We start from the raw sequence: 57671 nt of genomic DNA, 5'->3' as shown, positions 1-57671 counted from the left end.
TGTCAATCAGGACTTCCCGGGGGATTACGTCGACCTGCTGCGGTAGGTCGAGGCGGGGCGTGATCGTCTTGGTGCCGCTGTAGAGCTCCGGCACCCGGTAGGTCGGCGTGGCGGTGAGGGTCCCCTCGACCGAGAGCGCGTCGAGCACCACGGCGGTCTCCTCAGAGCGCGCCCCCTGGGCTGCGACGGCGGTGGGGATCGCGCAGGACAGGGCCAGCACGGACATCAGCGGGATGGACGGTGAACGGGACACGTTGATGGGCCTCGGGCGACGGCAGTGGCACGTCAACGCGAACGAGGCCGAACCACGCGCAGTGCGCATGCTTCCGCACCCGCCGGGGCACCCCGCCCAGCGTGTCTCGCGTGTGACCACGACTGACGGCAGGTCTCCTGGCTCGCGGGTCACTGCCCTTCACCGTCTTCCCGAGCGAGGCCGCTCAGTGACGTCGGTGGCGAAGGGCTCGCCGCTTACAGTTGCGGGGGCAGCCGCGGCGTTGGGGCTACCCCCGCACCGCGTTCCCTTTTGATCCTCCGGGGAGGAACCGTCACGGCCGAGCTAACATGCCGACGCCCATGCCCGTCAACGGACCAAGTGCAATGCACGAGGGGTTATGCCCTGCCGGCAACACCTGGGAAGACGGATCGCGCACTCCGTCCGTCAGGTCAGGACCTCGACCTGCTGCGGCGGCAAGCTACGCCACCAAGCGTCCGGGGATCGGAAAACCTCGTAGGTGAACCGGAGGACCTCATCCGGCTGGCGATGCGACGGGTCCACCCGACCACGCTCCGCGTTGCGGGACTTCAGGATCTCCCACGGCACGTCGAACACTTTCCACTCCACGGTGAGTCCGTGTCGGGCGACGATCCCGAGCTCGCGCTCGAACACGGGTCTGGTGAGATGGGTGTCCGCCATCACCACGCTGAAGCCGTTCGTCAGGGCGGCATCCAGGGCCGCTTCCTTGACCCGGTGCAGGAGGTCCCGGGCCGCATCGTCATGTGAGCCCTGCCTGAGTTCCCAGTAGACCTGCCGGTGCGGCGGCCAGAGGGTCTGCCGGAAGTCGTCGAGGGTGAGGTGAACCCAGCCGGCGAGAGGGTCGAAGCGGCGGGCGTAGGTCGTCTTCCCCGCGCCCGGGCAGCCGATCAGGCCGATCACCCTCTGCGGTGCCCCCGGACGATTCCTGCCGGGCACCGTCCGGGTCACGGTCAGGCCGTCGCCTCCGCATCCTCGTCGTCGCTCGCCGAGCCCTCGATGATCTCGCCCCGTAGGTAACGAGCCTGGGCCTCGGCGACCCGCCGTGCGCCCTGGGCGTGGCGGGTCGACACCGTGCCGCCGGGCGCCTCGGGCCCGCCGCGCTTGATGGCCACGAGTTCCGGATCACCCCAATGGTCGAGCATCGCCTGGAACGCTTCGTAGCGGCCGGCATCGAAGGCGATGCGGTCGCCCATCATGTCCTTGTAGGGGTGCGCCGGGTGCAGGCCTCCGCAGGGGACCCAGCCCGCCGGGATCGGCGTCGTGGCGGCATGGGTCCGACCGCTGCGCAGGAGCTTGGGCAGCACATGCGTATGCGGACCTTCAGGACTGGTACCGCCGGGGCCCGGGATCGGAGCATAGACCTCGACGCGCCCGACCCGCGCCAGGAACACCCGGTGCGGGCTCATGGCGACGAGATGCGACCCGATGGGGTTTGCGTGGTCGAACAGGGGCATGCCGACGCCGGCCCGCAGCCGCTCGACGGCCTCCGGATCGCGCACCCGCACACAGGCATCCACGGCGAGCAGGCCGAGGCCGAGGTCGAACAGGATGCCGTCGCGATCCTCGACCCGGGCGGCGTTCCGGTCGGGCCCGAGTTCCGTCACCACGGTCCTGCGGTTCATCGCGCAGGTCGCCTCCGGCAGGCAAAGCGCGATGGCGTGGTTCCAGCCGGACGAAACGGCCGTCTCGTAGGCGACGGGCCGCAGGTCGGAGCTCGGGGTCAGGGCGATGGCCCCGCGCGCGGTCGCAAGTCCCAGGCGATCGTCAGGGAGGGCCAGGACAGGCTCGTCCGGATCGCGCATGAACTCGGCGATGGCACCGAAGCTGCCCAGGCTCCAGGCCGTGGTCGGATCGGCCAGTGCAGCGCGCAGAAGGGCGACGGTGGCATCAGGGCTGGTGGGGGAAGGCTGCATCGATCTCCTCCGGATGTGGCCCTGAACGGCTCCAGGGCAGGATATAGGCGGTTCCGTCCGGTCCAGCCCCTCGGCACGCCGTGACGCCGAAGACGTCCGAGAGCAGCCGGTCGGTCAACGCAACGTCCGGGTGTCCATCGGCAGTGACACGTCCCTCGCCCAGGACCACGATCCGGTCGCAGAATCGGGCCGCGAGGGAGAGGTCGTGCAGGACGGCGACGACGCCGGTGCCGGCCAGGGCCACGCTCCGCAACAACGTCATGGCGTCGAGTTGGTGGGCAGGGTCGAGGGCGGTGATCGGTTCGTCGGCCAACAACCATTCCGCTTCGACGGCAAGCGCCCGCGCCAGCAACACGCGCATCCGCTCGCCCGAGGACAGGGTCGGTTCGGTCCGCTCGGCGAAGCGCGCGACGTCGGTCCGTGTCATCGCTCGGTTTATTGCGGCGTGATCGGTGCCATCGAGGCCACCGAACGCGCGTCGATGCGGCAGCCTGCCGAGGGCGACGAGGTCACGCACCTGCATCGGCCAACCGGCCCCCGCGCCCTGGAACAGGACCGCGATGCGCTTGGCGCGCGCGTCGCGGGAGATGCCCTTGAGCGGCATACCGTCGAGATCCACGCGGCCCTTGGTCGGGGCGACCAAGCCCGCGAGGGTGCGCAGGAGGGTGGTCTTGCCAGCGCCGTTCGGACCGACCAGACCGACGAGGATCCCGCGTTCCAGGGACAGGGTGATATCCGAGAGGATGACACGCCCGCCGAGGCGGACATCGAGAGCTGCGGTCGCGAGGCTCATGCGCCACGACCCCGTTCGCGCATGAGAAGCACGATCAGGAACGGCGCCCCGACCAGTGCCGTGACCACCCCGAGCTTGAGTTCCGGGCGCGTCGCCAGGAGGCGCACGCCCAGATCCGCTGCGAGCACCAGGGCCGCCCCCGCCAGTCCGCTCGGCAGCAGGCTGGCGCCGGGACGCGCGCCAACCAACGGTCGCACCAGATGCGGCACCACGAGGCCGACGAAGCCGATGGCGCCGCTGACGGCGACGCCGCTGCCAACGGCCAGCGCCGCGCCCGTGACGAGGCGCAGGCGCACCGAGACCAGATGGAAGCCGAGGCTCGCGGCCGTGTCCTCGCCGAGCGTCAGGGCATCGAGCGCGCGAGCCGTGGACAGCATCAGGCCCCAGCCCACTGCCATCAGCGGCAGGCAAAGCCAGACATGGTCCATGCTGCGGTCCGCGAGCGACCCCATCAGCCAGAACACGATCTCCAAGGCCGCGTAGGGATTGGGTGAGAGGTTGAGCGCCAGCGCCGTCATGGCACCGGCGAGGCTCGACAGGGCGACGCCGGCGAGGATCAATCCCAGGGTGGTGCCGCCTCTGGCGGCGACAAGGTTCAGGGCGAGCGCCGCCACGGCGGCGCCGGCGATCCCGCCGAGCGGGAGGGCGAGGCTGACGGAGGCCGCGAACCCGCCGTAGAACACAACCACGGCCCCGAGGGCCGCCGCGGAGGAGATGCCGAGGATGCCGGGATCGGCGAGCGGGTTGCGCAGGTAGCCCTGCATCGCCGCCCCGGTCAGCCCGAGGCTGAAGCCGACGAGGGCCCCGAGCAGGGCGCGGGGCAGGCGCAGCTCCCAGAGGACGAGGGCAGGCAGTGTCGCCCGTCCGGCGATGATGTCGCCAGCCGCCGCCGGGACGTCGAAAGGGGCATACCCGACCGCGATGGACGCCAACGTCAAAACGAGAACCAGCAGGCCAAGGAGAACGACGATGCTGCGGGGTCCGACGACCGCGCGTTCGATCCGGGCAGGAGGTGGAATGGGTGCGTTCATGGCTCTGCCCGTTCGCGTGCGGCGGCGGCGAGCAAGGCCACGACCTCGGCAACCTGGGGACCTGGACAGGTCCAGAGCCGGTTCGGAATCGAGACGGTACGACCCTGTCGGCGCAGGGCGTCGAGGACGGGGTGATGCAACAGGGCGTCGGCGAGCGACGGCGCGCCGGGCTCCCCCTCGTCAAGGACGATGAGGTCGGCGTTGGCCAAGGCCGCCGCTTCCAGCGGGACCTGGCCGAAGCGGTCGCGACCGAGTTCGGCCGCGACGTTGACGAGGCCGGCGGCGCGGATGATCGCATCGCCAAGGCTGCCGGGTGCGACCGTGAAGGCATTCGGGCGCATGACGAGTGCCCGCAACGGTTTTGCCGCCGGCACCACCTGCGCCAGCCGCGCGTCGAGGTCCGCGACCATCGCCTCGCCGCGCGCCGGGTGCCCGAGGGCCGCGGCGACGGTCCGGATTTGGGCCCGCACCCCCTCGAAGTCGTTGGGTACGCCGAGTTCGAGAAGGGGGAAGCCGACGCGCTTGAGCAGGCCCACCGTGGTCCGCGTCGTGAAGGCACCGGCCACGACGAGGTCGGGCCGGAGCGCGACGATCTCCTCCGACAGGCCACGGGTCACCGCGATGCCGGTGGCCTCCCGCGCGACGGTGGAGCCGCGCGGGTCATGGGCGAGGTAGGTCACGGCGGTGACCTGGTCGCGGTCGGCGAGCCGCAGGACCAGCTCGTCGGCGCAGAGGTTCATCGAGACGACGTAGACTGGATGCGCCGGCTCGTCTGCCGCCCACCCCGCACCTGACAGACCAGGCCAGACCGCAATCGCTAGCGCAGCCAGCGTCCATCGCATCGACATCGCAATCCTCAGAACGTCGTCACGCGGACGCCGCCGTACACGGCGAGGCCCGGGCCGAGGAAGCCGGTGGGGTTCTCGTAGCGGCGGTCGAACAGGTTATCGATCCGGCCGAACACACTCACCGTCTCGCTGACGTCGTAGTTGATCGCGAGGTTGACCAGGGTGAAGCCCGGGTTCTTCAGCCTCTGGATCGAGAAGTCTCGGTTTCCGTCTACGAAGTGGCCAAGCACGATCACCGTCCCGCTGAAGCTCAGGCCGGGGATCGGCGTCCACTGAGCGGTGGCGCTGCCCTTGTGGCGGGGCCGGCGCAGGAGCTCCTGGTTGGTAATCTCATTCTTGGTCACGGTGTTGGTGTAGTCGACCCGGCCCGAGAGCGTGTCGGTGAACCGGACCGCAACGAAGGCCTCGGCCCCGTAGGATTCGGCTCGCCCGACGTTCTCGTTCGAGGTGAAGCTGGCGTTGGTGTTGATCAGGTTCTTGAAGTCGTTGGCGTAATAGGTCGCGCCGACGAGAACGCGCTCGCCGAGCGGCTGTTCGAAGCCGGCATCGTAGCCGAGGCTCTCTTCCGGCTTGAGGTTGGGGTTGGCGAAGAAGTTGAACGCCGGGAAGCTCTGGAACAGCTGGCTCAGCGTCGGCGCCTTGAAGCCGGTGCCGACGCTGCCTTTGATCCGCGTGTCGGTGAACGGCAGGATGTAGCTCGGGGCGACGCGGAACGTGGTGGCCGGTCCGAAGGCGTCGTTCTCGTCGTGGCGAACGTTGGCGACGAAAGAGGCACGGTCGAACGGCGTTAGCTGTATCTCGCCGTAGCCGGCGGTATTGCCGTTCCTGGCCCGCAGGTTGCCGGAACCGAACGGGTTCGGATCGGTGGTCGACAGGCTCTCGTCGTCACGCTGCGCGCCGAACAGAACGAGGTTGCCGGGCGAGAGCTGGTAGTCGCCGCGGTACTCGTAACGCGTGCGCTCGCCGAGGCCGGCGGTCGGGAGCGGGTTGAACGGGTCGTACGCGTTCTGGACCTGGCGGTTGTAGAGGTTCGAGTAGTTGATCGCGAAGACGTTGTGGAAACCGGCGAACGGCGTCCACTCGGCCTCGTTGCGGGTGAAGACTTGCTGCACGTCCGCCTGGCTGCGCAGGCCGCCCAGCGTCACCGGGAAGGTGCCGTAGTCGTCGCCGCTGAAGAGCAGCTTCGAGTTGATGAACCGCGTGATCGAGTTGATCCGGAACGTGTCGGTGAACTGGTAGCCGAACTTCGCCGAGACGGTCTCGTTGTCGTAGTAGTTCGGGCGGGTCGTCGTTCCTGGGGCGACGAGGTTGGGCGGCGTCACAGGCGTTGCGGCAGCCCGGAGATGCTGGATCGACACCGAGTAGTCGAAGCCGTTTTCCGACCCGCTGATCCGGCCGCTCTGGTTGAACGTCCCGAACGAGCCGCCCTCGATCCGCGCGCTGGCCCTGGCCGGTCCCTCGCCACGTTTCGTCGTGAAGGAGATCGCGCCTCCGATGGCGTCGCTGCCGTAGAGCCCGCTCTGGGGCCCCCTGAGAACCTCGATGCGGGAGAGGTCGTCGGTCAGGAGTTGTCCGAAGTCGAAGGAGCCGTTTGGGTTCGACGGGTCGGTCGCGTCGATGCCGTCGATGAGCACTTTCACGTGGTTCGAGTTCGAGCCGCGGATGAACACCGAGGTCTGGCCGCCCGGGCCGCCGGTCTGCACGACGTTGAGGCCGGGCACCTGTTGCAAGGCGTCCGGTACGGTTCGGCGCTGCTGGGCCTCCAGGGTCTCGGCGGTGAGCACCGTCACACTCGATCCGACCTGATCGACCGGCGTCGGGACGCCGGTGGCGGAGACGGAAAGCTCGGAGAGCGTGACGGCCGCCTCGGCCCCGCGCGGGACGTCGGCGAAGGGCGCGGCGGTCTGCTGCGCGAGTACAGGACCGGGAAGGGAGGCGCAGGCGAGCGCGAGCGTGCGCAGGCACGCGGATCGGGAGGGGAAGGACACGGGACAAGCCTCGGGCGACGTCTGTGGCACGTCACCGCGAACGAGGCCTGGGCGCTTGCCTGCCGTTAGGACAGCCGAACGCCTCGACACCCATCAGGACACCCCGCCCGATGCGTTTCGCGTGTGACCACGACTGACGGCAGGTCTCCTGGCTCGCGGGTCACCGCCCTCTCATCGTCTTCCCAGGCCCAAAGACCCAGTGACGTGTTGATGATGGGCTCGCCGCTTACAGTTGCGGGGGCAGCCGCGGCTTCGGGGAAGCCCTTTCGGACCTCATCCTCACCGCGTTCCCTTTTGATCCTCCGGGGAGGAACCGTCGGGCATACAGGACCTGAGGGAATGGCCCGGCGTCAATGTCGCTTCGGGGTTTTCCGCCCTGTGTGTTCATAACGTTACAAGTCGGGCCTCGGGGTCGATGGCATTCGGTTCGGACCGCGGCAGGCCCCATCCTTTCACGAGGCCGTACACCGCCGGGATCACGACGAGGGTCAGGACGGTCGATGAGACCATGCCGCCGATCATCGGCACCGCGATCCGCTGCATGACCTCCGAGCCGGAGCCCGTGCTCCACAGTATCGGCAGGAGCCCGGCCATGATGGCCACCACCGTCATCATCTTCGGGCGGACCCGTTCGACCGCGCCGACCATGATGGCCCGGCGCAGGTCGTCGCGGGTGAAAGTCCGCCCGTCGCGATCGCATACGGCCCGCACCTCGACCAGCGCGTGGTCGAGGTAGACCAGCATGATCACGCCGGTCTCGGCCGCGACGCCGGCCAGCGCGATGAAGCCGACGGCGACCGCCACCGACAGGTTGAAGCCCATCCACCACATCAGCCAGACGCCCCCGACGAGGGCGAAGGGCAGCGACAGCATGACGATGAGCGTCTCGGTGAGCCTCCGGAAGTTGAGGTAGAGCAGCAGGAACACGATCAGCAGCGTCAGCGGGACCACGACCTTGAGCCGGGCGGTCGCGCGGTCGAGGTACTCGACCTGCCCGCTCCACTGCACGAGGGTGCCTTGGGTGAGCCTGACCTCATTGGCCACCGCCGCCCGCGCCTCGGCGACGTAGCCCCCGAGATCGCGACCCGCGACGTCGACGTAGATGAAGACCGCGAGTTGCCCGTTCTCGGTCCGGATCTGCGTCGGGCCGCGGTTCAACTGCACCTTGGCCACCTCGCCGAGTGGCACCGTTCCCCCGCCCGGGATCGGGACCTGCACCTCGTCCGCGATGGACCGCGGGTCGGACCGGAAGGCCCGGGGGTAGCGCACGTTGACGGTGTAGCGCTCCCGGCCCTCGACGGTGTTGGTGACGCTCTCGCCTCCGAGCGCCATCCCGATCACGTCCTGCACGTCGCCAACCGTCAGCCCGTACCGGCCCAGCGCATCGCGGTCGGGGGTGATGTCGAGGAAGTAGCCGCCCTGGACCCGCTCGGCGTAGGCGCTCGACGTGCCCGGGACCGCCTTCACCACCGCCTCGACCTGGCGGGCGACCTTTTCCATCTCGGTCAGGTCCGTCCCCAGAACCTTGATCCCGACCGGCGTGCGGATGCCGGTCGAGAGCATGTCGATCCGGGCGCGGATCGGCTGGGTCCAGGCATTCGAGACCCCGGGGAACTGGAGCGCGGCGTCCATCTCGGCCTTCAGGCTCGCCGTCGTGACGCCGGGCCGCCACTCCGCTTTCGGCTTCAGGTTGACGATGGTCTCGAACATCTCGCTCGGCGCCGGGTCGGTCGCGGTGTTGGCCCGTCCGGCCTTGCCGTAGACCGAGGCGACCTCGGGAAACGACTTGATGATCCTGTCCTGGGTCGCGAGCAGGTCCCCGGCCTTAGTCACCGAGATGCCCGGCAGGGTGGTCGGCATGTACATCAGGGTGCCCTCGTCGAGATCGGGCATGAACTCCAAGCCGAGCCGGCTCGCCGGCCAAGCCGTCGCCGCCAGGACGACGAGGGCCAATAGGATCGTGAGCACCCGCGCCTGCAGGACGCCCGCGATGAGCGGCCGGTAGCTCCAGATCAGGAACCTGTTCACCGGATTGCGGTGCTCCGGGATGATCCGGCCCCGGACGAACAGCACCATCAACGCCGGGACGAGTGTCAGGGACAGCACCGCCGCCGCGGCCATGGCGAAGGTCTTGGTGAAGGCCAGCGGACCGAACAGACGGCCCTCCTGGCTCTCCAGGGTGAAGATCGGCAGGAAGCTCACGGTGATGATGAGGAGCGAGAAGAACAGCGACGGCCCGACCTCGCTCGCGGCCTCGATCAGGATCTCGACCCGGGGCTTGTCCGGTGGCGCCCGTTCCAGGTGCTTGTGGGCGTTCTCGATCATCACGATGGCCGCGTCGATCATGGCACCCACCGCGATGGCGATGCCGCCGAGGCTCATGATGTTGGCCCCGAGCCCCAAAACCTTCATGCCCGCGAACGCCATGAGGATGCCGACCGGCAGCATCAGGATCGCCACCAGCGCGCTGCGCACGTGGAGCAGGAACACGACGCAGACGAGGGCGACGATGGCGCTCTCCTCGATCAGCGTGCCCTTGAGGGTCTCGATGGCCGCCTCGATCAGGTGCGAGCGGTCGTAGACCGGAAGGATCTCCGCGCCCTTGGGCAGGCTGGCGGCGACCTCGGAAAGCCGGGCCTTCACGTTCTCGATGACGTTCAGGGCGTTGGCCCCGAACCGTTGCAGGACGATCCCGCCGGCGACCTCGCCGTCGCCGTTCATCTCGGTGATGCCGCGGCGCTCGTCCGGACCGAGCTCGACCCGGGCAACGTCCTTCACCCGCAGGGGCGTGCCGGCCTCGGTCCTCAGGACGATGCTCTCGATGTCGGCGACGCTCTTGAGGTAGCCGCGGCCACGGACGACGAACTCGAACTCGGAGAGCTCGACGGTGCGACCGCCGACGTCGGCGTTGCTCGACCGGATCGCCTCCCGGAGCTTGGACAGGGTGATGCCCTGCGCCCGCAGGCGGTTCGGATCGACCACGACGTTGTACTGCTTCACGAAGCCGCCGACGCCGGCGACCTCCGCCACGCCCTCGGCGCGCGACGCCCCGAAGCGGACGACCCAGTCCTGCAGCGACCGGAGCTCGGCCAGCGACCGCTCCTTGGCGACCACGACGTACTGGTAGACCCAGCCGACCCCGGTCGCGTCGGGCCCCAGGGTCGGGGTCACGCCGGCCGGCAGGCGCTTGGCCACGGTGTTCAGGTATTCGAGCACCCGGCTCCGGGCCCAGTACGGGTCGGTGCCGTCCTCGAAGATCACGTAGACGAACGAGACCCCGAAGAACGAGAAGCCACGCACGACCTTGGACCGCGGCACCGTCAACATCGCGGTGGTCAGGGGGTATGTGACCTGATCCTCTATGACCTGCGGCGCCTGCCCGGGGTACTCGGTGTAGACGATGGTCTGGACGTCCGAGAGGTCCGGGATCGCGTCGAGCGGCAGGGTTTTGAGGGCGTAGAGCCCGGCTCCCACCGCGAACACCGTCCCGATCAGGACCAGCACCAGATTCCTCGCCGACCATGCGATCAGGCGGGCGATCATGGCGCCTTCCCTTCGGCCGCAGCCTGCGGCCCGGGATCGAGCTTGGGTTCGGAAAGCCCCTGCAGGGCCGCCTTCAGGTTGCTCTCGGCATCGATGAGGAAGTTCGCCGACGTGACCACGCGGTCGCCCGCGGCGATGCCGTCGCGGATCTCGACGTAGCCGTCGCCGCGGACGCCGAGCCTAACCGGTCGCGGTTCGAAGCGACCATCTCCCTTGTCGAGCAAGACGACTTGTTTCGTGCCGGTGTCGATGACCGCGTCGTCGGGCACCGCCACCGCCGGCTTGTCGCTGCCGGTGGCGATCGTCACGTCGGCGAACATGCCCGGGCGCAGGTCGCCGTTCGGGTTGGGCAGCTCGATCCGCAGGCGGGCGGTCCGGGTCCCCATGGCGAGGTGCGGGTAGATCCGGGTCACCGCGCCGGTGAAGACGCGGTCCGGGAACGTCCGGGCGCGAACGGTCGCCGTCTGGCCCTCCGCCACGGCCGCCAGGTCGCGTTCGGTGACGTCGGCCAGGACCCAGACCCGCGAGTGGTCGACGAGCTTGAACAGGGTGTCGCCGGACTTGGCGCGCATGCCGTCGGAGACGTTGCGCTCGACCACGACGCCGTCGCGGGGCGCCGACCATGTGATGGTCGAGGGCACCTTCCGTGTGCGCTCGATCTCGTCGATGACCTCGGGCGGGATTCCGAGGTTCTCCAGGCGCCGGCGGGCGCCCTCGTAGCCGATGCCGGTGAGGTACTGCGCGGCGGCCGCGTTCATCTCCGGCGAGAACAGGCGCAGGAGCGGCTGGCCCTTGTGGACGTGGTCGCCGGTGGTGACGGCCTCGACCTTCTCGATGAAGGCGTCGGTGCGCATCGCGATGACCGAGATCCGGCGCTCGTCCTCCTCGATGGCGCCCGGCGCGCGCACCGGCATCGACAGGACCCGTCGCTCGGCGACCGCCGTCCGGACCCCGGTGCGCTGGAGCTTGCCCGGCGAGATTTTCACGGTGCCGTCGTCGGTGTCCTCGCCCTCGTAGACGGGGAGGTAGTCCATCCCCATCGAGTCCTTTTTCGGAGTCGGCGAGGTGTCGGGAAGGCCCATCGGGTTGCGATAGAAGCGCACCTTGCGGGCGCTTGCAGGGGGCGTCGCCTGAGCCATGGCCATGTCGCCGGGGCCAGCGTCGGGCATCGCCTCCGCCTCGTCGGGTTCGTCGAAGCGCACGTCCTCGCTCGCGTGGACGGCGCGGTAGTCTCGACCGTCCGCGGTGCGCTTGGGCTCCGCGGCGTAGTCCGGTCTCCCGTCCGGGTCCCGGTAGTAGACGACCGGTCCCGTCGCGTTCACCGCGACCGGTGCCTGCATCGGGGAAGCCGGCCGGGGTGTGCCCGGCAGCCAATGGGCGAAGCCGGTCCGCGCCTGCCGGACGAGCGCCGGCACGGGGCTGCCCTCATGCCCCGCTCCAAATCCCAAAACCCCCGCGGCAAGCGCGGCGAGGGTCCCGGCTGCCCAAGCCGACCGGTTCACTTGGTGGCCTTGAACACCAGCCTGTTCTCGACGGTGCCGGTCTCGCCCTGCACCTTGGCCCCGAGCGAGAGGCGCCAGCCGCCGGCCATCGTCAGCTTCGCCTTGAACCGGTAGACGCCCGGCTCCGGCGACGGCATCTGCTCGATCCTGGAGGTCATCTCCTCCATGCTGTCGGGCGCCATGTCGATGCGCTTGGCGAAGATGACGGCGTTCGGCACGGGCTTGGACGTGCGCTTGTCGACGAGGCGGACGTCGAGGATGGCCTCGCCCTGCCTGGCCTCGTCCTTCACCAGTTGGAACTCGTAGTCCTTGGTGTCGGCCCGGGCCGCGGTGGTCAGGGCGAGGCCGAGCAGCGCAGCCGTGAGGGCGCGCGAAAACGATGTCTTGGACACGGTGGATGATCTCCTGAAAACGATGGGACCCGGGCCTTCAGGCGCGCGGGATCGGCCGGCGCAGGCGCCGGCGGCATCGAATTCAGGCTCGGGGAGGCTCGGTGGGTGGTCCTTGCGACAGGCTGTCGAAGGAGGCGGTGACGCCCCAAATCGGCCCCTCGACGCCGGCAACGCGGCCCGGAAGTCCGACGGCGACCGGCAGGCCGGTGACGACCTTCGCCAGGCAGAGCGCCATCAGCGGGCAGCCCTTCGAGCAGTCGGGCATGTCCGGCCGCTCCTTGGGGCAGCACGGCATCTCGTCCATGGCCATCCCGGCCATGTCGTCCATGGCCTCGTCGGGCATCGCCATGGCGTGACCCTGAACGGCCGTCGGCGCGCGGATGCCCGCGGCGGCCGCGGAGGCGGTCACCGGCGCGAGGGCGAGGCCGAGCACCGCCAGGAGCGGGAGCAGCCGCCGAAGGGCGAGCCAGAAGGTCACGGACGGAGGATGCCACATCGCATGTCGGCGAGGAAGGGACAGGGCATCTGATGCCAACCACGGCGCCGTGCGTCGAGCTATTTCGGCCATCGCGCGTTCGCCATCGGGTCTGAGTCCGTATGGCCGCAGAATGGAGGATAGTCCTTGAGCAAAGTCCCCGATGATGAGCCGCCCGTCGCCCTCGTGACCGGGTCCACGTCCGGCATTGGGGCGGCAATAGCTCGTCGGTTGTCCGGCGATGGCTACGCGGTCGTGTTGCACTCGCGCAATTCCGCGGAGGCGGGACACGCTCTAGCCGCCGAACTCGGGAAGGCCGCATACATCCAGGCCGATCTCGCCGATGACGCCGACAGGGTCCGGCTGGTGCAGCACGCCATCGCCCGGTGGGGCCGCCTTGATGTGTTGGTCAACAACGCAGGCATCAGCCAGGTCATCCCTCACGCCGACCTTAAGGCCGCCTCGCCGGCGGTCTGGCACGCGTTGCACGAGGTCAACGTGGTGGCGCCGTTTCGCCTCGTGGCGGAAGCCGAGACCGCATTGCGGGACGCCGCGCGGCGAGGTCGTCCAGCCTGTGTCGTCAATGTCAGTTCGCACGCCGGGGTTAGACCCAAGGGTGCATCGATCCCCTATGCTGCATCGAAGGCAGCGTTGAACCACATGACCCGGCTGCTCGCCGTATCGTTGGCTCCGGACATTCGGGTGAATGCCGTCGCTCCCGGGTTGGTCGATACACCCTTGACAGCCGATTGGACTGCAGCCCAGGCGCTTTGGCGGGAGCGGTCGCCCATGCGCCGGGCTGCCAAGCCGGAAGACATCGCCCAGGCCGTCGCATTGCTGGTGGCGTCGGACTACCTCACTGGGGAGATTCTTCTCTCGGATGGAGGTTTAAACCTTACGTAGCGCTCGCGCCGCGGTGTCTGGGCCTGATCAACAAGCGCGATCTCGAAACACGCGTGATGTGCAAGATCGATAGGCGTCATGCACCGGGACTCGGTTCAGATCTGGATCAGCCGGATGTTGTTGGTGTTGCCGGTGGTGTGAAACGGAATGCCGGCCGCCGTGACGATCGCGTCGTTGGGCTTGGCAAAGCCCTCCTCCTGAGCGTGACGGCAGGCCTTGGCCGTCATCTCCTCGTATGAGTCGACGTCGTCCGTGTGCACGCTGTGGGCTCCCCAGAGCAGGCAGAGGCGGCGTGAGGTATCAAGGTTCGGCGTTAAAGCCAGGATCGGCACCGCGGGACGCTTGCGCGCGACGCGGGCAGCCGTCGTGCCGCTCGCGGTGTAGGTGACGATCGCGGTGGCGTGGACGGCCTCGGCGAGCGTGGCTGTGGCCGTCGCAACCGCGTGGGGCGGCGTCTCCTCTTCGCCGGGGCTGGTGGCCGCGATGATCGAGCGGTAGAGCTTGTGGCCTTCCACGCTACGGATGATGCGATCCATCATCGCCACCGTCTCGACCGGGTACTGCCCCGTGGCGGATTCGGCCGACAGCATCACCGCGTCCGCCCCGTCGTAGATGGCGGTGGCCACATCCGAGGCCTCGGCGCGGGTCGGTGTCGGGGCCGAGACCATCGAATCGAGCATTTGGGTCGCCACCACCACGGGCTTCACCGCGAGCCGGCAGGCGCGGATCAGCTCCTTCTGCCGCCCGGGCACGTCCTCGTGCGGGATCTCAACCCCGAGGTCGCCGCGCGCCACCATCACCGCGTCGGACAGGCGGATGATGTCGTCGATGCGCTCCAGGGCCTGGGGCTTCTCGACCTTGGTCATGATGCCGGCCCGGTCCCCGATCAACCCGCGCGCCTCGATGACGTCGGAGGGCTTCTGCACGAATGAGAGCGCCACCCAGTCCACCCCGAGTTCGAGGCCGAAGGCGAGATCGGCGCGGTCCTTGGGTGTGAGCGGCGAGACGTCGAGGAGCGTGCCCGGCAGGTTTACGCCCTTGCGGTTCGAGATCGCGCCGGCGGTGATCACCTCGGCCTCGATCGCCGCGGCCTCGATGCCAGTAACGCGCACCCGCACGCGCCCGTCGTCGATGAGCAGGTCCTGGCCGGGCACGACGGCGGCGAAGATCTCCGGGTGATGCAGTGGGATCGCATCTTTGGCCCCCTCGGCGCCTTGCAGGACGAAGCGCACCCGCTCGCCGGCGATAAGGTCGAGGCGGCCACCCAGGACGGTCCCGACACGGATCTTGGGGCCCTGCAGATCCTGCAGGATGCCGATCGGTCGGCCGACCTCGCTCTCCAGGGCGCGGATGGCGGCATGGACCCGGGCGTGGTCGGCCTGGAGGCCGTGGCTGAAGTTGAGGCGGAAGGTATCGACGCCGGCCAGGAACAGGGCCTTCAGCATCTCGGGCGAGGACGAGGCCGGTCCGACGGTGGCGACGATCTTGGCGTAGCGGTGACGGCGCATGATGGGCTCGGCCCGAAGGCCGCCTCTGCAAGAGTGGGTCAGACGATCAGGATCGCGCGGAAGTCGTTCACGTTGGTCAGGGTCGGACCGGTGATGATCTCGTCCCCAAGCGCCTCGAAGAAGCCGTGACCATCGTTCCGGGCGAGGCTGGCATCCAAGCTGAGGCCGAGGCGGGCCGCCCGGGCTATCGTATCCGGTGCGAGCACCGCTCCGGCGACTTCCTCCAGGCCGTCCACGCCATCCGTGTCACCGGCGAGGGCGTGAACCCGGGGGTGGCCACAGAGTTCGACACCGAGTGCCAGCAGGAACTCGACATTGCGGCCTCCGCGCCCTTGCCCACGCACGGTGACGGTGGTCTCCCCGCCGGAGAGCAGGACACAGGGCGCCGAGATCGGCAGGCCATGCTCGGCAACGCTTCGCGCGATGCCGGCCATGACCCGGCCGACCTCACGCGCCTCGCCTTCGATGGCATCGCCGAGGATGCACGCTGCGACGCCGACGTCCTGCGCGCATGCCGCAGCGGCCCGGAGGGCCATGAGCGGCGTCGCGATCATGCGCAGGTCCGGTGCCGCGAGGGCCGGATCCCCGGGCTTCACCGACTCTCCCGCACCGCTTTCCAGCTCCGCCTGCACGGCCGCCGGGGCTTCGATCCGGTACCGAGCGAGGATCGCCAGCGCGTCCGCGCAGGTGGTCGGATCGGGAACGGTAGGCCCGGAAGCGATGTCCAGGGGATCATCTCCGGGCGTGTCCGAGATCAGGAGCGTCACGACCTTGGCCGGATGGCAGGCCGCTGCGAGACGTCCTCCCTTGATCGCCGAGAGGTGCCGTCGAACGCAGTTCATCTCGCCGATGGTGGCACCGGATCTCAGGAGCGCGCGGTTCACTGCCTGCTTGTCGCTCAAAGTCAGGCCTGGCGCGGGTCGAGAGAGCAGGGACGAGCCGCCGCCCGAGATCAGGCAGAGGACGAGGTCATCGGGCGTGAGCCCGGCGACCAGGTCGAGGATGCGTCCGGCGGCGGCCTCGCCGGCGGCGTCCGGAACGGGATGGGCCGCCTCGACCACCTCGATCCGCTTGGTGGGTGCGCCGTGCCCGTAGCGCGTGACGACGAGCCCGGAGATTTCGCCCTGCCAGGCCGCTTCGACGGCCTGGGCCATCGAGGCGGCGGCCTTGCCGGCTCCGACGACGACGGTGCGTCCTCGTGGCGGTTCCGGCAAATGCCGGGCAAGGCTCACGGCCGGATCGGCCGCGGCCACGGCAGCCGCAAATAGCTGCCGCAGGAGATCCCCGGGCTCGACCACGGCCCTACTCGTTGTCGCCTTGAACGGCCGCGATCACCGCGTCGGTCACCATGCGGGTCGTGGCGTTGCCGCCGAGATCCGGCGTGTGCAGGCGCGGATCGGCCGTCACCCGCTCGACGGCGCGCATGAGGCGGTCGGCGGCCGGCTTCTCGCCGAGGTGCTCCAGCATCTGGCAGGCGGTCCAGAAGGTGGCGATCGGGTTGGCGATGCCCTTGCCGGTGATGTCGAAGGCCGACCCGTGGATCGGCTCGAACATCGACGGGTAGGTGCGCTCCGGGTTGAGGTTGGCGGTCGGCGCGATGCCGAGCGAACCGGCGAGCGCCGCCGCGAGGTCCGAGAGGATGTCGGCGTGCAGGTTGGTGGCGACGATGGTGTCGAGCGTCTGCGGCTTCATCGTCATGCGCATGGTCATCGCGTCGACCAGCATCTTGTCCCAGGTCACATCGGGGAAGTCGGCGGCGACCTCGGCCGCGATCTCGTCCCACATCACCATCGCGTGACGCTGGGCGTTCGACTTCGTCACCACGGTCAGGAGCTTGCGCGGACGCGACTGTGCCAGCTTGAAGGCGAAGCGGATGATCCGGTCGACGCCGGAGCGGGTCATCATCGAGACGTCGGTGGCGACCTCGTTCGGGTGGCCCTGGTGGACCCGGCCGCCGACGCCGGCATACTCGCCCTCCGAGTTCTCGCGCACGATCACCCAGTCGAGCTCGGGACCCGAGACGTTGCGCAGTGGCGAGGTGATGCCGGGCAGGATGCGTGTCGGGCGGACGTTGGCGTACTGGTCGAAGGGCTGGCAGATCGCGAGCCGCAGGCCCCAGAGGGTGATGTGGTCGGGCACGTCCGGCGCGCCGACCGCGCCGAAGAAGATCGCGTCATGGTTGCGGATCTGGTCACGGCCGTCGGCGGGCATCATCACGCCGTGCTTCTTGTAGTAGTCCGAACCCCAGTCGAAGTGGTCGAACTTGAAGGTGAAGCTGCCGGCCTTCTCGGCCAGCACGTCGAGCACCTCGATGCCGGCGGCGATGACCTCGACGCCGATGCCGTCGGCGGGGATCGCGGCGATGTTGTAGGTCTTGGTCATGACAGGTCTCCGTTGGGACGTTGGGGTGTGGGAACGAGGCAGGGGTTCAGCGCGCGATGGCGCTGGCAGGCTCGGCGCGCCGACCCGAGCGGGCGACGGCGAGGGTGACGACGGCGGAGAGGACGAGCAGCGCCGCGACGAAGACGAGACCGCCCGTGAAGCTGCCGGTCAGGTCCTTGATCCATCCGATCGCCCACGGACCGACGAAGCCGCCGAGGTTGCCGACCGAGTTGATCGTGGCGATGCCGACGGCCGCTCCGGAGCCGGACAGGAACATCGTCGGCATGGCCCAGAGCGGCGGCTTGGCCGCGCTGATGCCGACGTTGACGAGGCTGAGCGCGGCGACGACCGTAACGGCCGAGGCCGCACCGCCTGCCAGCAGCAGGCCGGCCGAGGCGACGAGGCAAGCGATCACGACGTGCCAGGTGCGCTCACCGGTCCTGTCCGAGTGGCGCGCCCAGAGGATCATGGCAACGATCGCGATGGTGGGCGGCACACCGTTGAGGAATCCGACGGCCATCGTCGACAGCCCGAAGCTCTTGATGATCTGCGGCGCCCAGATGCCGAGCGTGTAGAGGCCGGCCGATGTGCCGAAGTAGACGAGCGCGAGTGCCAGCACACGGATGTCGGTCATGCCGGCCAGGATGCCGTGGCTGGCGACCACCTTCTTGCGGGCGTGCTCCTCGTTCATCTCCGCGACGAGCCAAGTCCGCTGGTCCGCGGTCAGCCACTTCGCCTTCTCGGGACGGTCCGTCATGTAGAACAGCACGACCACGCCGAGGATGACGGCGGGGATGGCCTCGATGATGAACATCCACTGCCAGCCGTGAAGGCCGAGGACGCCTTCCATCGCGAGCAAGGCACCTGACAAGGGTGAGCCGATCAGCACCGAGACGGGAGCCGCCGCCATGAACAGGGAGACGACACCCGCGCGGTACCGGGCCGGAAACCAATAGGTCAGGTACAGGATGATGCCGGGGAAGAAGCCGGCCTCCGCCGCGCCGAGCAGGAAGCGCAGGGCATAGAAGCTTTTCTCGCCTTCGATGAAGGCGAAGGCACCCGATAGCATCCCCCAGGTGATCATCACGCGGGCGATCCAAAGTCTCGCGCCGACCTTGTCGAGGACGATGTTGGAAGGCACCTCGAAGAGAAAATACCCGAAGAAAAAGATGCCGGCCCCGAACCCGAACACGGATGAGGAGAAGCCGAGATCCTTGTTCATCGTCAGTGCGGCGAACCCGATGTTCACCCGGTCGATGAAGGCGATGAAGTAGAGCAGGCAGATAAAGGGGACCAGGCGCCATGCGACCCTGCGCATGGTCGCCCGCTCAAGCGAAGCGTCCATCGTTTCCTCCTGGGATGGCCAGCCTGCGTTGGTCTTTGAGCGCCAACTTGCATGCAAGGTGGGATGAGATGCGCATTATCGTGCAAGGCTGTCAACTCTCATATTGCAGCTTGCATGGAAGATGGTACGACAGTTGGCAGTGGAGAGTGCGATGAACCGGGTACGGACAGCGGCGAAAACAAAGGACGATCAGGAGGTTGAGCGTCGACCATCACTGGTCGACGACGCCTACCTGGCAATGAAGCAGGCCATCCAGGATTCGAGCTTTACGCCGGGCTACCAGGCGTCGGAGCAGGAGATCGCCTTGCGTCTCGGGATGAGCCGCACCCCCGTCCACGAGGCGGTGATTCGCCTTCAGGAGGACGGTCTCGTCCGCGTGCTGCCGCGCCGCGGCGTCCTGATCTGTGCCCTCGCTCCGGAGGACATGCGGGAGATCTACGACGTCATCATCGCGGTTGAAGGACGTGCGGCCGAACTGCTCGCCGAACGGTCTGACGCCGAGCGTGCGGCCATCTGTGGGGAACTCGCCGACCAGACCGAGGCCATGGCCGAGGCGTGGAAGACCGGAGACTTTCTGACCTGGGGGCAGGCAGATGCCGGTTTCCACCGATTACTCGTCGAGCGGGCGGGGAACGGGCGAATGAACCGCATCATCCAGACGATCAACGATCAGTCACATCGCGCCCGCATGCTAACACTCAAGCTTCGACGGGAGCTTGGAGCATCTGTTGCCGAGCACTGTGAGATCATCGATGCGATCCGGATTGGCAATGCGATGCAGGCGCAGAACTCTACGCATCATCACCGACTGCGCGCCCGCGACGAGCTTCTTCCTCTACTTGAGAGTTTTGGTCTGAAGCATCTCTAAAGCACTCACACGCCTGCTTCTGTCGTGCGATTGGGTCAACTGCTCAGGCGTAATTGGGTCGGGACCCGCCCGTCTGCGCCACGGCCAAGAGGAGTGGAAGGGAGACCGTATCCTTGACTGCGTTTCGACCGAAGCGGTCATCCACCGGCCTCAATCCCCGACAGCACATGTCACATTCGCGGACCCGGTCTCGTCCCTGTGTGGAGGCGCGCGTTTCCGGATCCTGGTGAGCCGGATGTCCGCGCATCCCATCGAGGGGCGACCATGGACACTTCAATGACCGGCCAAACCGATACGAGAGATCCTCACCGAGCGCGTCCAAGTTCGGAGGAGTTGGTGCCGTCACGATACGCGGTGCGCATCGGCGAGATCGACGTGCTGGTCGTCAGCGATGGGGTCTTGCCCCTTCCGACGGCAATGCTCGCTCACAATGCGGACCCAGCGCTTCGGGCGGAATGGCTGGACGACATGTTCCTAGCGCCGGACGCATTCGACTGGCCGCTGAACGCCGTCCTGGTGCAGCGCGGCGAGCAGGTTAGTCTTCGAGCGGTAGGCGGTGTCGGCCCATACGTCGCTCGCCGTGTTGGTCGCGTCGAGGACGTTGGCCAGTTGTGCCCCGTCGTGGGCGGCCGCGCTGGTCACGGTGAAGCGGCGGACGAACCCGTGCTTGCGGTCGATCGAGACGTGGGTCTTGTAGTCGAACATCGGAACGGCGATCTCGACCTTGGCCTTGGTGCCGTCCGCCTTTGCGGGCCGCGCCTTGGCCCGCTTCAGGGTCCAGCGGGCATCGCGGTCTCATCTCGCGCCAGCTTCTTCGGTTTGGCCGCCCACGCGTCAGGGATCTTGCCCTCCCTGAGAGCCGCCTTCTCCGCATCGGTGTTGCGCTGACGCGGAGCTGCGATGATCGAGGCATCGATGATCTGCCCCGACATCGCGAGGTAACCCTTGCCCTTCAACCAGGCGTCGAAGGCTGCAAACAGCTCGTCGATCGCGCCGGCCCGGGTCAGGTGCTCCCGGAACAGCCACACCGTCTTGGCGTCGGGCACGCCATCCTCGAAGCCGAGACCGAGGAAGCGCATGAACGAGAGCCGATCCCGGATCTGGAACTCGGTGGCGTCGTCCGAGAGCGTGTAGAGTGTCTGAAGGACCAGGATCTTGAACATCAGGACCGGGTCGTAGGGCGGGCGGCCCCCCTTCGACCCATCGGACCGCTTCAGTGCGGTGGCCAACTTCGGGCGGAAAGCCTCGAAGTCGATCAAGGCCGCGAGCTTCACCAGCGGGTCGCCGTTCTCCGACAGACGCTGATAGCGCTCATCCAAATCGAAGACCCCTGGCTGACCCATCCGAGCCTCCCCAACGCCGACAGCATCAGGGAATCACGACACCGCACCGTACGGAAGGGGGTGTTTCGAGGTGTCCGTTCGACTAGTTCTTGGCGATTGGCTGGCTAAACGCGCATAAAGCGACTTGTTTCTGAGTAGAGAAAATGACAAAACTGAAAATTATCTCCCTTGCAAGAGCTACTTCTGCTTCACAACCATAAACTTCAGCACTCCAACGCCAACGTAGACGACTACCACCGCCAAAATATACTTCCAAGTGAACTTTCCGGCGGCATATATACCAAGCAGTGCAGCGCCTGCGGGTGGAGCAGCTACCAGGGCGGCTTGAATGATACGGTTACGCCGATCTGCCTCAGAAGTGATTGGCAACTCGAAACGAAGCTTCCATTTGCGCTTGTCGTCTGTGCTCAGTGAAGGTTCATGTAAGAAACTCAGGAAAGAAGGCGTTTGCACGTCCGGCCCTGTGCCTTGCACGATAAAAGCCTGCTTATCATAGTCAGAATCAAGGGTCATCGCGCTTTGCGAAATGACCTTGATGGCATCGGAACTGGCAGAAATGCTGAGAACATCACTGTTTTCGACTGCAGACGGGGAGAAGTAGCTGACGTGGATGTAGTAAGGTACGCCGGCGCTCAGTGACATGCCCGTTGTGTACTGCTGATGCCCGGCATCGTCCTGGCTTACGCCATACACTCGAAAAAAGCGGCCGTACTTGGCATCCTTGAAGCCGTCAGAGCCTCCCAGCTGGGTGACGATCCTTTGCCAGGTATCATCGGAATTCGACGACTTAAATTTCGGGTCATCGATTTTCCCGAAGAAGTATCTCACCCTCTCCCACTTGGACGCAGACTGCCCGCTGGGGACAGGGATTTCTCGGTTCAATCCCTCGAACCTGCTCTGGACGTCGACGTCCTCGGCGATGTCGGGAAAGGCTGACAGCCCGAGGTCGAGGGTCATGAACCCTCCGACTACCTCGACCTTCTCGATGCGTGCGAACCGAGTTGGGACGATGCTGGGGAACAGCTCCATCTTCGAGGCGTCCAGGAAGCAGATGAGTGCCGTTTGCCCATTGAGCTTCCCCGTCGACGCTACGGCCAGAACCTTCGGATCGACGATCTTGGTCGCATACCTGAAACGGATGATCGCACCGGGCGGCATGGACACCGAACGGGCGACGTCCTCAAGGTACCGGACGCGTGAAGCCGACGAGAGGCAAACGTACATCGCTACCCAAGCCTCTCCTCGACCATCCTGACGGCGGACGGAAGATTCCTCCGCACCAATAGGTCGTTCACGCAGATGATCGGCTCGCATTGTGCGTAGGGGAGCTCCCTCAGAGCCCTGTCGGCTGGGATCTTAATAGCGATGGGTGAGGCCAGGGCAATCCAATGCTCCGCACCCGTCTCCCGGTTCGTGGCAAGGATCGGTACGGAGACCTTCCTGCCTGCAGCAAGTCTCTCGACATCCCGCTCGAACATGAACCTATCAGAGAGTTGCCTCGTCACGTCCGAGTACAGGACGTCCAACGAGATGGCGGCTCTCTTAGGCGAATAGTCCGGAATGCCCCCAAGCAGGGCATGGCGCAGGAGCTGTTCCGCAAGTTGGCGGTCGAGCAATGGATGATCGAACTTGTTCTTGAAGCTCCTCAGGCACCGGTAGCAGGACGCGTCACAGCATTCCGGGCAGTCGCTCAGGATGGCGAGCGTCGTCTTAAACAGGTCTCCGGCGCGATGGGCTAACTGGGGCGAGAAACCGGCGCCACCGGCGAGGGTGTCGTAGAGGAAAATTTCGACCTCTTTGCCATGAGCCCCGGCAGGGGTAAGGGCCGGCCTGTATTCCGCAAGGATCTCCCCGCTCTCGATCTCCAGAAGCTTCGAGGCGGCCTTGGCCATCGCCTCGCATACGGTTCGCAGGGCCGTCTCCGTCTCCGTATTTCCGGGCCGCAACTGGAAGGGCATCTCCAGCCGGATCGAGAAGAGGCAGATGTCCGCGATGAAGTCGGTGCCGAGCACCACATGCCTCGCGATCCGATTTCCCAGGCAGAGTTCCTCGTCGGAGTCCGGATAGGGAGGCTTGTGGGGCTGCCCCAGGTTCTCGTCCTGATCCCTCTCTGCCTCGATGCGACCGCAGGCCGTGCAGTAGACGTACCCATCCTCCCCGGGGCCCGTGTTCGAGACGAGGAGGTTTCTTCGCGTCGGGAATGCCCGGACGCGGTCGTTGACGGCTACCCAGCCATCCGCGTCTCCCGGAGTGGACATGACGAGCTTGGCCCGCGTCGCGTACGCGGTCTCGCTCTTCTCGTCCGGCTGCGAGGTCGCGACCATGCTGAAGGGATGGGCGAAGCCCGGCGGACGGATCCAACTGACGGCCGGCCCGAACGAGCCCTCGGTCTCGCAGGCCTCGCAGGCTATGCTTTCGTTCCGCCGCTCCCGGTCGAAGTCCGTGGTCTTCGCGTGGTGGCAGACGTCACACTCGTAGTAGAGTTTACGCCCTCGCCACGCTTTCTTGCGCTCTTCCTCGAATGGTGAGTAGATCGCCTTTGACGTGTACTGCTTGTTCTTGATCCAGATCTGCTTGTTAGGCGCATATTGAGAGAGGGCGATGTTCAAGCCCTGTGAGGGCGCGAACAATGTTTTGGCCTTGTACGAGGTGGAATTCGGATCGAACACGTGGAACGAGGCCACGTCCGTTGGGAAGGCATATCGCGGAAGCTTGCCGCGGTAGAGCAATCGATCCAGCAGTTTGTCCGAACCGGGGTCAGCCAGTTCGTCATCCGCGCTGGGCACCTCAACAACTTCCTCGGGGTCCTTCTCGCTTCCCTCCAGGGGCGGCGCCTCGATCGGAAGGATCGGGCCTTCATCGTCCGCGGCAGCGTCGCCAGTCCAGTCTATCGCGTCCTCGACGTTCTTGAGGACGTCATCGCCATGGGTGGCGATGAGCAAGGCGCGGTCCTCCGGCGTAAGCTCACTGGGTAGCCACCGGTCGAGCGCATTCTCAAGCTTCCCCTTCGATTCCTGCAGCCACGCCGCGAAGTCATTGCGGTTGAGAACCCCGCCGCCGCGAAACTCGTCGACCTTCCCTAGGACCGAGAACAGGTTCGCATTGGTGAGGGGATCGACACCGGGTATGCGATCCTCGGAGTAGCGCTGGATGATGAACGCGCGAACGTGGCGGCGGGCGATGTCGACGTTCTCAAGGGTCAGGCGAGGGTCGGTGACCGGCCCAGTGATCATCTCGTCCGGCTTGACGAAGTAATGGTCGTCGTGGCTGTCCACGCTCCCGAAGGCCACGACGGTCGCGACGGCGTTGCCCCGGCGACCGGCACGGCCCGCCCTCTGCTGGTAGTTTGCCCGGCCCGGCGGCATGTTGCGCAAGGCAACGCCGGACAGCGCGCCGATGTCGATGCCCACCTCCATCGTCGTGGTGCTCGACAGTACGTCGATGGCCGGCTCCGACCGATCCGTCCCCCTCCATGCGAGGTTGATGTCCTGGAAGCGGATCTCGTGCGCCTCGGCCTGGGAGAAGGCGTCGTCGGGCTGGGCAGCGTTAAGCTGCGCGGTGTGCTCGGCCGCGATCAGAGAGAAGGGGGCCTGTGCCTCGTCCTCCATCGCGGTAGTAACTGGCTTGCGATAGAAGCCCTTTCGAGCCTCGAAGACCTTGTCGTCACCGGGGTCAAATGACTGGATGTTCAAGGAACTGCAGTCGATGCAGGTTTGGACGCGGCTGATCGGACGGTGGACCGAACGGCAGGTTTCGCACCGCCGCCAGTCCCCCTCGAATTCCAGCATGAGGTTCCTCGCGAGAAGCCGCCTGCCGCCGTCATCGGCGGTCACAGTGAACTTCTGGAGTAACTGGGGGAGCCACTTCCCGTCGAACGCGGCGCGCGTGCCTTTCGCGACCAGCACCTTTTCCATTGGGGCGAACTTGCCCGCGTGGCCCTTGACCTCCTTTTGCCACCAGACCCCCGGCATGCCCTTGAACCAGATCCCCGGTTTGCGGACCCAGCACCGGAGCCAAGCCCTTACGACCTGGACCTTCTCCTCGGGTGTAGTGGCCAATCCGGGCAGGTCGGGAAGGGTCGCGATGAAGGGCTTGTGCTTGTCGGCCTCGCGGACGCTCGCCACGGCGAGGGCTTCCAAGCCGAGGTGGTGATCCCGGATCACCCGGACGATGGCCGAGAGGAGGTTCTCGGGGCAGGTCTCATCGAGCAACTCGTAGACCTGATCCTTGTCCACCTCACTTCCGAAGGTGCCGGAACCGACCGTCGGCATGGTCTCGCCAGCGGCCAACTCGGGCCGGATGCGAACGCGGTGGCGCTGGGCCGCCACCATCAAGCCCGCGAAGGCGCTATCCAGCGTGACCTTGTTCCCGAGCAACTCGGCATCGCCCAGGATCTTGAGGCCGGCCGGGACGAGCGCTCTGACGGTGTCCCTCAACGAGAAGGTCTGCAAGGTCGGGGCGAGGCGGGCCGCCATCTGACGAGAATCGGAGAAGATCAGGACCTTTCGTCCGCGGAGGGGCGCGAAATCGGAGGCATCCTGAGGTCCGGGCGGCTGGATGCGGATCTGCGTCGAGAGGAGTGCCTGGAAGGGCTGGTCGCCCTTCGTCTGATGGTCCTGAACGGTGGACTTGTTGTAGGCCCCCCTGCCTTCGCAGCAGCCGCACGGGACGAACTGGCCGGGCGTCGCCTTGCTCGGCTCGTCATCGTCGTCAACTTTCGTCGGGACCTCTGGAGCGAGATACACGTACCGCACCCGGTTGCCGGGGATGTCGGGATCGATCTTGCCGTTCATCAGGTCATAGACGGCCGGGCGTACCTTCTCCGGAGCCGGCGGCTCCTCCAACATGAGGTCGAACGGCTGGAGCGCTTCGGCCCCGCCCTCGTCGTTGTGGATCAAGGAGCCTGGGGCGGCCCAGGTGTCCGATGGACGGTCAGGGCGAGTGGCGTAGCCTCGGGCATAAGAAATCCCGCAATCCCGACAGGTGAAGTATTCAAGGACGGTCGCGCCGCAGTCGCATCTCTCATGGGGCTGGGCATACATGTGCCCCGCTGGCCCGCCGCGTTCGGCGGGCGGCAGCGCCGAGCATTCCGGGTCCATGCAGACCCAGAGGCCGGCGAGCCCACGGAAGAACGTGTGGATGCGGCACGGCAGGAGGCTCGGCTGGTCGGGAGCCAGCTTAGCCCGGCTGCCGAGCGCGAGGAGGGAAGTGATGGCCGTGTCCGCCCTGAGACTGTTGATGCCCGGGAAGATAAGCTCGCCGAGGGCGCCCAGGGGTCGCGCGACCTTCATCGTCTCGTTCACGAGCATGTTGAACGGGGCGAAATCCTTGAGGGCTGCATGGAGGTTCGGCTCCAGATCACCTTCCGGCGTCCGACCACGATACTTCAGGAACGGCGCCGTGGTCTGCCGCTGGAGTTCGCGGTCGGCCGAGTAGAAGTCGTCCAGAACGACGCCTTCCAGAGCGGCCACGTCGGCCTCGTTGCCCGTATGGGCGGGCTTGCGGTGGTTCAGCGTCCCGGTCACGGGAACAAAGCTTTCCTTCGGCACGCCAGTGAGCGCCGCGCCGAAGCGGTCGGCGTTCTCTGTGTCCTGGAAGCTGGCTGTCGAGCAGATGACCTGCAGCCGGTCCGGACCGATCCCGAGGCGCTCGCGCAGGCGCCTGAGGAGAAGCCCCACCTCCGCGCCCTGGGCACCACGGTAGAGGTGCGCCTCGTCCATGACGATCAGGAGCTTCTCCTCGGGGTTGTCCTGCAGCCACTCCTTGGTCTTGTCGAAGATCGGCCGCTCGATGGGCCGGAGCATCATGTACTCCAGCATCGAGTAGTTCGTGATGAGGAGGTCCGGCGGGTTCTCCTGGACTTCGTGTCGGGTGATCAGTTCGGCATCGTGGGGGCGGAGCACGCCGCGCTTGGACTGCTTATTCTTGCCCGGCCAGTGGGTTCCTGGCTTGCCGAACCAGGCGGAGACGCTTTCCTTCGACGGCCACTTGCCCCGCTTCGATAGTTCGGCGTGCAGGTGGCCGGCGCGCTCGTTCTCCTCCTCGCTGGTCGGCCCCTCTGTACCGGGAAGGGCCTTGGCGGCGTCCTCGATGGCACCGAAGAAGGTTCCGATCGTCGCCAGCCGTTTGCCGTCCTTTGCGGAGGTCCGGACGCCCGCATAGGGGGTGCGGCTGGTGTAACGGGCGAACCGGGCGGGGCGCCCTGCCCATTCCTCGAACATCTTGACGGTGCGGGTGTCGCCGAACATCAGGCGCAAGCGGCCAAGTTGGTCGTTTACGAGCGCGTTCATCGGATAGAGTACGATGGCGCGCACCGCGTCGTAGCGACGGAAGGACTTAGGCCTGTCGCGCGCCTCGATGGCGAGCTTGCCGAGGATGGGCAGAAGGAACGACTCCGTCTTGCCGGACCCCGTCCCGGTCATGACCATCAGGTTGCGCCCGTTGCCCAGCGTCTCCCGGATGGCTGTAGCCTGGTGGCTGTAAGGCGGGTTGAACACGAGGGGATCGCCATCTGAGGCGTCCGCCAGCCTGCAGTAAGCCTCCTTGGCCGCTGCCGGCACGCCCTGCATGTCCTCGTATCGACCACCGGGGACGTAGCGCGGCGTGCTTTCGAGGAATGGGACTTGGTGGATGTTGCCGACCTCGCCGAGCAGCCGGCGGCGTTGGTCCACCATGCCGGGATGGCCGATGTGGTAGGTGGCCTCGATATACTCGGTCAAGGTCCGACGGAGTTCGTCGACGGTCTGCTGGATCGTGGTTGTCATCGGGCGCTCAGTGCGTCGTTTCTTCGAGCCACAGGCAGTTCTTCAGGAAGTGCAGGACGTTCGGCAGTTCGTCGGGCCTGGTCGCGAACGCCATTAGGCACCGGGGACGTTGGGCCCGGGCACCCGAGACGAGCAGGCGACGCTGTGCCCAAGAGGGAAGCGGCGAGAGGAACTCCAAGAAGGTGCCGTCGTCGTTCCGGACCACCCGGAACACCTGCCGCCTGCCGACCAGGGCGTCCTGGGCCATCTGGATCCGCCAGGCGATGTCGCAGGGCCTCTGGAGATCGCCGGCAGACGTGATGTCGAGGAGGCGCACCGGACGGCCGCCGTCGAGCTCCACGATGCACCAAAGATCCGCCCCAAAGGCCTGGGGCCGGCGAGCGACGAAGCGACCTGACATCTTCGCGGGCTCCACCCAGCGACCCTTGTAGTAGCGGACGCTGCTCTCGACCGAGATGACCCGAAGCCCTTCGATCTCGCCGCTTCGGTCCTGGGCCGCCAGCTTGTCCCACCAGACCCGGAGGAAGGCCCCCGGAGTTTCCTCACGGGGCAGGCGAAGCCAGCCCTTCAGGTCGAGACCGGGAAACCCGTTTTCCGCGAGATAGGTGCTTAGCTCCGAGGCGCCGTCTCCCTCTAGTAAGCGCAAGGCCCCGATGTGATGGACACGCGCCAAGGTCGAGGCGGGAAGCGGCGTGATCTCCTCGTTTCCGAGACCGAGGATCACGCAGGAATCCGCGCCCCGCATCACGTGGTGCGGCGGGGCGGCCCGTATGACGAACGAGGCGCGTACGGAGCCTTCCACGGGCACCTGCATCTCAAGGAGGTCGCCATAGACGAGCAATTCCTCGGTGGCCTGCTCAACCGCCAAGGCGAGCGTGGACCTGTCGGGCCAGAAGCCCTTCAGCGCCTCGACGGCCACAGCTTCCAGCGCCGCGCGACCGCAAGGCGTGACCGCGAGCGCCGCGCGGCGGATCACCTGGCAGACGAAGGCCACGGTTCGCTCCGCGTCCTGACCGGGATCCGGCACGGAGAGGGATGAAGCGATCCGGGTGAACGCATCCTTGGGCGGGAGGACGGCGATCGTCATGCGGCCACGTCCTTCGGTGACACCGGATCCGCACCGAAGGCGGTCACCGCACGCACGAGGAATGCACCCCTGGCGAGACCCTTGTTGGCGGCGATGCCCGCGAAGAGATCGCGTCCCCTGCGGGGATCCGCGAAGGACAAAGCCGCAGGCTCCATGGCTATCTGCCACGCTGTCTTGATGGCATCCGCATCAGAGCAGACCTGATACCGAATGGCAGCCTGCTGGAAGTGCGGTAGCCCCCCCCTTATGGCATCGGGCCTGCCCGCGAACGCCTCGGCTAGGGCTCTGGCGAACGAGGGAATTCCTACCATTTGCTGCAGGGCCCGGTCGCTCGTCACCCGCCGTTCGGTGAACTCGCGGGTGGCCCGCAGCCAGTGGGAACCGCAGAGAATTTCGACCAACCTGGCGTCCAAGGCCTGAATGGTTCGCCACCTTCGGATTGTTGCGAGGGGGCCCATACAGTTCGCGCCGTTCCATAGGCGCTGCAGGTTGACCAGCCGTGGGATCCGGCGAGGATCCTGACCTACGAAATCAAGGAGCGGGTCTAAGGCCAAGTCACCGAGGGACGTCGACTTCCCCGATGGGGAGAGGGCGATGACCGTGCGGTAGCGCTTGCCATCGAGCAAGGCGACGAACAGTGATCCCGCCGCCGCGAGCGGAATGCCGGCCATGCACGCGTCGGAGGACATCGCGACTTTCACGTCGGGCGCGGTCAGGTCGTAACGCTCGACCGAAAGCTCTTCGGGCCGGTCTGCCTCATCGATCAGGCGGACCGTGATACCCCCGCGCTCGCGCGAAACCTTCCAGCGGAGCGGCTCGACCTTATTGCGGAAAGATACGCGGGCGGAGCCGAGTTCGCCGGCATCGAAGACGATGTCGACCTTGGGCGAAGACTGTATAAGGTCCCAGCACTTCTCCTTATTGAGCGGCTCGACGGCGCGCCTGAACCAGCCCGTATCGGCCGGTAGTTCCCGCTCTCCGAGACGCTCGGTTGCCTGAACGTGAGCGTTGACGTCGAAGAACTCCGCCTTGACCGAAACCTTCCTACGCGGCGGCCCGATAAGGGTGATCCGCGCCTGCCCGGCCAGGAGTTCGCCGAGCCTAGCCTCGGGCGGGTCAACGGAGACTTTCAGCCCGCAGCGCTCGGAAGGTGCCTTCGACCATGGACGAGGTGCCCGCACGAGCGTTCGAAGTATCTCGGTCTGAACCCGCTCCGCCAAGCCTTTGTCCATCGGCACGGCGGAAACCGTGACCGTCCTCGGGCCGAGTGGAAGGCGTCCGCATGTGCATAGGATCTCGGGTCGCCCGTCACCGGGTATTCTGACGGCCGGCGAGGAGCCGACGGCCACCTGATATTCGCGTACCGCGTAGTCGGCCGATAGCCTGAGAACGATTTCGTCGTCAGGCGACCAGATCGACTGGCCCGTGGAGGGATCGAGGCTCGGCACGATGCCAACAGGGTCGATGCGAGCTCCGAGGCTGTAACCGAGGCCGACCTTCTCCAACGCAGCCAAGCGGATGCCGCTGAGCGCGTCGGGTACGTTCAGTTCGTAGAGGTTGGATCCTTCGGCCTCACGGATGACGCAGAGCTTGAGCTCCTCGACGGCCGTGCGGGCCAGGGGTTGCGTGGACGCCAGCACGTATGTCTGCCCGACGCGAACGTGATGTCCCATGACCTGCCGGGCAACACCATCTGCCTGCACCCTCAAAAGCCACGGCGATGGTCCAGGGATCGAGATGGCGCGGTGGAGAGCCTGCTCAACGGTCGGTGTCTTGGTCTCGAAGTCGATGATCCGTTCCGTGGGCGGAAGGCGGGTGATCGCGGGTTCGGACTTTGAAAGGTTGATGAGCGAACGTCCGGGGCGCCACGTGCCCTTCTCGTCGAAGAACCGAATCCTCGTCTTGTCGAGCTCGGGATTGCCGATCTTCGCTGCCTTGAGGGCTGGCCTGAAGTCGGGAAGTTGCAGCCTCAGGGCCCATGCCCCATTGCCGGCACGACGTGCGGTCAGCAGAGCGTGCCTCTCGATGGGCACCGCCTCGACGGATTTTTCCTGCCCCTGTTTGGGTTTGGCGGGCGCCGGCGCGAGATGACGGGACTGCTTGAGGCAGGCATCTCGGATCACCCGTCGGGCCTCACGCAGCCACTCCTTGGCGACCTGTCGCTGCTCAAGGTCGCCGATGATACGAGAGAGGGTCGCCTTCTCGATGGGCAAAACTCTTTCACCGATGCCCTCGTCGCGCAGCGCGATGAACAGCATGCCGGTCAGGTTGACCTGTTCAAGGAAATTCCCGAACCGGGTATTCGTATCGGGGCCAGCCTTGCGTAGGAGTTCGCCGATCTTGTCAGCGCCCTGGTCCTGGATGCTGGCGAGTCGATACCTGCATTCGTAGAGGAGTCGCGCGAACTGGGACTGGAGATCCTTCGGCAGGATAGAGTGTGTGATCGGCCAGGCGATGATGGAAAAGTGTTTCGCCCAAGGTCCTTCAGGGCGGATCCCACTGAACCGCTCGCCGAAGCGCTTGTACCAGTCGCGGATCGTCGTGCGGCTGCCCATCGTCGACCAGCCGGGAACCGCCCCTTCGAAGGAGGTCCAGAACTCGACGCCGTCGAAGGAGTAGCCAACCTCTGCGGCTGCGGCGATCCAGCAGAGCCAATGGGTGTGGTCGAGCTTGCCCTTCCTCTTCAACTCACCGGACAGGGAGAGCTTTAGGGAATGGATCTCCGGCTCGCTCAAGCCGTGCTCCAATGCGAAGACCGGCAGTCCACTTGCGGCGCGCTGGGTGCGCAGGGCAGCGAATTGCTTGTCGAGCCGACGGTTGATGTCTGCCAGCATCGAGGTCTCCTTCACCCCGCTGCCGCGATGTCGGTTACGTCGGATGCGGTGACACGGCCCGAACCGTGGACCAGGTCGAGGATGCCCTGTCGCTCCCACGCGCGGAACTCGTCCCGCCTTTCCGCCCTAGGCACCATCCAGCGCTCACGGGCGAGGTCGCCGATCTGCGCCACCGTGAGTAGGTTCGAGGTGTCGAGAGTGCCTTGCCCGGTCCGCATGATCTCGGCGGCGTTGGCGCCGAAAGGTGCATAAAAGACTTCCCGTCGGATGCCGTGTTTCAACACGGCTTCGTTCAGCCCCAACTCGCCGATGGCCGCCCTGATGGTACGGAGGCGCCAGTTGGGGCCTTGGCCGTAGCCATGCTCGTCGGCGTATCGATGTCCACGGAGACGCAGGAACTTGCGCATCTCCGTGAACAGGTAGTCGTTGATATGGAAGTGGCCCCACCCCGTCGTGTAGCCGATGCTCCTGAAATACGTTTCATCGCTGAGCTTGAGGCGGTTGTAGATTGACGATCGGCCCATCGAAGAGCTGGTCGTCACCGCCAGCAGCTTGGCGATCTTCGACTTGCCAGAAATGATCCCGGTACTGCCGCCGTAGGTCTTCGCGAAATCCTGGAATACATCCGTCGACCGAATGGCGCATGCGACGGCCTTGCCGCCCAGCAGCATGTTGTAGGGTGGGACCGCACCGAGGACGTAGGCATCGAGGATGCTGACGAGCCGATCCTTCCGGTCGGTTGCCGTCCAACCGATAAGCCTGTCGCGCACGCTTAGATTGAAGACAGGGTCACCAAGCGCGAAGATCCCAACGAGCTTGTCGTGGTGGTCGTCCCATACGAGATATCTCATTCTGCGGCCGAACCCGAGCGAAACCGGCACGGACCAGGTTAGGGAAGCTAGGCGGAAAATTTCGGCATGGACGCCGCGTTGCGGCACTCTAATAAGCCGAAGCTTGATCTTTGCCGGATCTATATTCCGACCGTCCGCGAAATGCGGAAGCAGTTTCTCGCCGCGCTCTGTAATGAAGCGAAGGTTGCCGGAAACACGGTCGTTCCTTTGCGCCGCGTGAAGCCGGCGCACATGTTCCTTTTCAATTCCAGGAAGGACGAGTGATCCGTCGTCAGCTTTCGAAAATCCAAGATCCCGGAAGTGCTGCCGCAGCTTACGCTTCAGATGATCTTCTATGGGGTCGACATGTATTACCGAATTCGACTGCATCTGACGAATCGCCCGACCACCCGCCTGCGCCAATCATCGCATGCAGTGAGCAAAGCGTCAGCTGGCGTAAACGAGGCCAAACCATCGCACCTACAAGCGATTTATCCTTCAATCGCCTTATGGTTGCATACGAAATTCATACGGCCAAGCTATTTCTTTGAGGTTGCCGCACGAGAAGTAAACACCCATGGGGATTTGAAACGCGGCCTCCGGTCGAGGTCGGTGCTGACCCTGATGCGGAGCCTGAGCGGCAACATGCGGGCGTCTGGCGAGCCCGTGGTACTCGCACATGCGATGCAGAAGCCCGAGGATGGTTCGTAGCATCCCGACACAACGCGCTTGGCATTCGCATAAGCCGCAGTTTGAGACCGGCCTGCCCGGCGACGGGATTGGCGTGCACCATCGATGCACCGCTTAAAGGCCTCCAGGCCGAGGATACGCCGGCGGTCAGCCACTAGCTCCCCGGATCGCGCATCGGACCTGAGCGCGTCCACGCCTTCGCGTTCCCAGGGTGAGCTGCCTCGCCAATAGTGAACTCTCCCCCCGTTACTTCCGTTCACTGTAGCGCCGTACTGAAAGAACGTAACGGCGCGGGATCGCCGTGATGCAACGCATTTCTCCACAGCAGACCCGGAGCATCCCATCTACTGAGGACGACACACTCCCGTGGACACTCGGGGACCTGGTAACGCGCTTCTTGAAAATCGGCTCTCCCGGAAAATGCCGATTTCCCGAGTCGTGTGAATCACTTCCGAAATCTGAATACATAATTCTCGGTAGCCTTTTTCGGGCGCACGTCGGGCGCACACAGGCGCACGTCGGGCGCACAAGGGCGCACAGGCCAGGGATGCCTTAACCCTCGGGGCCGATCGCCCGTTGACCGGGGACTCCCCATCGATTCTCCTGGGCTCACGGATCGAGGGAGAGCGGACATGGGCATCGCGAGCGAGGTTGGGTTCGAAGTGGGCGGGAACCTCGCGCGGGGCGGCCTCCTCATGCATTCCGCCATCCAGGGCACCCTCGACGGGATCCGCGTCCGCCGCGAGCGCGCCGTCGACAGCGTCCAGGAGCTCGCCATCCGCCTGCAGGAGGCCCGCGGGGCCCAGCGCGCCGCCGAGCGCCGGGCCGCCTCGGCCGAGGGCCAGCTCGGGGACGCGCTGGCCGAGCTCAGGCTCCTGCGTCAGGCCCTGCGCGACGAGAAGCGCCTGACCGCGGGCCTGCGTGAGGCCATCGGCGTCTGACGCAATCAGGGCACCGCGTAACGAAAAGGGCCCGCCGGTCATCCCGGCGGGCCCTTCGTCGTTCCAGGGCTATCCCCTATCAGTGCATCGCGGGCCGGGGCGCCGTGTAGGACGGCTCGTTGTCCCATGTCGGCTCGGCGAGGGGGCGGATGTTCCGCCTGGACATCGCCTCGATCTCGCGGGCCTGGCCGGCGAGCTTCTTCTTCGCCTCCCGGACGACTGCCTCGACGTCGAACGCCGGCACCTTAGGCTGCAGGTGGAGCGGGGGCGGCAGCATCGGTGTGCACTCGGACAGGCGATTGGCATTGGCGTGGCGCACGAGCGCGGCCGGCGGGATCTGGCAGGCGACGTCGAGGTCCCGACGATCGAGACTGCGTAGCCAAGTGACGACGCCCTCCGGCACGTAGGGAAGGAACGGCTTGAGGGCAGCCTCTCCGCCGTCGCGCAGGGCCGCGGCCGCGGCCCGGTGATGGGTGGCAAAGATCTGGTCGGCGGTGTGCACGCCGCCATTTCCCAGGCCGCACTCGTCACGGGCGACGGCATCGTCCGCGACGGCCTGCGGGCCCGGAGTGGCTCTGGGCAGGATGCCGCTGAGGACGGCCCCAGGCAGAGCCAGGATCCCGGCGGCGAGGGACACCCCGGCCTGACCCGCATCCGCGGCGCGGTCCCGCAGCCACGGCAGTGCGTCCGCGACCGGCGCGACAGCCTCCTCGACCGCGTCGTGCAGGAATCCGTAGGCACCGCGGAGCGCTGAGTTGGCGCGGGCCAGGGCGGCGAAAAGGGCGGCGAGGAAACGACGAACCATGGTAACACCTGTGCTGCTGCTGTTCGGGGGCTCGACCGATCGCCGTCCCCTCTGAGCGCAGACTGCCAAGGCCCCACGCAAGGCACAAAGTGCGTTACGTGCGCCCTGCGTCCCAGGCCCTCGCCTCCGCCAGCGTCGCCCGCCGCCACCAGGCCTGCCGCGCCGTGCATCTCTCTGCATACGCAAGGGAATTCCCGACCGCCTGGACCCCCGCGACGAGCGTGTGCGGGCCGACGAATCGGGTGAGCGTGCGAGGCAGGCCGGCCTCGTCGGCGTGGGCGTCCAAGACGCGCTGGGCGGCCCGGTCTGCGATGCGAACCGGGTTGGGATCGAGGTGGTCCATCGCGTCGGCATAGGACATCGGGACGAGGCCGTCTGGCGTCGAGAAGAAGATCTCCTTGTCGAGCGGCCAGCGGCACGTACCCGTCATGACGACTCGGCCGATCGGGACGTCGATCTCGGCCTTAAAGCGCGTCCGCTCCTCGTCGAGGAAATGCTGCCGCCGCTCGAATCGCTCGAAGCCGGCGACGAGCTTGTCGGCCGTCTGCGTCCGGTCGCCTGCCCAAACGACCAACGGCCTCACGTGGTCGCCGACGCGTACCACCACGGTCACCGTCTCATCAGTAGGTCCCATTTGGACTCACTCCCGATTCATCGTTAATCGCGTTCACCGCTTTTACCCCTTGCCTGCGAGCTTTTAGTACCGCAGTTTAGCGACTCAGTGAAGCCGATAGTGGACTCACGCGGACAGGTGGCGGACATGGCAGTAGAGATCTACAGGGCGCCGAAGGCGGAGCTTCGGAGGCTCCTCGACCAGGGTGAGGGCTACGCCTCGATCGGGCGGCTACACGGCGTCCATGAGAATCGCGTCCGGTACCGCGCGACGAAGCTCGGCCTTCGCGGCACGACGCAGCCGCAGGGCGAGATGCCGAGCGAGGCGCTGCTGCGCCTTGCGCTGCGGCAGCCGGATCTGACGCTCAAGGCCATCGCCAAGCTGTTCGCCTGTCAGGCTCAGGCGATCGCCCGGGGCGCCAAGCGCTACGGCCTGCCCACGGACCGGCGCGGGCGCCTCGCGCTGCGGGAGGACCGGTCGTGAGCCGGCGTCCCGTCCCCCTCTCCGGCGACGACGTCCGGACATGCCTGCAGGCGGCGGTACTGGCGGCCGGTGGTCAGCGGGCATGGGCGGCCCGGCACGGGCTGAACCAGAGCCACGTCGCGAAGCTCATCGCCGGCAAGCGCGCGCCCGGCGATCGCGTCCTGTCGCTCCTGGGGCTGCGAGAACTGCCGCCGGCCTACGTCCCGGCATCCGTGGAGGACCGGCCATGAAGCGGGCCGTCCGATTCCTGCGCGTGTGCCTCCGCGACGCCTTCCCGCTCGTCGTGGATCGCATCACCGCGGCGGGCACGCTCGGCCCGATGGGGCTCGCCCTCGCCCACGTCGAGGCCTCCGACACCCTTCAAATCCTGATGGTGTGGTGGGGGTCTGTGGCCGGGATCTACGGCCTCCTGCTGTTGGCCTCGGCGCCAGCTGATCCCGACGCCTGACACCCCCTTTCCCAGTCCACCCCCGGCCTTCGGGCCATCATCGAGCGAGTAGCGTAATGCCCGATACGACCCCGACGCCCACCCGGCGCACGATCCACGTCGACGACCTCGACCCTGACTTCGTCAGGCGCGTCCTCGGCGACGGCCTGACCGCGATCGAGCGGTTCCGTCAGTCTGTCGAGAAGTTTGTCCCCCCGGAGAAGCTGGATCGCCTCGTCAGCGACCTTGCCGCCGACACGGAGCGGCTCGTCGCGAGCGGCGCGATGATCGAGATCGTGGGTCCGCGCGGCGTCCTGGCCTGGCAGCCAGCTTCGGACGGCCCCTTCGCGGCGGCTGCGCCCGCCACCGTCCTCAAGTTCCGCCGCTGAGGACGCGTCATGACGCAGATGTCCCTAGTGCCCCTGCTCGACGGGGCGATCCCATACGAGCGAGCCTCCCCGGACGACGAGGAGGCAGTGCGCCAGCGCTTGCGGGCGCTCACCGGGCCGGGAATCCCGGATCCCATCATCGCCGTTGTGCATGTCGAGTGGCACGGTCCGGCGCGCTGCCTCGCCGACGTCGTCGTCTTCGACGGGGGCCGCGTCCAGGTCGAGTTCCGGGGCACGCTCGCCCTGCCGCCCTGGCTGGGGATGCGCTGGCACGCGGACGCCGCCGCGCTCCCGTTCGGATGGGACGACCGGGCCGGCAAATGGCGGCGCTACCCCGATGACGGAAAGCCGCCGGATCGCGATCCGTTCGAACGCGACGCCGACGCGGAGGCCAGGCGCGAGCGTCGACGGGAGGCCGCGCGTCGGGGCGCGCAGACCCGGAGGCTGCTGCGACAGGCCGCCACGAACGCCGCCCCAGGGGTACGGCGCTGAGTTACAAAATAGTGCCAATACGGCCTTGACCCGTCAGAACGACGGTACTATTTTGTAACTATAGCGAGTAACCCTAAAGAAGCGGGAGACGACGATGACCCAGCCCACCGAGACCACCACTGACACCCTCCTCGACGCCATCGTCGCTCATGTCGAGGCCGAGAACGCCGAGGAGATCGAGCTCCCCGAGCCGGCGGTGATGGTGCCCTTCCCCACCGTCCTTTGAGACCCGCCTCGGGGGAGCCACCGCGCACCGCGGGTTCTGGCTCCCTCGCACGGGCCTCAGACCGAGTGACCCATCCACCCGAGAATCGGAGACCACCATCATGACCAAGACCACGACCAGCAAGCCTGGCCGCTACGCCTGGCAAGTCGGATTCAGCGGCGTCGTCAGGCACGGAGCGCCGATCTACCGGACCGCCGGCGAGGCGAACTCTGCCGCAAGGAGGCAGGACGGTTGCGGCTCGCGCTACGGTGCGTTCACCAAGCGGATCAAGCTGGATGCGGAGACGTATGCCACGACGAAGTTCTCCGCCTGAGACCCGCCTCGGGGCCGGCGCCGCGCTTCGCGGATAACGCCGGCCTCGCACGGGCCCCAGCCCATCCACAGGGAGAACCATCATCATGAGTGCCATCAGACGCGCTGGCGTCATCGCTGAGTACGGGAGCTTAGAGGCCTACCGTGACTACGTCATCGAGGGCCGGGACAACTGCGCCACCCGCCTACATCGATCCGTCATCGGGGCGATGTCCGACATGGACAACGCCCGGGCCGCCGACCTCCGGATGGCTCTCGCGGACTGGAAGGTCGACCTCGCCTGGGTCGACGCCGAGCTTGCCTCCGAGCGCGAGATCGCTTGAGACCCGCCTCGATTGATGCCGCCAAGAGCCGGGGCTCCCACGCCCCGGCCCTTCTCCGGACCGCCCTCGGCCAGGGCGGTCCCGACAAGGGCCACGCGCTCGCACAAAGGAATCCACCATGCCCAGGACCAGCTCCATCATCCCCTTCCCGACGATCGTCCCGGCGAGCGATGACGACGAGGACGACATGACCCTGGTGATCCCCCTGGATCAGGGACGCGTGCGATACCACCAGCATGTCGGCCGCGAGCCCGGGTGGTTCGCCACGCTCCACTACAAGCGCCCGGTCGGCGATCCGTGCGACGTCCGGTGCGTGTCCGTGTACCAGCCCACGTCCGGCGACCCGGGGATCACATCCTGCCAGCGCTTCTTCCCGGACCCTTTCCCTGGCGGCAATACGGGTTATCCTGAGTAACCCTATCGAGTGACCCTGAGGAGTGCCCTATGACAGAGACCCGCGAGCGCCTGACACCGGAGGAGCGGGCCGGCCGCCAGCGCCGGCTCATGACGGTCGGCGAGTATCTCTACGGCCCTTCGTGGCAGAATGCCTTGGCCACGCGCCTGGAAAAGCGCGGCCCCGTCGCGGTCCCCCGCGTCCGCCTGAATCAATGGGCGAACGGCGCCAAGCCTGTTCCCGGCTGGATGTTGCCCGTCATCGAGACGGTCGCCCGGGAGGCGGCCGCCGAGCTGCGCCAGCGCGCCCTGGTCCTCGACGCGATCGCCGCTGGCGGCGACGCCCCGCCCGGCGCCCCCGGCGAGCCCGAGGGAACTGGTGATTCGTCCGTCGAAACCGGATCCACCGTTGACCAGGGCGCCGCCGGTGGCGCCGGGGAGGCCTTCGAGTTCTCGATGGACACTCCGGTTTCCCCGCCCGGCGCCGACGAGCCCGAGTTCGACATCGGCGCCTTCGTGGACACTTTCGTCCAGACGTACGCCCACGTCCCGCTCCCGCGCTAGACGGGGCCGCCCCCGCCCTTCCTCTGCCGTACGAGCCGCTGTTCCTCAGGCTCGCTTAGGGTTTGGCGGAGGGGTCGGGATTCGAACGGCCAGCCGGTCTCATGCCTTCCTCTCCCTCAGGGGCTTGAGCCCGCGGGACTCGACGACGGGGCTGCCGTCGAGCGGTGGCAACTTGACGAGGCTGATCGCGTCGAGTGCGGCCTGCAGCTCGGGCCCGGAGCTGTACCGGCCGAGGGTGAGGCCGGACCTCTTGTGCCCGACGATCGCTGCGATCAAGTCACCGTTGACGCCGGCACGCTCCATCTTCGTGATGAACCATCTCCTGAAGCTGTGAAAGTTAACTAGAGACCTTCTTTTCCCTTCAACTTCATCTCTTACCGCAACTTCTCTCGAATACCTCGTGAAACGCTTACTAAAGTAAGAGGAGCGCGGCTTCTTGGACGGAGCCTTTGGCCCTGGCCAGTCCTCGAAAAGGCTCGCCGTCGGGGGCTTGCCCTTGATCCGCCGCAGGACGATCGGGCGAAGGTCTGGGTGGATCGGCACGTGCCTCTCGTCCGTCTCCTTCTTCTGAGGCTTGAACGCGAAGATCCCCTCGGCGCACTCGCCGACTTTCAGGTCGATGACCGCGTCGAGTCTGGCCCCGGTCAAGGCAGCGACGGCCATCACGTCGAGCATGCTCTCCCCTTCGAGCGGCTTGCCCATGAACAAGGTCTGGACCTCGGTGTCGGTATAGGCGCGCTCCTCCTGCTCCCCCTCGACGACCTCCCGCTTGATCGTCAGGTCGTAGATCGGGTTCGCCTTGGCGATGCCGCGCTTGCACAGCCAGGCCCAGTAAACCTTCAAGCGCCCGAAATACTTGACCTTCGACGCCCAGCTCAGGTCCGAGCTTTCCTGGAGCCAGTCGGCGAAGGCCAGGGCCGTGTCCCGGTCGAAGGCCTCGACGTGCCGGGGGATGCGCTGGCTCTCCATCCAGTCGAGCAGCAGGTTCAGAGCCCGCGGTTCGTCGAGCTTGGAGCGTTCCTTGATCTTGAGGCTCCGCATGAAGTCGGGATGCGGTGCCGCGATCGGGGTCAGCTTCCCGTAGGCGATCCGGCGGTACTCGGAGGCCTCGCGCCGCGCCTCGGCCGTGAAGAACTCGGCCATGATCGGTCCCTCCTCGTCGTCGATGACGGTCTCCTCCCGCCGGCCGGCGTTCAGTATCTCCGCGGCCCGCGCCTCGATCTGGTGGTCGATGAGGGTCAGGAACGAGCCCTGAGCGGTCTTCATCTCGCGGCGCAGTTCCAACGCCTCCGCGACGAGCGAATGCTTCCGGCCGCCCCGGGCGTCCCAGGCATCGGCGATCCGCTTCTTGAACTCGGCGACGACCGCCACGCTCCGGGTCTTGGCCAGCACTACCGACTTCGTGTCGAGGCCACGCACGAGGCGGTTGCCGAGCTGCCCGCGCAGTTCCTTGGGCACCGCCATCGTGACGCGGTAGAACCCGTTGTAGGCGGCGACGTAGGGGATGTCTGAGCCGGGCTTGCGGGGCACTGTCGGAGGTCCTGGAGGGCGGCGCGTACCGCATAAGTACCGCTACCGCGAACCGCAAAAGCCTTCAAGCGCCGTGGGTTGCTTATGCCAGAATCGGTTAAGTGGACCTTGGCGTCTAATCCCTCCGTCTCCGCCAGATTTTCTTTTCTAGCTAGTCATTGAGCTGGCGTTTCGCCAGACGCCGAATTTCCCCGGTCGTGGCGGCACTTTGCGTCGGCCGGATATCCGAGCTGAGCGGCTGAGACGACCTCGAGCGGATTTGTAGGCCGTTCTCGCGTTGCCGTCTCGCTTTAGCTTGTCGCCAGTACCGCCGTCTCAGCCTGCGCCCTAGGCAGACTGCCCGCCAGCAGTCTCTGCGCCCGCGCACAGCCTCGTCATGTTCGTACTTAATGACTGCGCGAACGCGTCGAGGCCCCGGAGGGCCTCGTTCTTCTCGATCGCATCAGACGATGATATGAGGGAGCGGAGTGTTTGATCGAGCCGGCGGCCTAGGCCATAGCCAAGCTCGCTCGCTGTGCAGCCCAGTCCAGTGGCAGGCGGGTGTCTCGCATCAGCTGAGCCGCGTTCAGCTCGGGCGGGTGATCGCCCGCGATCAATCGGGCCGTAATGTCGGGCGCGAGGTAGCTGAGCCGCAGCAGTCGCGTGGTGTACGAGCGCGTCAGACCCTCGGCCCGCGCCACCTCGTCAATCAACATCGGCGTGTCGCCTGTCAGCCGCTCGCGGATGCGATGCGCTCGGCCTAGCAGCCGTGCCAAACTCGCATCAGGATCGGGACCCGCCGCCTCGCCCGGCAGCATCAGCCGCATCTCCATACCGACACGCTTCAGCCCCACCGGCACCGCCAGCTGCAGCGGCAACTCAGCTGCGGTCGAGTCATCTGCCACCTCCAGCTTACGCAGGCCAAGCCGATGCAGCAGGGCAGCGCTGTCGATCGCGATCTCGATCCGCCCGGCGTGCACGTCGATGCGGGTGAGGATTGCCTGCAGGAGCTGACGCTGCTGTAGCTCCGGCAGCGCCTGCCACTCCGCCGCCAGCCGCGCGGCTGCCACCACCATCGCGTGCTGCTCCGGGGCAGACCGCTCGCGCGCGAGATCCTGCAGCGCGCTCGCGTCCGTGAGCAGCGCGCGTAGGCGATCCGTCACCACCGCCTCAAGCTTGGCCGCCGGGATGCGTTGACCAGCGAGCTTCGGCTGGGTGTCGACCACACCGGGATTCGCATCCTCCCCTGTCGCGTCGTGTGGATTGTCCTTGTCGGCACCAGCCGCGCCGGTGATCAGGCGACGCGAGACGTAGTAGCGGTAGCGCACCCCGCGCTTGTTGGTGTGCGTCGGCGTCAGCCGCTGGCCAGCGGCGTCATAGACCAGCCCGGCCAGCAGGCTCGGCGCCTCCGCCCGCACACCTTCGTCGCGCTCGACCCGGTTCTGCGACAGGATCGCCTGCGCCTCGGCAAACAGCTCCGCATCCACGATGGCCGCGTGCTCACCGGGATAGGCGTCGCCCTTGTGCACTACCTCACCTCGGTAGAGCCGGTTGGCCAGCATCGCGTACAGCGCGCCCCGCCCGAGTGGCTGGCCGCCGAAGGTGCCGCCATCGGTTGCGCGCCGCGCCTTGCTGAGGACGCCCGTTTGCGCGAGCTCGGCCGCCAGCAGCCGCACCGAGCGCAGGCAGCAGTACCGGCGGAAGATCAGCCGCACCGTCTCGGCCTCGGCCTCGTTCACGACGAGCTTGCGCTCGGCGACGTCGTAACCGAGCGGCGGCAGGCCACCCATCCACATGCCCTTGCGCTTGCTCGCGGCGATCTTGTCGCGGATGCGCTCACCGGTGACCTCGCGCTCGAACTGGGCGAAGGACAAGAGCACGTTCAGCGTCAGCCGGCCCATGCTGCTGGTGGTGTTGAACGCCTGCGTCACCGAGACGAACGAGGCGCCGCGGCGATCGAGCACCTCGACGATCTTGGCGAAGTCCGAGAGTGCGCGGGTGAGGCGGTCGACCTTGTAGACCACGACCACGTCGACCTTACCCGCCTCGACATCGGCGAGCAGGCGTTTGAGGGCGGGCCGCTCCATGGTGCCACCGGAGTACCCGCCATCATCGTAGAGGGCAGGCAGGAGCTGCCAGCCCTCATGCCGCTGGCTGGCAACGTAGGCCACGCAAGCCTCGCGCTGGGCGTCGAGCGAGTTGAAGCTCTGCTCCAGGCCCTCCTCGCTGGATTTGCGGGTGTAGACCGCGCAGCGCAGTCGCGGTTGGCCGCTGCGGGCGGGAACTGTTGGCTTCGGCTTAACCATGGCGTGTAGCTCCTCTGATCCCGGTCAGACCGAAGAAGCGCGGACCGGACCAGTGCGCGCCGGTGATTGTGCTGGCGACGTGGCTGAGCGAGCGGTAGCGCTGGCCGTCATGTTCGAAGCCGTCCGCAGTGACGGTGACCACGTGGGTGCGGCCGCCCCACTCGCGCACGAGCCGCGCGCCCGGTGACAGCGTGACTGGCCGGGGGGCGGGATGAGCCGTCTCGGAGCATGGTGGATCTGCAACCATCGCCATCTCCGCCAGGGCACGCAGGCGGCGCTGGGTAGCTTTGGTCATGCCGCCGTGGGCGAGTTCCTGGGCGCGGTGGGCGAGCGCGCGCACGAGCAGGTCGCGGCTGAGCAGCGGAGGCGTAGCGCGGAAGAGGCGGCGCCACTCAGCGCGCAGCTCGATGGTGCTGAGGCCTGGCAGGGCAGCCAAGGTTGCGACGAGGTCGCTGCTCATCGCGTGGCCTCCTCGGTGACGGTGGCGATCTCACTGGCGGCCGGCGCCGCGGTGTCGCTGGCATGCGGCTCGTTGGAAGCGATGCGGTAGCGGGTTGGGGCGTCTGCGGTGCGTATCGTACTGAGAGCGTAGCCGCGCTTGCGCAGGCCGGTGAGCGCCGCGCGGGTGGTGTGTGGCAGCCAGCCCAGGGCACCGACGAGCTCGTCGATGCCCGCGCTGTCCGGGCGGGCGAGCATGGCGACGAGACGATCGAGCTTCGAGCCGGCCCGTGGGGCGCGGACCGAGGACAGCTCGGGCTTCGCGACCGTCTCGACCTCCAGAGTTGCGGGAGCCACGTGGGCGAAGCCGGCTTCCGACAAAACGGGAGCGGCGGACCGGCGTCCCGAACCATCCTCTGAAACACTGTCGGTGACCAGGCCGCGGCGGCGCAGGGCCTGAAGGGCAGAGCGGTAGGTCGGCGGCTTGATGTCTCCGGGCCGGGCGAGCTGGTGTCCGGGATGGCTGATGGCGGCGGTGAGGATGCGGTGCTGGATCGGGCTGAGCGTGTCGGACTTGGGCTTGCGGGACATGGCATGATCCGTTTTTGGCGGCAGCGTAGCGCTGTCACTGAGCGGACCCCGCGAGTGGCTGTGGGCCAGCGGGGTCGGACCGGGCTGCGGATCATCAGCCTGTCACCCCCACAGCAATGCGTGCTTCGCCGGCACAGTCCAGGGCAGGTCCCGCACGTTGCCGATTGAGCTTGGCCCTGCTCGCAGCAATCCACTGCTCACATGCTGACGGAAGCTGTTGACCGAGGCCGTGTGAGAACGCAGATCCCTCAGGTTCAAGGCGAATGTCCTGAGAGTGTCGCAAAGCGAAGTGGTGGCCCTCAGGCTCGGATCGCCGCCATCAGCGGACCGACCACGAGGATCTGGATCATCCGCTTCATGTTGTAGGCTAGAACCTGCAGGCTCATCTCTGTTCTGACCTTGGCCAAGGTCCGGGTCAGGAAGTGGGTCGCTCCCATCCAGGCCTTCAGTGTGCCGAATGGGTGCTCAACCGTTTGGCGACGGATCTTCATCGCGTCCGGCATCCGGTCGAGCCGCGCCTGCATCGTGTCGAGGACGCCCTCGTGCACCCAGCGTTTGACACGCCGCGTCTCAGCCGGCGTGCAGCGGGGCTTCAGCGCGCAATCGAGACAGGCCGTCAGATTGCGGTAGTGGTCCATCTCGTCGCCCTCGGCTCGGCGGTCGGACCGGGCCGGCCCCTTGGTCAGGTGCTGGCCGGCGGGACAGGTGTAATGGTCACGTCCGGCGTCGTAGACGAAGTCCTGTCCCGTGAAGAGGCCACGCTTGGCATGGCCCGAGGTCAGGGTCTTTGGCACGCAGGGCAGCACGCCGGTGCCTTCACAGGCCAGGACCTGCTCGCCGTTGAGGTAGCCCCGGTCGGCCAGCACCGTGAGCGTGGCGCATCCCGTCGCCGCCTGCGCCAGAAGCCCCATCGGCGCGAGTTGCGCCCGGTCGTTCCCGATGTTGGTCACGTCGTGCGCCACGATCAGGTGATGCTCGGCATCCACGGCCGCCTGGAGTTGTAGCCGACCATGCCGGTGCCCTTGCCGCTGGTCGCCATGGAGCGCGCATCGGGACCGGTCAGCGAGACCTGGCCGTCAAGTGCGGCCTCGACCTGCCGGCCTCTCGCCTGGAGAACCTGCATCTGCTCGCGCAAGCCAGCGATCTTTTGCTTGAGCCGCGTCGTGCGCGCCTCGGCGATGTCGCTCGGCTCGCGGTCGGCCCGGTCCAGCGCTGCGAGGTAACGGCCGATGCTCACCTCGACCTGGGCAAGTCGAGCTTCGACTTTGGCGGCGGTGAAGTTTCTGTCGCGGTTGTTGACCGCCTTAAACTTGCTGCCGTCGACCGCGACGACCGCCTTGCTGAACAGGTTCAGCCTGCGGCACAGCACCACGAACTGCGCGCAGGCGGCCTGGATGGCCGAACCGTTGTCTTTGCGGAAGTCGGCCAGAGTTTTGAAGTCGGGCATCAGCCGACCGGTCAGCCAGATCAGCTCGATGTTGCGCTGGCTCTCGCGTTCGAGGCGCCGGCTCGACGGGACGCGGTTGAGGTAGCCGTAGAGATAGATCTTGAGCAGGATCGCCGGATGGTAGGCGGGACGGCCCGTTGCCTCCGGCACGGCGCCCGCGAAGCCGAGCGTTGTCAGATCGAGCTCATCGACAAACACTTCGACGAGGCGAACCGGATTGTCGGCGGTGATATAGTCGTCCAGGCAATCGGGAAGCAGCGTGATCTGCTGACGGTCCTCGCCTGCGATGAAGCGCTTCATCCCGACCTCCAAGATCGGAATTTACCCTATCAGATCAGCACGTTTTCACACAGCCTGGACCCTAAGCCGAACTTCAGGATGTCCGCTTTTCGGCGTAAACGGCTGACCCTCAGAGCGAAACGATACCAAAAATTCGGATATCATGGTGCCCTCCGCCGGGTGCTTGTCATCAGCCCTGGCCCCCGTCATCGCCCTCTGGTGCTGATCGAGTCGCGACCCTAAGCCGTTCATCGCGCAGCGCCCTGATGACGCTACGAACCGCCGTCTATGCGGTCACACACATTATTGAAACATATTTGTGCACCTGAATAAAACTGCCGCTCAGCGTCGGAAGGCTGGAAATCAGACAGCTCAGCTACCATCTCCGAGAATAGGATGCGCTTATTATGCGCACGGATTTCAGCGAAGGCTGAAGATGAGTATTTCTGATGCGTTCCGAACTTTTATCGGCAACATCAAGGTTGATAACTCAGACACGATTGGGCTTCGCTACGAAGAGATAACTGGAGCGCTGAATCAAGAATTCAGGAGTACGGACTCGAAGGTTGCGAACCGGCTTCGGATCGGGTCCTATGGCAGATGGACCGCGATTAAAGGCGTCTCTGACCTTGATATGCTCTACATCATGCCGGCTTGGCGCTGGGCGGATTATGAGGACGGCGGCCAATATGCGCTGCTGAAGAAGTCCGCAGATGCAATCAGAGCGCGTTATCCCCGCACGCCGGTGAAGGTCGATCGCCTCGTTGTGCAGGTGCGCTACGGGGACTTCCACGTCGAGGTGCAGCCAGTGTTCGAGCAGGCTGACGGCTCGTTTAAATACCCGGATACCTACGGTGACGGAGCCTGGAAGATCACGAAGCCGCGCGACGAGATCGCGGCGATGGCGGAGTTCGAGCTGCAGAAGAACAAGAACCTGCGGCGTCTCTGCCGGATGGCCCGCGCCTGGAAGAACAAGCACGGCGTGGCGATGGGCGGCCTTTTGATTGACACTTTATCATATAACTTCCTAAAACAGATGATTGAATATGACTGTAAAAGCTACCTCTACTATGACTGGATGAGTCGGGATTTTTTCAAGTATCTTTCAGAGCAGCCTAAGCAGGATTATTACGCCGCCCTCGGAAGCGGTCAGCGCGTGCGCGTCAAAAAAGACTTCAGAAGCAAGGCCAAGAAAGCCTACGAGCTGTGCCTTTCAGCCATCGAGGCGGAAGGCGAGACCTATCGCAACGAGCGCTGGCGTAGAGTCTACGGCCGGGGCTTTCCTCCGCGGCCTGATTCGAGGGTCGCCGAGGCCGTGGTGGCTATGGATGCCTATGCAGCACCAAACACAGAGGAATTTATCGAGGATCGTTTTCCCGTCGATGTTCGCTACGACATTGAGCTGGACTGCGAAGTCACACAGAGAGGCTTCCGCCCGACTTTCCTGAGGTCGATGATCTCCTCTCGCATGCCCTTATTGGCGAACAAGAGCCTGCGTTTCTTCGTCAAGAGTAGCGAGGTTCCGAAGCCTTACGACCTTTATTGGAAAGTGTTGAATCGGGGCAAGCAAGCCGTCAAGCGCAAGTGCATTCGCGGGCAGATAACCCGCGACGGGGGCTACCACGAACGGAAGGAGAGTTCGGACTTCATGGGCGATCACATCGTGGAATGCTATGCCGTCAAGGACGGCGTGGTCGTCGCCACCGACCGCACCCACGTACCCATCAGCACGACGAGGGATTAAGGTGGATAAGGCCGGCTTGCTTAAGTCCATCGCCGAAACCGGCTACAACGTCGGCTTCGGCGCGAAGAAACACTACGCGACGTTCGATATCGTTGAAAAGGCGCCAGGCTGGATCGGCTTCATATCCACCGGGTTTGGCATATTCGGTTTGGTCTACGAATCCCTTTCGGCAAAGCTGCCCTCGGCGACGCTGACTTTTCTTGGTGTATCGGCGCTATACATCAGCTTCTATCGCAGCAAAAAGTATGACGAGGTTGGCCGGCAGCTTACACAGCTCTTCAATCAACTCCGCGACCTATACCGCTCGGTAGAAGGCGGCGCCAATTTGATCGAATCGGCCACGATCCTGAAGGAGATCGAGTCCAAATACTATTCCATTGCGATAAGCAGGCAAATACTATTCAGCGATTGGTATACCCATTATAAGTTTTTCGCTCAGCAGCAGATCGACTGGATCAATGAGCAGAAAAATTTTACTTGGAAGGATATGTGGCCACTATCGTTCAGGATGTTTTGTGGCGTCGCAGTCGTTGCGCTCATAGCTGGCGGCATATATTTACTAAAATAGGCGCGCTGCGGATTAATTCCGGCCAAGAATTTCTTCTACTTATTGAATTCCATGTCCGCTACCCTGATCGGCGTTCGGAACCGCTGATCGAGCGCCAAGCCGTCCGCCACGGCGATGACGTGCTGCTCTCCACTGGCGACGCGGCAGAACTGCAGCTCGGGCTGCAGACCGGCGGTGCGGAGATCCTGGTAGGTGGTCCATACCTGCACGGCACAGCTGGCTGCCTGCACGGTGCCGGCGGGGACGGCTATCGTCGATGCCGGACAGGTGGCTTCGTGCAGCTTAACGTCCGCTACCGGGCGTCGAGCTGATGTCCGTTCATGGCGCGAAGCGGCGGCTTGGAGCGGCAGATCTTGGCCGCAAGCGGCTGGTCTGCTTTCGGTTGCACGATGCGCTAAACCGGACACCGGAGCATTCTCGCCCCTGCATGAGAAAGATACGTTTTCCCGACCTGAGAATAGCCGACACGATTTTCCGACAGGCTCAAAGCCATTTCGGCGGCCCAACACGCGTGGCCAGCGATCGTCGGTTAAACGATCATTTTTCCGACCCATTAGGCCGAGCTACCTGAAGTTGAGTCTTAATAAGGCATAATTGATGTAATGGCACGGCAGAAAATCAGCCACACTGATCACTTACAACTCCCTAACAGAGACAATAATTGCCAGATTGTTCAATCGAATCAGTGCAAGTATTCCGGTTTAATAGAGAAAATGGGACGCAGCTGGTTTTCAGCTACCTCGATTTTCCGTAAAAAGTGATCTTCATTTTAACTTTTGCTCGTACGGATCATACAATTCCATCAGCACACCGAGTGTCGCGCGCCATTGGATCGCCTTCATACGGTGCAGACGGCTGTTGGCGATAAATGCGTTCGCGAATGCGCTGTATCCGCCCGCCTCGGCCTCCCTGGCTAAGGTAGCCAAGTCCGTAGCGAACGTCTCGTCCACCTCGACCCCCTCGGCCAAGGTCCGCATGAGTTCTATCATCGGATCGTACATGAGATCGAGTTAGAGAGCTGCCACTGCCACGCCAAACGCCTAATTGTCAGCGAGCGAGCGTTCTTCGCCGGTGAAGGACAGTACGAACTGCCCGGCATCATCGTGGATCTCGAACGTCATCTGCGTGGACTCAGGCGACACCAATTCAGTGCCGCAGCGTGCGATCTCGATCGCTTCATCCAGGGTGGCGATGTCGCGCAGCTCGGAGCGGTTGGACGAGCTGCCGTTACCGGGTGCTCGGAACAGAGATACCGTGTAGCTCATAGGCCTGTCAGGTAGAGATTTAGCGCGGGCGAGCCGGCTGGTGGGCTTCGACGCGGAAGCTAGGGCAGATCGACCATGCCGTCCAAGCTGGCTGCTTCGTTCCGGGGTCGCAGGCAACGAGGTCCAGTGGGTGTAGTCCAACCATGCCCAGCAGAGATCATTCTTAGGACGCCTCTCGCGGCCATGCGGATCGCACGGACGATGTGCATCTTGACCCGGGCTGCGGCCGCTTCACCAACCTACAGGCCGGTCACGAACAGGCGCCCGTCGCGGGGGCTGTCTGCATCTCAATTCGATTTGGGCGCTCCACTTGTGAGTCCTATTCGCTCGCCCCCTAGGGACTCAGTTGCAAGGCATCACCATACGCGTGTGCGCCCCGCTCCAATTATCGATGAGGTTGCTCTGACGACAGAAAGAGACCGTTAACTACAATCCCTTCCATCGATCGCAGTCTGAGCCGAGGTGCAGCTCGGTCAAGCAGCCCGGGCCAGCGATGTCACCTGATCGGTGAACTCTTCCGTGATCACCGTGAAGTTCAGCAGCGGCGCCCGGCCAAAGCTGGTTGTCAAGGCGCAATCGGTGGCGTCCCGGCCCCGCGCCATGACGATGCGGCCGATCCGGCGCGTGTTGTGCCGGGCGTCGAACGTGTACCAGCGCCCACCGAGGTAGACTTCGAACCAGGCTGAAAAATCCATTGGGTTAGGATCGACCGGCACACCGATATCGCCCATGTAGCCGGTGGCGTAGCGCGCCGGGATATTCATGCACCGGCACAGGGTGATCGCGAGGTGGGCAAAATCACGACATACGCCGGCCCGTTGAGAATGCCCCTCGCTGGCGCTGCGAGTGCAATCAGCCCGTTGATAGTCGAACTGCAGCTGGTTGTGAGCATACTCGACGATCGCCTGTACCAGCGCCCAACCCTCGAGGGTATGACCGAACGTGTTCCAGGCAAGCTGCGAGAGCTTGTCGGTGTCGCAGTAGCGCGAACCCAATAGGAACGGCAGCACGTCATCAGGCAGCTCCTCAATCGGGTGCTGGCGTGCCTCCGGTGCATAGGCGTCGGGTTCACCGCTGTCCTCGATCAGAAAGTCGGCGGCCATCGTGATCGAACCACCGGGGGCGACGATACGAGTACAGACGTTTCCGAACGCATCGATGTGTTGGGTGGCGGGGACCGGAGGGTCGAAGGTGATCACTTCAGGGGTAATTAGATCGGCTTGCCGGTCGGGCTGTACAGACAGCAGGAGGTTGATCGGGGTGGGACCGAAGGTGTGAAAGCTGATGTTAAACCCTGCCCTGATCTGCATTGGCCGACCTTTCTGCCTGTTCACTGTGTTGCTGTAGGTTTGAAGTGGCGCCCCGTTAAGTAAAAAACAGTCGAAAATGTCGCAGCGCATGCATGCATAATTCGCATGCCTAAAAGACGGGCATGGTGTTGAATTGCGCGCTCTGCATTGCTCAGCTTTGATGGATTTAGGCATCTGGACACGTGAGGGGCAGGGTGCCCGGATCTGGCATCGTCCCCCGCGTCAACGGACCTGGATCACGGTACAGATCAGGGCGTATCGTGGATGGTGAGTATGTCCCCGTGCGTGTCCTTGATCGCGTCGAGCACGGCTTGCGGATCGGCCGGCTGCGCCATGGAGGTGGCCTGCTCATCGACGCGGTCAACGAGGTGGGGATGGTCGCGCCGCATCTCCTCCAGCAGCGCGATGATCTTGGCGTTTTTCTGCTCGGTGACGATCGCGAGTTCGAGGGTGAGCTGAGCTCGGTGCTCGGCGAGTTGCTCGTCATGGCGCTGGGTGATCAGGATCAAGCTGGTGATGTACAGGCTGAGCAGGCCTCCGACATCCTGCAGGTACGCGAACGGCGGCGGGTCGAAGCTCACACGGCCCATCGCCGGAAGTAGCAGGTTCAGCCCGATCCAGGTCAGGATCGCCAGGGTGAGCACGCCGACGAAGCGCGGGCGACCGATGGCGCTCGTCATGCGGGCGACGGCACGTTGGACTGGGGTGGCGCGGCGGTGGTGCTCTGCGTGGAGCTGCGCGATCGCCCGGACTGTGTCCTCGATGTGAGCAGGCAGGATGGGGGTGTCCGACCCCTCAGCTGATAAGCGCACCGCGTTGTTTATAGGGTTGGCCATAATAGCCCGCGTCCGGAACATCACGAGAGGTACGGCCGGCGCGGCTACACGTTCCAATTTGGCTGCCAATGACGTCTATGTAGAAGGCCCAATTAATAATTTCGCGCGGTTCACAGCGTGTTCCTCGAGTTTAGGTACCCATCGATCCCGGTGTTGCCGTGATACCACGCTTCCGTTCGATCCACGCCTTAATAGGAACTCAACACCGTCGGAGTATTTGTCTTTATCATCACGCAAAGCGGAGTGGGGAGGACCTATTCGGATGGATGAAAACACCCGCGCCATCGGGAGAGGTCCCGGTGGCGTTGAGATCGCTCAACCCGCTTTGGAATCACTCAGCTCGTGGATCCAACCCGGTTCGCCCCGTGCGATCCAGCATCATCTCGGGCGCAAGCTTCAGGTTATGTACGCCGCTCTTCCCACGACACCAGTGCCGGATCAATTCGCGCAATTGCTCACCCAGTTGGACGGCGCCGGCGTCGCAGACTGAACGCTCACCGTCTCTCAAGCGGGATCCGTACCCTCACCCGCAATAAGACATCGCAGCGGCGCGACGATGGTGCATACGACGCCCGTCGCCGGGTAAGCCAGATCCACCACGCCCTCGAAACTTCCGGCGAGGCCACGACCGATCAGCCGAGTGCCGAACCCAGTGCGCTGAGGGGCGACGACCGGCGGTCCGCCTGCTTCCGACCATCGCAGCGTGACCGGGGCCTCCGCGCCGTCGCCGTCGATGCGCCAGGTGATCGTGACCCGACCGTTCGCGTTCGAGAGCGCACCGTACTTGGCCGCGTTCGTGGCCAGCTCGTGCAGCATCAGCGACAGCGACAGCGCGGCTCTGGAGCCGATCGGTACGATCGGCCCGTCCAGCACGATGCGATCCGGATGATCACGGTGGATATCGAGCACGTTCTCGATCAGGCCGCTCAGCGGAGCACGCGATAGGCCACCGCCGAGCAGCAGGTCGTGCGATCGACCCAGGGCGATCAGCCGATTGGCCAGAACGTCCCGGGCGGTATCCAGATCGCCAGCCCCGCGCATCGTCTGCGTGGCGATCGATTGCACCATCGCCAGCATGTTCTTCATGCGGTGGCTGAGTTCGAGGTTGAGGGTTCTCTGCTGCTCCTCGGCCTCGATCCGCGCGATGGCGGCCCGCGTGCGGTCGGCGACGTCGCGGATGAATGCGACCTCATCGTCCCCCCAGTCGTGCGGCTGCGCCTTCAGCGCGAAGAAGGTCGCCACGAAGCGCCCGTGCTCCATGATCGGGTGGTTCGCCAGCGCCCGCGTCCCGAGCGCGACGAACGCTGCGGCTTGATCGGCGGTCCGGGGATCGCACGTCACGTCGCGGATCAGCACTGTCTCGCCGCGCTTGAGCTGATCTACGAAGGAGCCGTAGTCGCGGAACCGGTGCAGCCCCGCGATGGCCGGAACGTCGGTAGCCCGCCATCCCGGCGCGATCTCGATGGTCTCGCTCGGCAGATCGACGGCGCCGTAGCCGGCCTGCGTGAGCTCGAGGCTTTCGCCGAGGATCGTGGTCGCGACGGCGATGATCGCGGCGGTATCGCTCAGGTCGCGCAGCCGATCTCCGAGCCTCGCCAGGGCGGCCTGGCGCAGGGTGGCGGTCTTCCGGGCGGTGATGTCGATCGACACGCCGGGATAGCGGAGCGGCTTCCCGGCCTCATCGTGGTAGCAGCGCCCGCGCGCGTAGACCCATCGGATTGATCCATCCGACTGACGCAGGCGGTACTCCTCAGCGAACGTCCCGGCGCTCGCCAGGGCGATCTGGATCTTGGCACTCACCCAGCCCCGGTCGTCGGGATGGATGCCGTCAATATAGCGCGCGATCGGTGTGCCGGCGGCGGCTTCGACCGGATCGACCGAGTACAGCCGGGCGAACAGTTCGCTGGCGACGATGCGGTCGTTCGGGATGTCCCAATCCCACCACCCGACGGCACCGGCCGCGTCGAAGGCGAGGTTCAGGCGTTCCTCGCTCGCGCGCAAAGCCTCCTGGGCGACACGCTGCTCGGTGATGTCACGGGCGACACCTTCGAACCGAATGGGCCTACCGTCCTCTCCCGAGACGATCGCACCGTTGCGGGCGATCCAGCGCATCTCCCCGGTATCCGGGCGCCGAATGCGGTACTCGACATCCCGCTGGGCGCTGCCGCTGCTGCGCGAGGCCCGGCTGGATACAAGCATCCGATCCTCGGGCAGAAGCAGCGCCTCGATCTCCGCGGTCGGGTAGCTGTCGCGCACCGGTACGCCGTAGAGGCGGCAAAACTCCGGTGTCGGATGCAGGATGTCGTCGGCGATGGTGACGGAGAACACCCCGACGCCGCCAGCCTCCTGCGCGCGCTGCAGGCGCAGGGCAGCCGCCTCGAGGGCCTCTGCGTCCAGGCGCTGCACGGTGATATCCCGCGAGACGGAAAGCAGTTTCTCCGGCTTGCCGTGCGCATCGAAGATCGGCGTGACCTGGACATCCCAGTAGCGCGCGTTGCCGGCCATGGTGCTGGCCGTGCCCTGGAAATGGCCGACGCTTCCGGCCCTGGCCGCGGCGACCGCTGCCTGGGCGTCGCGGTTACCCAGGCCGGTCCAGAAATCCGGCCACGGGCACCCTTCGATCGCGTTGAAGTCGCTCACCTCCATCACCCGTTGTCCGCCCTCACTCATGAAGGTGAGTTTGGCGTCGAGATCGAGCACCTTGATGCAGTCGGCCGAGGAGGCGAGTACCCCGCGCATGAACTCGGCGTCGGCGCGCTGCTTTTCCTCGGCCAGGCGCTGCTCTGTGCGATCGCGCAGGATCTTGATGAAGCCCTCGGGTACCCCATCCTCATCATTAAGGGGCATCATCTCGCCGAGGGCATAGAACCGGTTGCCATCCTTGCGCTGATGCCAGCGCTCGTCGTTGCCGCGCCCGTGCAGAAGGGCTTGGCCCATCTCCCGCTCCGGGATGCCGTCCCGGGTGTCCTCGTCGGTGAAGAACACGTGCGCGGGCTGCCCGCACATCTCAGCCGCGGTCCAACCGAGGATGCGCTCGGCGCCGACGTTCCAGCTCGTGACATGGCCGGTGAGGTCCATCGCGATGATCGCGTAGTCGATCGCGCTCTCCAGGATGGCCTTGCTGCGATGATCGCTCCGGCGGTGCTGACGGAGCATCCGGCGCAGTTCGAGCGTCGTCATTACTTGCTGCGCCAGCGTGCGCAGGATCAGGCGCTGCGCGTCGGTGAGCCGGCCTGGCTTGTCGTCGGCGACGCACAGGGTGCCGATCGCGATGCCCTCGGCCGTCCTCAGCGGCACGCCGGCGTAGAAGCGCAGATGGGCTTCACCGGTCACCAGCGGGTTGTCAGCGACACGCGCATCCTGGGTCGCGTCCGGGATCTCGAACCCCTCGTCGTACTCGATGGCGAGCGCGCAGATCGAGGTGCAGAGCGGCAGCTGCTTGGGCCCGTCACCGGCCACGGCCTTGGCCCACTGACGACCCTTGTCAATCAGGTTGATCAACGACAGCGGCATGCCACAGGCGGCAGCCGCCGCCTCGACGATAGCGTCGAACTCGGCCTCGGGTTCGGTGTCGAGAATATCATAGCGGCTCAGGGCGAGCTGACGTCGATGGCGGCCCTCGATCCCCTCTTCGAGGGAAACTCCCACCCGACCTTCATGCCTGAATGCGTTCATCAAAATTCGTTCGCGGCCGTCCCGCCTCATGCCTTTGAAGCCGTTCGTGAGCAAGGCATCTCAGCATATCGGACCGGCCTCATGCCAGAGGCGCCCACGTTCGGCTCGCATACTGGATCGCTTGGAGCAGCTTACGCGAGCATCTCCACTGTATCTCGTTCGGTCTCGCCTGAAACCCGCCGACCGTGCACCCCGTAGTGGCCGAGGTTCTCAGCGTGCCGGCAAGCGATGTCGTATCTCGCCTATCGCGCTAAGCGCACCCGGGTCGTGCCGTGCACAATACGTCCGAGCTGCTTCTGTTAGATCGTCTCACCGGCAGCGGGCTGGAGCCGGCGGACTCAGGGGTGTAGATTCGGGCCGGCTGACTGCCGCCGGCGGTCGGATAGGTTGTGTCCTTCTCGAATACCTTCATCGTTGCCATCAACGCCATGGGATCCTTGCCCGCGGCCTTAAGCACGGCCTTGACCGCGTTGGCGGCCGTCGGCCCCTTGCGGGTGTCCTTGACCGACTGGGTGCCGATCGGCTTGGCGCCGAGCTTCTTCAGCTTGGTGAGCACCATGCGCATGTCCTTGTCGGCCTCGCGCATTTCCTGCGCCTCGGCGGCCTTCTCGCTCTTCATCATCCTCCTTGGCGTGAGCGAGCCCGCTCACCACGGCCAAGAATCCGATCAAGCCGAAAACGGACACGAATGCGAGGGCTGTGCGATCGATGAAGCGCATATGCAGTTCTTCGTGTGCGGGTCGGTTTACCCGCGCACAACGCACTACCCCGGTTGTTTCCGGCCATTGAGAGGGACGCACCAACGCTACATGCCAGAGGTACCGTCAGCTCGGCCTTAGGCCTGAGCGGCCTCACCCGCCGCTCAGGTCTGATGCGGGAGCGCTCGTGCCGGCTACATGATCGTGCCGGGCCCAACCGGGCCCCCCGGGAAGACGTCCGGACCGACCGGATCGCCAGGCACGGGATCGGATATCGGCTCCGGCCCCGGGGACGGCGGCACATCTCCGGGCATGGGCTCCGCCGGTGGCTCGCCCGGCGTCGGTAGATCGGGTGCGTCGGGGTTTGGCATACCGGGACTAGCCATAGTCAGGTTCCTCCGCGTCGGGCGCCTAGGCTCGACCTCTGCCAACACGCGCCCCCGGTGCCGCGGTTCCCCAACAGAACCGATCCGATGCAACCGGGGCGAGCAACCGGCCCCATCGATCTGCGGTTGACCGGTGAGTAGCCCGGGTATGCCGGGCGCACCCCCCTCGGGACCCAAACCCATGCCGACCGAACTGCACGACCGGACCCACATCGACGTGTTTGACCGCTCCGCCCGCGAGGCTTGGGCGTACCGCTTCGGGGTCACCGAGGAGCGCTTGCGCAAGGCCGTGCGCATAGTCGGCTCCCGCGTCACCACCGTCGCGGCCTATCTCGGCCAATCCATCCGCTGATCATGGCGCGAGCGTTTACCTGTGGTCGATGATGCCATCATGCGCGAGGCCGAGCGGATCGAGATACTGCTCGCCGAGGACGAACCGCTCGCTCGGATGGCGGCGGCGCAAGCGCTCTCGGCGGTTGGGCTCGAAGTCATCCAGGCCAGCGACGCCACCCAGGCGCTCGCCATCCTGGCCGAGCGCGAGACGGTACGCGTCCTGGTCACCGACATCGTCATGCCGTCCGGGACGGTGAACGGCTATCAGCTTGCGGCGATGATCGCGGTGCGCTGGCCGCAGATCCGTATCCTGATCGTGTCCGGCGCGGACCGGCCGCAGCCGGGCGAGCTTCCGCTCGGCGTCGGCTTCCTGGCCAAACCGTGGACCGGGCCTGATCTGGCCGACGCGGTGCTGGCACTCGTCGAGCGACAGAACCTGCGTGCGTGAAGCTACAGATGGATGCGTCCGCATCGACGGTGCGAACGGCAGCCCTGGAACTGATGCGCAGGCTGACTAACGAAATGCTGGCCGACGAGGCACTGGCGTCGGCGGTCGCGCAGACGGCCGCGGAGGTCGAGCGCGACGGGTGTTTCGGTGAAGCCGAAGTCCTGCGCGTCGTCGCCCACAACCACCGCATCCGTGCTCTGGATGGGCAAGCCCAGTTCGCCGGTCTTTTCGCGGCGTACAGACACCTGCAAGACTGGCTCGACGCCGGCTCCGACCGCCCGTCGTAACGGCGGCGTATCGGAGCGCCCCTAACGCGGTGGTGATCCTATATCGCCGCGCGCCGGACCACCGTTCGGACTGGAGCCGTCCGTAGCAATGCCGCCTTGTCCACGAGGAGCGCGGCCGCGATCTCGCTCAGCGCGGCATGCTCGATCTCGGCGATGCCGTCGTGGTCGGCTACGTCTACCGCGACCAGGAACATACCCTCGCGCTGCTCTGCCGGCCGGCCGGCGATCGCCGCGGCTCGGCGCAGGTTCTCTACTCGACCAGCCCGGGTCCGTGCTCGACCGATCGCATCG

52 protein-coding genes, 2 pseudogenes and 2 riboswitches (1 of these 56 running past the window's edge) are annotated in these 57671 nt (G+C 65.8%); of the genes and pseudogenes, 19 read left to right on the top strand and 35 right to left on the bottom strand.

Going from position 1 to position 57671, the window contains the following annotated elements; genetic code table 11:
• The 11 genes from MKK69_RS22995 to MKK69_RS22945 form a co-directional block, all read right to left on the bottom strand.
• Positions 1-226 carry the start of a TonB-dependent siderophore receptor gene (locus MKK69_RS22995; protein ID WP_279598572.1) on the bottom strand. The gene continues 1856 nt to the left of window position 1, outside the view, so 226 of the gene's 2082 nt are visible here — the first part of the coding sequence; the start codon lies at positions 224-226; the stop codon falls past the left edge of the window.
• Between the two features lie 136 nt (positions 227-362).
• Positions 363-562, bottom strand: a riboswitch (cobalamin riboswitch).
• 96 nt (positions 563-658) lie between these two features.
• Positions 659-1201: an AAA family ATPase gene (locus tag MKK69_RS22990; protein WP_243971732.1), complete on the bottom strand. Its 543-nt coding sequence runs from the start codon at positions 1199-1201 to the stop codon at positions 659-661.
• Positions 1202-1203: 2 nt separating this feature from the next.
• Positions 1204-2166 carry a DUF6925 family protein gene (locus MKK69_RS22985; protein WP_147750021.1) on the bottom strand — a complete coding sequence of 321 codons (963 nt, stop codon included), beginning with the start codon at positions 2164-2166 and terminating at the stop codon, positions 1204-1206.
• Positions 2141-2959 (bottom strand): ABC transporter ATP-binding protein, encoded by an 819-nt coding sequence (locus tag MKK69_RS22980; RefSeq protein WP_147750020.1) that lies wholly within the window; start codon positions 2957-2959, stop codon positions 2141-2143. The genes MKK69_RS22985 and MKK69_RS22980 overlap by 26 nt, the downstream gene beginning before the upstream one ends.
• The gene (locus MKK69_RS22975) at positions 2956-3990 is read right to left on the bottom strand and encodes a FecCD family ABC transporter permease (protein WP_147750019.1); all 1035 of its coding nucleotides are present in this window, start codon (positions 3988-3990) and stop codon (positions 2956-2958) included. Before MKK69_RS22975 ends, MKK69_RS22980 begins: the two co-directional genes overlap by 4 nt.
• Positions 3987-4838 (bottom strand): ABC transporter substrate-binding protein, encoded by an 852-nt coding sequence (locus MKK69_RS22970; RefSeq protein ID WP_147750018.1) that lies wholly within the window; start codon positions 4836-4838, stop codon positions 3987-3989. Before MKK69_RS22970 ends, MKK69_RS22975 begins: the two co-directional genes overlap by 4 nt.
• Before the next feature lie 8 nt (positions 4839-4846).
• Positions 4847-6826: a TonB-dependent receptor plug domain-containing protein gene (locus MKK69_RS22965; RefSeq protein ID WP_147750017.1), complete on the bottom strand. Its 1980-nt coding sequence runs from the start codon at positions 6824-6826 to the stop codon at positions 4847-4849.
• 120 nt (positions 6827-6946) lie between these two features.
• A riboswitch (cobalamin riboswitch) is annotated at positions 6947-7159 on the bottom strand.
• A 51-nt stretch (positions 7160-7210) separates the two neighbouring features.
• Positions 7211-10369: an efflux RND transporter permease subunit gene (locus MKK69_RS22960; RefSeq protein ID WP_147750016.1), complete on the bottom strand. Its 3159-nt coding sequence runs from the start codon at positions 10367-10369 to the stop codon at positions 7211-7213.
• Entirely contained in the window at positions 10366-11871 is a 1506-nt protein-coding gene (locus tag MKK69_RS22955; protein WP_147750015.1) for an efflux RND transporter periplasmic adaptor subunit, read from the bottom strand. Before MKK69_RS22955 ends, MKK69_RS22960 begins: the two co-directional genes overlap by 4 nt.
• Positions 11868-12263: a FixH family protein gene (locus MKK69_RS22950; RefSeq protein WP_147750014.1), complete on the bottom strand. Its 396-nt coding sequence runs from the start codon at positions 12261-12263 to the stop codon at positions 11868-11870. The genes MKK69_RS22955 and MKK69_RS22950 overlap by 4 nt, the downstream gene beginning before the upstream one ends.
• A gap of 82 nt (positions 12264-12345) precedes the next feature.
• Positions 12346-12741 carry a hypothetical protein gene (locus tag MKK69_RS22945; RefSeq protein ID WP_147750067.1) on the bottom strand — a complete coding sequence of 132 codons (396 nt, stop codon included), beginning with the start codon at positions 12739-12741 and terminating at the stop codon, positions 12346-12348.
• Positions 12742-12885: 144 nt separating this feature from the next.
• On the opposite strand from MKK69_RS22945, the gene MKK69_RS22940 reads away from it, so the two are divergent.
• Entirely contained in the window at positions 12886-13641 is a 756-nt protein-coding gene (locus MKK69_RS22940; protein WP_147750013.1) for an SDR family NAD(P)-dependent oxidoreductase, read from the top strand.
• 95 nt (positions 13642-13736) lie between these two features.
• Here the strand turns inward: MKK69_RS22940 and pyk are convergent, their stop codons facing one another.
• Genes pyk through MKK69_RS22920 form a run of 4 tightly spaced genes read right to left on the bottom strand, consistent with a single transcriptional unit; the run spans position 13737 to position 18876 of the window.
• Positions 13737-15149 carry a pyruvate kinase gene (gene pyk, locus MKK69_RS22935; protein WP_243971730.1) on the bottom strand — a complete coding sequence of 471 codons (1413 nt, stop codon included), beginning with the start codon at positions 15147-15149 and terminating at the stop codon, positions 13737-13739.
• A gap of 38 nt (positions 15150-15187) precedes the next feature.
• Positions 15188-16447, bottom strand: coding sequence for a glycerate kinase (locus MKK69_RS22930; RefSeq protein ID WP_147750011.1), 1260 nt, complete (start codon positions 16445-16447; stop codon positions 15188-15190).
• 4 nt (positions 16448-16451) lie between these two features.
• On the bottom strand, positions 16452-17531 hold the full coding sequence (locus MKK69_RS22925; RefSeq protein WP_147750010.1) for a tartrate dehydrogenase: 1080 nt from the start codon (positions 17529-17531) through the stop codon (positions 16452-16454).
• A gap of 46 nt (positions 17532-17577) precedes the next feature.
• Positions 17578-18876 (bottom strand): MFS transporter, encoded by a 1299-nt coding sequence (locus MKK69_RS22920; RefSeq protein WP_147750009.1) that lies wholly within the window; start codon positions 18874-18876, stop codon positions 17578-17580.
• Positions 18877-19027: 151 nt separating this feature from the next.
• Between MKK69_RS22920 and MKK69_RS22915 the strand changes: the two genes are divergently transcribed.
• A complete protein-coding gene (locus MKK69_RS22915; RefSeq protein WP_147750008.1) occupies positions 19028-19744 on the top strand; it encodes a GntR family transcriptional regulator in 717 nt (238 codons plus the stop codon).
• Between the two features lie 481 nt (positions 19745-20225).
• Here the strand turns inward: MKK69_RS22915 and MKK69_RS22905 are convergent.
• From MKK69_RS22905 to MKK69_RS22880, 6 genes and pseudogenes are all read right to left on the bottom strand, one after another.
• Positions 20226-21087, bottom strand: a pseudogene (locus MKK69_RS22905) (IS5 family transposase); the annotation flags it as partial.
• 177 nt (positions 21088-21264) lie between these two features.
• Positions 21265-22251, bottom strand: a complete 987-nt coding sequence (locus tag MKK69_RS22900) for a hypothetical protein (protein WP_147750005.1) — start codon at positions 22249-22251, stop codon at positions 21265-21267.
• A gap of 62 nt (positions 22252-22313) precedes the next feature.
• Positions 22314-27851 (bottom strand): DEAD/DEAH box helicase, encoded by a 5538-nt coding sequence (locus MKK69_RS22895; protein ID WP_147750004.1) that lies wholly within the window; start codon positions 27849-27851, stop codon positions 22314-22316.
• Between the two features lie 7 nt (positions 27852-27858).
• Positions 27859-28938 carry a hypothetical protein gene (locus MKK69_RS22890; RefSeq protein ID WP_147750003.1) on the bottom strand — a complete coding sequence of 360 codons (1080 nt, stop codon included), beginning with the start codon at positions 28936-28938 and terminating at the stop codon, positions 27859-27861.
• A complete protein-coding gene (locus MKK69_RS22885; RefSeq protein WP_147750002.1) occupies positions 28935-31772 on the bottom strand; it encodes a hypothetical protein in 2838 nt (945 codons plus the stop codon). Before MKK69_RS22885 ends, MKK69_RS22890 begins: the two co-directional genes overlap by 4 nt.
• 11 nt (positions 31773-31783) lie before the next feature.
• Entirely contained in the window at positions 31784-32992 is a 1209-nt protein-coding gene (locus MKK69_RS22880; protein WP_147750001.1) for a Druantia anti-phage system protein DruA, read from the bottom strand.
• A 932-nt stretch (positions 32993-33924) separates the two neighbouring features.
• On the opposite strand from MKK69_RS22880, the gene MKK69_RS22875 reads away from it, so the two are divergent.
• Positions 33925-34233 (top strand): hypothetical protein, encoded by a 309-nt coding sequence (locus MKK69_RS22875; RefSeq protein WP_147750000.1) that lies wholly within the window; start codon positions 33925-33927, stop codon positions 34231-34233.
• Between the two features lie 79 nt (positions 34234-34312).
• Here MKK69_RS22875 and MKK69_RS22870 read toward each other — a convergent pair whose 3' ends face one another.
• Positions 34313-35038, bottom strand: a complete 726-nt coding sequence (locus MKK69_RS22870; protein ID WP_147749999.1) for a hypothetical protein — start codon at positions 35036-35038, stop codon at positions 34313-34315.
• A gap of 94 nt (positions 35039-35132) precedes the next feature.
• Entirely contained in the window at positions 35133-35672 is a 540-nt protein-coding gene (locus MKK69_RS22865; protein WP_243971728.1) for a hypothetical protein, read from the bottom strand.
• Positions 35673-35798: 126 nt separating this feature from the next.
• Between MKK69_RS22865 and MKK69_RS22860 the strand changes: the two genes are divergently transcribed.
• The 10 genes from MKK69_RS22860 (at position 35799) to MKK69_RS22820 (ending at position 39260) form a co-directional block, all read left to right on the top strand.
• Complete coding sequence (locus MKK69_RS22860; RefSeq protein ID WP_147749998.1) at positions 35799-36134, top strand: hypothetical protein; 336 nt, start codon at positions 35799-35801, stop codon at positions 36132-36134.
• A complete protein-coding gene (locus tag MKK69_RS22855; protein WP_147749997.1) occupies positions 36131-36364 on the top strand; it encodes a hypothetical protein in 234 nt (77 codons plus the stop codon). Before MKK69_RS22860 ends, MKK69_RS22855 begins: the two co-directional genes overlap by 4 nt.
• Positions 36361-36582 (top strand): hypothetical protein, encoded by a 222-nt coding sequence (locus MKK69_RS22850; RefSeq protein WP_147749996.1) that lies wholly within the window; start codon positions 36361-36363, stop codon positions 36580-36582. Before MKK69_RS22855 ends, MKK69_RS22850 begins: the two co-directional genes overlap by 4 nt.
• Before the next feature lie 56 nt (positions 36583-36638).
• Entirely contained in the window at positions 36639-36950 is a 312-nt protein-coding gene (locus MKK69_RS22845; RefSeq protein WP_147749995.1) for a hypothetical protein, read from the top strand.
• Between the two features lie 9 nt (positions 36951-36959).
• Entirely contained in the window at positions 36960-37442 is a 483-nt protein-coding gene (locus tag MKK69_RS22840; protein ID WP_147749994.1) for a hypothetical protein, read from the top strand.
• 94 nt (positions 37443-37536) lie between these two features.
• Positions 37537-37668: a hypothetical protein gene (locus MKK69_RS31080; protein ID WP_279598563.1), complete on the top strand. Its 132-nt coding sequence runs from the start codon at positions 37537-37539 to the stop codon at positions 37666-37668.
• A gap of 100 nt (positions 37669-37768) precedes the next feature.
• A complete protein-coding gene (locus MKK69_RS22835; RefSeq protein WP_147749993.1) occupies positions 37769-37981 on the top strand; it encodes a hypothetical protein in 213 nt (70 codons plus the stop codon).
• An 85-nt stretch (positions 37982-38066) separates the two neighbouring features.
• Positions 38067-38303, top strand: coding sequence for a hypothetical protein (locus MKK69_RS22830; RefSeq protein WP_147749992.1), 237 nt, complete (start codon positions 38067-38069; stop codon positions 38301-38303).
• 118 nt (positions 38304-38421) lie between these two features.
• On the top strand, positions 38422-38718 hold the full coding sequence (locus tag MKK69_RS22825; RefSeq protein WP_147749991.1) for a hypothetical protein: 297 nt from the start codon (positions 38422-38424) through the stop codon (positions 38716-38718).
• Between the two features lie 29 nt (positions 38719-38747).
• Complete coding sequence (locus tag MKK69_RS22820) at positions 38748-39260, top strand: hypothetical protein (protein WP_147749990.1); 513 nt, start codon at positions 38748-38750, stop codon at positions 39258-39260.
• A gap of 99 nt (positions 39261-39359) precedes the next feature.
• On the opposite strand, the gene MKK69_RS31235 is transcribed toward MKK69_RS22820, so the two are convergent.
• From MKK69_RS31235 to MKK69_RS22795, 5 genes and pseudogenes are all read right to left on the bottom strand, one after another.
• Positions 39360-40790, bottom strand: coding sequence for a tyrosine-type recombinase/integrase (locus tag MKK69_RS31235; RefSeq protein ID WP_147749989.1), 1431 nt, complete (start codon positions 40788-40790; stop codon positions 39360-39362).
• A gap of 488 nt (positions 40791-41278) precedes the next feature.
• Positions 41279-43075: a recombinase family protein gene (locus MKK69_RS22810; RefSeq protein ID WP_243971727.1), complete on the bottom strand. Its 1797-nt coding sequence runs from the start codon at positions 43073-43075 to the stop codon at positions 41279-41281.
• Positions 43068-43535, bottom strand: a complete 468-nt coding sequence (locus MKK69_RS22805; RefSeq protein ID WP_243971725.1) for a DUF2924 domain-containing protein — start codon at positions 43533-43535, stop codon at positions 43068-43070. Before MKK69_RS22805 ends, MKK69_RS22810 begins: the two co-directional genes overlap by 8 nt.
• Entirely contained in the window at positions 43532-44104 is a 573-nt protein-coding gene (locus MKK69_RS22800) for a DUF3489 domain-containing protein (protein ID WP_243971723.1), read from the bottom strand. The genes MKK69_RS22805 and MKK69_RS22800 overlap by 4 nt, the downstream gene beginning before the upstream one ends.
• A gap of 299 nt (positions 44105-44403) precedes the next feature.
• Positions 44404-45851: pseudogene (locus MKK69_RS22795) on the bottom strand (IS1182 family transposase).
• 415 nt (positions 45852-46266) lie between these two features.
• Between MKK69_RS22795 and MKK69_RS22790 the strand changes: the two are divergent.
• A complete protein-coding gene (locus MKK69_RS22790) occupies positions 46267-47574 on the top strand; it encodes a nucleotide-binding domain-containing protein (RefSeq protein WP_243971721.1) in 1308 nt (435 codons plus the stop codon).
• Position 47575: 1 nt separating this feature from the next.
• Positions 47576-48142, top strand: a complete 567-nt coding sequence (locus tag MKK69_RS22785; RefSeq protein WP_243971719.1) for an SLATT domain-containing protein — start codon at positions 47576-47578, stop codon at positions 48140-48142.
• Positions 48143-48177: 35 nt separating this feature from the next.
• On the opposite strand, the gene MKK69_RS22780 is transcribed toward MKK69_RS22785, so the two are convergent.
• The 5 genes from MKK69_RS22780 to MKK69_RS22760 all read right to left on the bottom strand — a co-directional run bounded on the left by MKK69_RS22780 (position 48178) and on the right by MKK69_RS22760 (position 51397).
• The gene (locus tag MKK69_RS22780; RefSeq protein WP_243971717.1) at positions 48178-48549 is read right to left on the bottom strand and encodes a hypothetical protein; all 372 of its coding nucleotides are present in this window, start codon (positions 48547-48549) and stop codon (positions 48178-48180) included.
• A 357-nt stretch (positions 48550-48906) separates the two neighbouring features.
• Positions 48907-49143, bottom strand: coding sequence for a hypothetical protein (locus MKK69_RS22775; protein ID WP_243971716.1), 237 nt, complete (start codon positions 49141-49143; stop codon positions 48907-48909).
• A gap of 39 nt (positions 49144-49182) precedes the next feature.
• Positions 49183-49407 carry a hypothetical protein gene (locus MKK69_RS22770; RefSeq protein ID WP_243971714.1) on the bottom strand — a complete coding sequence of 75 codons (225 nt, stop codon included), beginning with the start codon at positions 49405-49407 and terminating at the stop codon, positions 49183-49185.
• A 473-nt stretch (positions 49408-49880) separates the two neighbouring features.
• Positions 49881-50717 (bottom strand): transglutaminase-like domain-containing protein, encoded by an 837-nt coding sequence (locus MKK69_RS22765; protein WP_243971743.1) that lies wholly within the window; start codon positions 50715-50717, stop codon positions 49881-49883.
• Positions 50718-50965: 248 nt separating this feature from the next.
• Positions 50966-51397 (bottom strand): DUF1003 domain-containing protein, encoded by a 432-nt coding sequence (locus tag MKK69_RS22760; protein WP_243971712.1) that lies wholly within the window; start codon positions 51395-51397, stop codon positions 50966-50968.
• A 418-nt stretch (positions 51398-51815) separates the two neighbouring features.
• Here MKK69_RS22760 and MKK69_RS22755 point away from each other — a divergent pair, with 418 nt between their 5' ends.
• The gene (locus tag MKK69_RS22755) at positions 51816-52043 is read left to right on the top strand and encodes a NepR family anti-sigma factor (RefSeq protein WP_243971710.1); all 228 of its coding nucleotides are present in this window, start codon (positions 51816-51818) and stop codon (positions 52041-52043) included.
• A 14-nt stretch (positions 52044-52057) separates the two neighbouring features.
• Here MKK69_RS22755 and MKK69_RS22750 read toward each other — a convergent pair whose 3' ends face one another.
• Positions 52058-55282 (bottom strand): PAS domain S-box protein, encoded by a 3225-nt coding sequence (locus MKK69_RS22750; protein ID WP_243971708.1) that lies wholly within the window; start codon positions 55280-55282, stop codon positions 52058-52060.
• Positions 55283-55478: 196 nt separating this feature from the next.
• Complete coding sequence (locus tag MKK69_RS22745; protein ID WP_243971706.1) at positions 55479-55847, bottom strand: hypothetical protein; 369 nt, start codon at positions 55845-55847, stop codon at positions 55479-55481.
• A 646-nt stretch (positions 55848-56493) separates the two neighbouring features.
• On the opposite strand from MKK69_RS22745, the gene MKK69_RS22740 reads away from it, so the two are divergent.
• From MKK69_RS22740 to MKK69_RS22730, 3 genes are read left to right on the top strand one after another with little or no spacing between them, the layout of a single operon-like run.
• Complete coding sequence (locus tag MKK69_RS22740) at positions 56494-56664, top strand: DUF3606 domain-containing protein (RefSeq protein ID WP_243971704.1); 171 nt, start codon at positions 56494-56496, stop codon at positions 56662-56664.
• A gap of 39 nt (positions 56665-56703) precedes the next feature.
• Entirely contained in the window at positions 56704-57093 is a 390-nt protein-coding gene (locus MKK69_RS22735; RefSeq protein ID WP_243971703.1) for a response regulator, read from the top strand.
• A gap of 8 nt (positions 57094-57101) precedes the next feature.
• On the top strand, positions 57102-57380 hold the full coding sequence (locus MKK69_RS22730; RefSeq protein ID WP_243971701.1) for a hypothetical protein: 279 nt from the start codon (positions 57102-57104) through the stop codon (positions 57378-57380).
• Positions 57381-57671: the final 291 nt, after the last annotated feature.

It is taken from the genome of Methylobacterium sp. J-026 (assembly GCF_022829585.1).
GTDB lineage: Bacteria > Pseudomonadota > Alphaproteobacteria > Rhizobiales > Beijerinckiaceae > Methylobacterium.
Note: the sequence above shows the minus strand (reverse complement) of the source record. Positions and strands in the feature narration are given on the sequence as shown.

Bases quoted from the DNA above. Each gene is read 5' to 3' on its own strand.
- MKK69_RS22985 (WP_147750021.1), bottom strand. From the start codon at position 2,166: ATGCAGCCTTCCCCCACCAGCCCTGATGCCACCGTCGCCCTTCTGCGC.
- MKK69_RS22980 (WP_147750020.1), bottom strand. From the start codon at position 2,959: ATGAGCCTCGCGACCGCAGCTCTCGATGTCCGCCTCGGCGGGCGTGTC.
- MKK69_RS22975 (WP_147750019.1), bottom strand. From the start codon at position 3,990: ATGAACGCACCCATTCCACCTCCTGCCCGGATCGAACGCGCGGTCGTC.
- MKK69_RS22970 (WP_147750018.1), bottom strand. From the start codon at position 4,838: ATGTCGATGCGATGGACGCTGGCTGCGCTAGCGATTGCGGTCTGGCCT.
- MKK69_RS22960 (WP_147750016.1), bottom strand. From the start codon at position 10,369: ATGATCGCCCGCCTGATCGCATGGTCGGCGAGGAATCTGGTGCTGGTC.
- pyk (WP_243971730.1), bottom strand. From the start codon at position 15,149: ATGCGCCGTCACCGCTACGCCAAGATCGTCGCCACCGTCGGACCGGCC.
- MKK69_RS22925 (WP_147750010.1), bottom strand. From the start codon at position 17,531: ATGACCAAGACCTACAACATCGCCGCGATCCCCGCCGACGGCATCGGC.
- MKK69_RS22920 (WP_147750009.1), bottom strand. From the start codon at position 18,876: ATGGACGCTTCGCTTGAGCGGGCGACCATGCGCAGGGTCGCATGGCGC.
- MKK69_RS22915 (WP_147750008.1), top strand. From the start codon at position 19,028: ATGAACCGGGTACGGACAGCGGCGAAAACAAAGGACGATCAGGAGGTT.
- MKK69_RS22895 (WP_147750004.1), bottom strand. From the start codon at position 27,851: ATGACAACCACGATCCAGCAGACCGTCGACGAACTCCGTCGGACCTTG.
- MKK69_RS22890 (WP_147750003.1), bottom strand. From the start codon at position 28,938: ATGACGATCGCCGTCCTCCCGCCCAAGGATGCGTTCACCCGGATCGCT.
- MKK69_RS22885 (WP_147750002.1), bottom strand. From the start codon at position 31,772: ATGCTGGCAGACATCAACCGTCGGCTCGACAAGCAATTCGCTGCCCTG.
- MKK69_RS22880 (WP_147750001.1), bottom strand. From the start codon at position 32,992: ATGCAGTCGAATTCGGTAATACATGTCGACCCCATAGAAGATCATCTG.
- MKK69_RS22875 (WP_147750000.1), top strand. From the start codon at position 33,925: ATGGGCATCGCGAGCGAGGTTGGGTTCGAAGTGGGCGGGAACCTCGCG.
- MKK69_RS22870 (WP_147749999.1), bottom strand. From the start codon at position 35,038: ATGGTTCGTCGTTTCCTCGCCGCCCTTTTCGCCGCCCTGGCCCGCGCC.
- MKK69_RS22865 (WP_243971728.1), bottom strand. From the start codon at position 35,672: ATGGGACCTACTGATGAGACGGTGACCGTGGTGGTACGCGTCGGCGAC.
- MKK69_RS22860 (WP_147749998.1), top strand. From the start codon at position 35,799: ATGGCAGTAGAGATCTACAGGGCGCCGAAGGCGGAGCTTCGGAGGCTC.
- MKK69_RS22850 (WP_147749996.1), top strand. From the start codon at position 36,361: ATGAAGCGGGCCGTCCGATTCCTGCGCGTGTGCCTCCGCGACGCCTTC.
- MKK69_RS22845 (WP_147749995.1), top strand. From the start codon at position 36,639: ATGCCCGATACGACCCCGACGCCCACCCGGCGCACGATCCACGTCGAC.
- MKK69_RS22840 (WP_147749994.1), top strand. From the start codon at position 36,960: ATGACGCAGATGTCCCTAGTGCCCCTGCTCGACGGGGCGATCCCATAC.
- MKK69_RS31080 (WP_279598563.1), top strand. From the start codon at position 37,537: ATGACCCAGCCCACCGAGACCACCACTGACACCCTCCTCGACGCCATC.
- MKK69_RS22835 (WP_147749993.1), top strand. From the start codon at position 37,769: ATGACCAAGACCACGACCAGCAAGCCTGGCCGCTACGCCTGGCAAGTC.
- MKK69_RS22830 (WP_147749992.1), top strand. From the start codon at position 38,067: ATGAGTGCCATCAGACGCGCTGGCGTCATCGCTGAGTACGGGAGCTTA.
- MKK69_RS22825 (WP_147749991.1), top strand. From the start codon at position 38,422: ATGCCCAGGACCAGCTCCATCATCCCCTTCCCGACGATCGTCCCGGCG.
- MKK69_RS22820 (WP_147749990.1), top strand. From the start codon at position 38,748: ATGACAGAGACCCGCGAGCGCCTGACACCGGAGGAGCGGGCCGGCCGC.
- MKK69_RS22810 (WP_243971727.1), bottom strand. From the start codon at position 43,075: ATGGTTAAGCCGAAGCCAACAGTTCCCGCCCGCAGCGGCCAACCGCGA.
- MKK69_RS22805 (WP_243971725.1), bottom strand. From the start codon at position 43,535: ATGAGCAGCGACCTCGTCGCAACCTTGGCTGCCCTGCCAGGCCTCAGC.
- MKK69_RS22800 (WP_243971723.1), bottom strand. From the start codon at position 44,104: ATGTCCCGCAAGCCCAAGTCCGACACGCTCAGCCCGATCCAGCACCGC.
- MKK69_RS22790 (WP_243971721.1), top strand. From the start codon at position 46,267: ATGAGTATTTCTGATGCGTTCCGAACTTTTATCGGCAACATCAAGGTT.
- MKK69_RS22775 (WP_243971716.1), bottom strand. From the start codon at position 49,143: ATGTACGATCCGATGATAGAACTCATGCGGACCTTGGCCGAGGGGGTC.
- MKK69_RS22770 (WP_243971714.1), bottom strand. From the start codon at position 49,407: ATGAGCTACACGGTATCTCTGTTCCGAGCACCCGGTAACGGCAGCTCG.
- MKK69_RS22765 (WP_243971743.1), bottom strand. From the start codon at position 50,717: ATGCAGATCAGGGCAGGGTTTAACATCAGCTTTCACACCTTCGGTCCC.
- MKK69_RS22760 (WP_243971712.1), bottom strand. From the start codon at position 51,397: ATGACGAGCGCCATCGGTCGCCCGCGCTTCGTCGGCGTGCTCACCCTG.
- MKK69_RS22755 (WP_243971710.1), top strand. From the start codon at position 51,816: ATGGATGAAAACACCCGCGCCATCGGGAGAGGTCCCGGTGGCGTTGAG.
- MKK69_RS22745 (WP_243971706.1), bottom strand. From the start codon at position 55,847: ATGAAGAGCGAGAAGGCCGCCGAGGCGCAGGAAATGCGCGAGGCCGAC.
- MKK69_RS22740 (WP_243971704.1), top strand. From the start codon at position 56,494: ATGCCGACCGAACTGCACGACCGGACCCACATCGACGTGTTTGACCGC.
- MKK69_RS22735 (WP_243971703.1), top strand. From the start codon at position 56,704: ATGCGCGAGGCCGAGCGGATCGAGATACTGCTCGCCGAGGACGAACCG.
- MKK69_RS22730 (WP_243971701.1), top strand. From the start codon at position 57,102: ATGGATGCGTCCGCATCGACGGTGCGAACGGCAGCCCTGGAACTGATG.